The organism is Curvibacter microcysteis (assembly GCF_028649455.1).
GTDB lineage: Bacteria > Pseudomonadota > Gammaproteobacteria > Burkholderiales > Burkholderiaceae_C > Curvibacter > Curvibacter microcysteis.
This window is the reverse complement of sequence record NZ_JAQSIO010000002.1, coordinates 558385-614851: the sequence shown is the minus strand read 5'-3', so window position 1 is coordinate 614851 and position 56467 is coordinate 558385. Positions and strand designations below refer to the sequence as shown.

General features: G+C 68.3%; 45 protein-coding genes (2 of these 45 running past the window's edge). 22 read left to right on the top strand and 23 right to left on the bottom strand.

What is annotated here, in order from left to right; all coding sequences use genetic code 11:
- From PSQ39_RS08030 to PSQ39_RS08005, 6 genes are all read left to right on the top strand, one after another.
- A protein-coding gene (locus tag PSQ39_RS08030; RefSeq protein ID WP_273926207.1) for a hypothetical protein crosses the window boundary here: on the top strand, positions 1–510 show its 3' portion. 153 nt of this gene lie to the left of the window's left edge; 510 of the gene's 663 nt are visible here — the last part of the coding sequence; its start codon lies beyond the left edge, outside the window; the stop codon is at positions 508–510.
- Positions 507–890 carry a hypothetical protein gene (locus PSQ39_RS08025; protein ID WP_273926205.1) on the top strand — a complete coding sequence of 128 codons (384 nt, stop codon included), beginning with the start codon at positions 507–509 and terminating at the stop codon, positions 888–890. The genes PSQ39_RS08030 and PSQ39_RS08025 overlap by 4 nt, the downstream gene beginning before the upstream one ends.
- Positions 887–2530 (top strand): SulP family inorganic anion transporter, encoded by a 1644-nt coding sequence (locus PSQ39_RS08020; RefSeq protein ID WP_273926203.1) that lies wholly within the window; start codon positions 887–889, stop codon positions 2528–2530. Before PSQ39_RS08025 ends, PSQ39_RS08020 begins: the two co-directional genes overlap by 4 nt.
- 143 nt (positions 2531–2673) lie before the next feature.
- Entirely contained in the window at positions 2674–3144 is a 471-nt protein-coding gene (locus tag PSQ39_RS08015; protein WP_273926202.1) for a hypothetical protein, read from the top strand.
- Between the two features lie 148 nt (positions 3145–3292).
- The gene (locus PSQ39_RS08010) at positions 3293–7204 is read left to right on the top strand and encodes a caspase family protein (protein ID WP_273926201.1); all 3912 of its coding nucleotides are present in this window, start codon (positions 3293–3295) and stop codon (positions 7202–7204) included.
- A 68-nt stretch (positions 7205–7272) separates the two neighbouring features.
- Positions 7273–8289: a response regulator transcription factor gene (locus tag PSQ39_RS08005; RefSeq protein ID WP_273926199.1), complete on the top strand. Its 1017-nt coding sequence runs from the start codon at positions 7273–7275 to the stop codon at positions 8287–8289.
- A gap of 4 nt (positions 8290–8293) precedes the next feature.
- Here the strand turns inward: PSQ39_RS08005 and PSQ39_RS08000 are convergent, their stop codons facing one another.
- Positions 8294–9229 carry a LysR substrate-binding domain-containing protein gene (locus PSQ39_RS08000; RefSeq protein ID WP_273926198.1) on the bottom strand — a complete coding sequence of 312 codons (936 nt, stop codon included), beginning with the start codon at positions 9227–9229 and terminating at the stop codon, positions 8294–8296.
- Positions 9230–9390: 161 nt separating this feature from the next.
- On the opposite strand from PSQ39_RS08000, the gene PSQ39_RS07995 reads away from it, so the two are divergent.
- A complete protein-coding gene (locus PSQ39_RS07995; protein ID WP_273926197.1) occupies positions 9391–10854 on the top strand; it encodes an FAD-binding oxidoreductase in 1464 nt (487 codons plus the stop codon).
- 73 nt (positions 10855–10927) lie between these two features.
- On the opposite strand, the gene PSQ39_RS07990 is transcribed toward PSQ39_RS07995, so the two are convergent.
- Positions 10928–11311: a DUF3597 domain-containing protein gene (locus PSQ39_RS07990; RefSeq protein WP_273926196.1), complete on the bottom strand. Its 384-nt coding sequence runs from the start codon at positions 11309–11311 to the stop codon at positions 10928–10930.
- A gap of 690 nt (positions 11312–12001) precedes the next feature.
- On the opposite strand from PSQ39_RS07990, the gene PSQ39_RS07985 reads away from it, so the two are divergent.
- Both PSQ39_RS07985 and PSQ39_RS07980 read left to right on the top strand, forming a co-directional pair.
- Positions 12002–12436: an IPTL-CTERM sorting domain-containing protein gene (locus PSQ39_RS07985; RefSeq protein ID WP_273926195.1), complete on the top strand. Its 435-nt coding sequence runs from the start codon at positions 12002–12004 to the stop codon at positions 12434–12436.
- 160 nt (positions 12437–12596) lie between these two features.
- Positions 12597–13295, top strand: a complete 699-nt coding sequence (locus PSQ39_RS07980) for a formylglycine-generating enzyme family protein (protein ID WP_273926194.1) — start codon at positions 12597–12599, stop codon at positions 13293–13295.
- Here the strand turns inward: PSQ39_RS07980 and PSQ39_RS07975 are convergent.
- Entirely contained in the window at positions 13283–16450 is a 3168-nt protein-coding gene (locus tag PSQ39_RS07975) for an IPTL-CTERM sorting domain-containing protein (RefSeq protein ID WP_273926193.1), read from the bottom strand. The genes PSQ39_RS07980 and PSQ39_RS07975 overlap by 13 nt on opposite strands.
- Before the next feature lie 190 nt (positions 16451–16640).
- Positions 16641–17597: a LysR family transcriptional regulator gene (locus tag PSQ39_RS07970; protein WP_273926192.1), complete on the bottom strand. Its 957-nt coding sequence runs from the start codon at positions 17595–17597 to the stop codon at positions 16641–16643.
- 141 nt (positions 17598–17738) lie between these two features.
- On the opposite strand from PSQ39_RS07970, the gene PSQ39_RS07965 reads away from it, so the two are divergent.
- From PSQ39_RS07965 to PSQ39_RS07950, 4 genes are all read left to right on the top strand, one after another.
- The gene (locus tag PSQ39_RS07965) at positions 17739–18743 is read left to right on the top strand and encodes a Bug family tripartite tricarboxylate transporter substrate binding protein (protein ID WP_273926191.1); all 1005 of its coding nucleotides are present in this window, start codon (positions 17739–17741) and stop codon (positions 18741–18743) included.
- Positions 18744–18789: 46 nt separating this feature from the next.
- Positions 18790–20325: a UxaA family hydrolase gene (locus PSQ39_RS07960; protein ID WP_273926190.1), complete on the top strand. Its 1536-nt coding sequence runs from the start codon at positions 18790–18792 to the stop codon at positions 20323–20325.
- Between the two features lie 126 nt (positions 20326–20451).
- Entirely contained in the window at positions 20452–21951 is a 1500-nt protein-coding gene (locus tag PSQ39_RS07955; RefSeq protein ID WP_273926189.1) for an NAD-dependent succinate-semialdehyde dehydrogenase, read from the top strand.
- Positions 21952–22009: 58 nt separating this feature from the next.
- A complete protein-coding gene (locus tag PSQ39_RS07950) occupies positions 22010–22825 on the top strand; it encodes an HpcH/HpaI aldolase/citrate lyase family protein (RefSeq protein WP_273926188.1) in 816 nt (271 codons plus the stop codon).
- Between the two features lie 77 nt (positions 22826–22902).
- On the opposite strand, the gene PSQ39_RS07945 is transcribed toward PSQ39_RS07950, so the two are convergent.
- Positions 22903–23283: a hypothetical protein gene (locus tag PSQ39_RS07945; protein WP_273926187.1), complete on the bottom strand. Its 381-nt coding sequence runs from the start codon at positions 23281–23283 to the stop codon at positions 22903–22905.
- A 163-nt stretch (positions 23284–23446) separates the two neighbouring features.
- On the opposite strand from PSQ39_RS07945, the gene PSQ39_RS07940 reads away from it, so the two are divergent.
- From PSQ39_RS07940 to PSQ39_RS07930, 3 genes are all read left to right on the top strand, one after another.
- Positions 23447–24019 carry a TetR/AcrR family transcriptional regulator gene (locus tag PSQ39_RS07940; protein WP_273926186.1) on the top strand — a complete coding sequence of 191 codons (573 nt, stop codon included), beginning with the start codon at positions 23447–23449 and terminating at the stop codon, positions 24017–24019.
- Between the two features lie 72 nt (positions 24020–24091).
- A complete protein-coding gene (locus PSQ39_RS07935) occupies positions 24092–24565 on the top strand; it encodes a (2Fe-2S)-binding protein (RefSeq protein WP_273926185.1) in 474 nt (157 codons plus the stop codon).
- A gap of 11 nt (positions 24566–24576) precedes the next feature.
- Entirely contained in the window at positions 24577–26817 is a 2241-nt protein-coding gene (locus PSQ39_RS07930; protein WP_273926184.1) for a xanthine dehydrogenase family protein molybdopterin-binding subunit, read from the top strand.
- Positions 26818–26878: 61 nt separating this feature from the next.
- Here PSQ39_RS07930 and PSQ39_RS07925 read toward each other — a convergent pair whose 3' ends face one another.
- The 5 genes from PSQ39_RS07925 to PSQ39_RS07905 all read right to left on the bottom strand — a co-directional run bounded on the left by PSQ39_RS07925 (position 26879) and on the right by PSQ39_RS07905 (position 33212).
- Positions 26879–29269, bottom strand: a complete 2391-nt coding sequence (locus PSQ39_RS07925) for a putative bifunctional diguanylate cyclase/phosphodiesterase (protein WP_273926183.1) — start codon at positions 29267–29269, stop codon at positions 26879–26881.
- Between the two features lie 332 nt (positions 29270–29601).
- On the bottom strand, positions 29602–30141 hold the full coding sequence (locus PSQ39_RS07920; RefSeq protein ID WP_273926182.1) for a hypothetical protein: 540 nt from the start codon (positions 30139–30141) through the stop codon (positions 29602–29604).
- Between the two features lie 64 nt (positions 30142–30205).
- Positions 30206–31306, bottom strand: coding sequence for an NAD(P)/FAD-dependent oxidoreductase (locus PSQ39_RS07915; protein ID WP_273926181.1), 1101 nt, complete (start codon positions 31304–31306; stop codon positions 30206–30208).
- Positions 31306–32154: an N-formylglutamate amidohydrolase gene (locus PSQ39_RS07910; protein ID WP_273926180.1), complete on the bottom strand. Its 849-nt coding sequence runs from the start codon at positions 32152–32154 to the stop codon at positions 31306–31308. Before PSQ39_RS07910 ends, PSQ39_RS07915 begins: the two co-directional genes overlap by 1 nt.
- A 98-nt stretch (positions 32155–32252) precedes the next feature.
- Positions 32253–33212 carry a tripartite tricarboxylate transporter substrate binding protein BugE gene (locus tag PSQ39_RS07905; protein ID WP_273926179.1) on the bottom strand — a complete coding sequence of 320 codons (960 nt, stop codon included), beginning with the start codon at positions 33210–33212 and terminating at the stop codon, positions 32253–32255.
- Between the two features lie 157 nt (positions 33213–33369).
- On the opposite strand from PSQ39_RS07905, the gene PSQ39_RS07900 reads away from it, so the two are divergent.
- Complete coding sequence (locus PSQ39_RS07900; RefSeq protein WP_273926178.1) at positions 33370–34278, top strand: LysR substrate-binding domain-containing protein; 909 nt, start codon at positions 33370–33372, stop codon at positions 34276–34278.
- Positions 34279–34303: 25 nt separating this feature from the next.
- Here PSQ39_RS07900 and PSQ39_RS07895 read toward each other — a convergent pair whose 3' ends face one another.
- The 4 genes from PSQ39_RS07895 to PSQ39_RS07880 all read right to left on the bottom strand — a co-directional run bounded on the left by PSQ39_RS07895 (position 34304) and on the right by PSQ39_RS07880 (position 36675).
- Positions 34304–34684: a hypothetical protein gene (locus PSQ39_RS07895; protein ID WP_273926177.1), complete on the bottom strand. Its 381-nt coding sequence runs from the start codon at positions 34682–34684 to the stop codon at positions 34304–34306.
- 90 nt (positions 34685–34774) lie between these two features.
- Positions 34775–35893, bottom strand: coding sequence for a transaldolase family protein (locus PSQ39_RS07890; RefSeq protein ID WP_273926176.1), 1119 nt, complete (start codon positions 35891–35893; stop codon positions 34775–34777).
- An 18-nt stretch (positions 35894–35911) separates the two neighbouring features.
- A complete protein-coding gene (locus PSQ39_RS07885) occupies positions 35912–36310 on the bottom strand; it encodes a hypothetical protein (RefSeq protein ID WP_273926174.1) in 399 nt (132 codons plus the stop codon).
- Positions 36307–36675, bottom strand: a complete 369-nt coding sequence (locus tag PSQ39_RS07880) for a Spy/CpxP family protein refolding chaperone (RefSeq protein ID WP_273926173.1) — start codon at positions 36673–36675, stop codon at positions 36307–36309. Before PSQ39_RS07880 ends, PSQ39_RS07885 begins: the two co-directional genes overlap by 4 nt.
- A gap of 445 nt (positions 36676–37120) precedes the next feature.
- On the opposite strand from PSQ39_RS07880, the gene PSQ39_RS07875 reads away from it, so the two are divergent.
- The 3 genes from PSQ39_RS07875 (at position 37121) to PSQ39_RS07865 (ending at position 38541) form a co-directional block, all read left to right on the top strand.
- Entirely contained in the window at positions 37121–37897 is a 777-nt protein-coding gene (locus PSQ39_RS07875; RefSeq protein ID WP_273926172.1) for a Crp/Fnr family transcriptional regulator, read from the top strand.
- A gap of 97 nt (positions 37898–37994) precedes the next feature.
- Positions 37995–38216, top strand: coding sequence for a hypothetical protein (locus PSQ39_RS07870; RefSeq protein ID WP_273926171.1), 222 nt, complete (start codon positions 37995–37997; stop codon positions 38214–38216).
- Between the two features lie 82 nt (positions 38217–38298).
- The gene (locus tag PSQ39_RS07865) at positions 38299–38541 is read left to right on the top strand and encodes a DUF2789 domain-containing protein (RefSeq protein ID WP_273926169.1); all 243 of its coding nucleotides are present in this window, start codon (positions 38299–38301) and stop codon (positions 38539–38541) included.
- Positions 38542–38577: 36 nt separating this feature from the next.
- Here the strand turns inward: PSQ39_RS07865 and recD are convergent, their stop codons facing one another.
- The 3 genes from recD to recC are packed head-to-tail and all read right to left on the bottom strand — an operon-like array spanning position 38578 to position 47802.
- Positions 38578–40533, bottom strand: coding sequence for an exodeoxyribonuclease V subunit alpha (gene recD, locus PSQ39_RS07860; RefSeq protein ID WP_273926168.1), 1956 nt, complete (start codon positions 40531–40533; stop codon positions 38578–38580).
- Positions 40530–44156 carry an exodeoxyribonuclease V subunit beta gene (recB, locus tag PSQ39_RS07855; RefSeq protein ID WP_273926167.1) on the bottom strand — a complete coding sequence of 1209 codons (3627 nt, stop codon included), beginning with the start codon at positions 44154–44156 and terminating at the stop codon, positions 40530–40532. The genes recD and recB overlap by 4 nt, the downstream gene beginning before the upstream one ends.
- Before the next feature lie 58 nt (positions 44157–44214).
- Positions 44215–47802, bottom strand: coding sequence for an exodeoxyribonuclease V subunit gamma (gene recC / locus PSQ39_RS07850; RefSeq protein WP_273926165.1), 3588 nt, complete (start codon positions 47800–47802; stop codon positions 44215–44217).
- A 302-nt stretch (positions 47803–48104) separates the two neighbouring features.
- Here recC and PSQ39_RS07845 point away from each other — a divergent pair, with 302 nt between their 5' ends.
- Together PSQ39_RS07845 and PSQ39_RS07840 are read left to right on the top strand one after the other, a co-directional pair.
- Positions 48105–48527, top strand: a complete 423-nt coding sequence (locus tag PSQ39_RS07845) for a hypothetical protein (RefSeq protein WP_273926149.1) — start codon at positions 48105–48107, stop codon at positions 48525–48527.
- A gap of 223 nt (positions 48528–48750) precedes the next feature.
- Positions 48751–51138, top strand: a complete 2388-nt coding sequence (locus PSQ39_RS07840) for a J domain-containing protein (RefSeq protein ID WP_273926148.1) — start codon at positions 48751–48753, stop codon at positions 51136–51138.
- A gap of 52 nt (positions 51139–51190) precedes the next feature.
- Here PSQ39_RS07840 and PSQ39_RS07835 read toward each other — a convergent pair whose 3' ends face one another.
- From PSQ39_RS07835 to ssuD, 6 genes are all read right to left on the bottom strand, one after another.
- Positions 51191–51988 carry a MetQ/NlpA family ABC transporter substrate-binding protein gene (locus tag PSQ39_RS07835; RefSeq protein ID WP_273926147.1) on the bottom strand — a complete coding sequence of 266 codons (798 nt, stop codon included), beginning with the start codon at positions 51986–51988 and terminating at the stop codon, positions 51191–51193.
- A 78-nt stretch (positions 51989–52066) separates the two neighbouring features.
- On the bottom strand, positions 52067–52735 hold the full coding sequence (locus tag PSQ39_RS07830) for a methionine ABC transporter permease (protein ID WP_273926146.1): 669 nt from the start codon (positions 52733–52735) through the stop codon (positions 52067–52069).
- The gene (locus PSQ39_RS07825; protein WP_273926145.1) at positions 52728–53768 is read right to left on the bottom strand and encodes a methionine ABC transporter ATP-binding protein; all 1041 of its coding nucleotides are present in this window, start codon (positions 53766–53768) and stop codon (positions 52728–52730) included. The genes PSQ39_RS07830 and PSQ39_RS07825 overlap by 8 nt, the downstream gene beginning before the upstream one ends.
- A 143-nt stretch (positions 53769–53911) precedes the next feature.
- The gene (locus PSQ39_RS07820) at positions 53912–54745 is read right to left on the bottom strand and encodes an ATP-binding cassette domain-containing protein (RefSeq protein WP_273926143.1); all 834 of its coding nucleotides are present in this window, start codon (positions 54743–54745) and stop codon (positions 53912–53914) included.
- Between the two features lie 43 nt (positions 54746–54788).
- Positions 54789–55667, bottom strand: coding sequence for an aliphatic sulfonate ABC transporter permease SsuC (gene ssuC / locus PSQ39_RS07815; RefSeq protein ID WP_273926142.1), 879 nt, complete (start codon positions 55665–55667; stop codon positions 54789–54791).
- Positions 55668–55743: 76 nt separating this feature from the next.
- On the bottom strand, positions 55744–56467 hold the 3' portion of the coding sequence (gene ssuD, locus PSQ39_RS07810; protein WP_273926140.1) for an FMNH2-dependent alkanesulfonate monooxygenase. The gene runs 440 nt beyond the window's last position; 724 of the gene's 1164 nt are visible here — the last part of the coding sequence; the start codon falls outside the window, past its right edge — the gene reads right to left on this strand; its stop codon occupies positions 55744–55746.

The window sequence follows — 56467 nt, the reverse complement described above, 5'->3', positions numbered from 1 at the left end:
TTGGCGCAACTCAAGGCCGAGCAGCAATTTGAAGCCGGCCAAGACGCCGCGCGTCAAGCCTTTGCGCAGCGCCTGGGCGCCCCCGGCGCCGTGAGCCTGCCAAGGCGGCGCCGCTGGCGCGAAGCCCTGGCCCAATTCATGCACCGGCACAGCCTGGCCACGGGCTCCGTGCTGGCGCTGCAGTCCTTGGCCTTGCTGGTGCTGTTGTGGCCCGCCAGCCCGCTCCCGCCGACCGGGGCTGAACAAGGTCTGGAACGCGGCTCGGCCGCCCACTGCGCCCCCTGGTTGGTGCGCTGGCGCGGTGACCTCACGCAGGCAGAGCTGAATCGGGCGCTGCTGCAAAACGGCTGGCAAGTCCTCAGCGGACCGGACAGCCTTGGCCGCTATGGCTTGCAAGCCGGTGGCGATCTGCCGACCCTGCAACACAGCCTGGGGGACCTGGCCCAACAGCTGGAAGCCAACCCCTCATGCCCCGGTGCCCCGGCGCACCCCGACAAGGAAAAACAATGAAGCAATGGTTGGAGAAAGCCGCCGCTTGGTGCGGCCAGCGGGTCAGTGTGGTCTTGATGCTGCTGATGGTGCAGATGGGGGTGGCCTTGGGGCTGATGGCCGCCTGGCAGAGCCCGCCCGCGCGCAGTGCGGACGGTGGCACCCGAGGCGGCGGCGACAGCGCCTGTGGCGCGTTGGAGGTGGCCTTTGCACCGGGGGCCACGGTGCGCGACCTGCGCCGCTGGATGCTGAACTTCAACGCCAACATCGTGCAAGGCCCCAATGAGCGCGGCGCCTTTGAGTTGAACGTCCCCGGTCAGGGGCCGGATGCGGTGCGCGCCAGCCTGGGCGAGCTGGCGGACGCCGTGCAGAGCAACCCGCTGTGCACGGTTCAGCCATGAAGGGGCTGGCAAGCACCCGGCCACGCCTGCCCACGGCCACTTTGGGGCCGGACGTGCTGATGGGCGCCATCAGCGCCGTGGTGTTTTTCAATGAATACCTGTCGATGGCCAGTTCGGCCACCCCCGCCAAGCTGGCAGCCGGGGTGCCCAACTGGGTCAGCCTGACCAGCTTGCGCTGCGTCGCGGCGGTGATGGTGGCGGTGTTCATCGCGCAGCTGCTGTCCCAGGTGCCCAAGCATTTGGCGGGCCCACGGGCCACCCCCATGCTGGTGTATGGCTGGCTGCTCAGCGTGGGCTGGAACTACACCAGTGTCCACACCCTGGGCTTGCAAGGTGTGGTGCTGCTGGGGGCCTGCCTGGTGCTGATGGCCGGCCTGGTCCAGCTGCTGGTGGCCGCCTTGCGCTGGGGCAGCCGGGTCAGCAGCCTGCTGGCCCAATTGGTGGTGGGCGGGACCTTGTTCGCCGGCGGCGTGAGCATGATCAGCAGCGAGATCCAGAAGCTGGCCAGCTGCGCCACCGAGGGCAACTGGCGTGGCCTCGGGGTGGCGGCTTTGGTGGTGGGCTGCAGCCTGGGCTTCAAATACTGGACGGAGAAGGGCCCTCCACAGCGCAAGCGCTGGTCACCCGCCAGCATGCTGGTGGGCCTGGCGGTCGGTTGGTTGGCCTACGCGCTGTGCCTGCGTTTCATGCCCCATCCGGGGCTGTGCCGAACCCTGGGCAGCGTGACGCTGGAGCAAGCCGGGCTGGTCCAGTGGCCCCCGGCAGGCCATCTGCTGGGGCTGCTGCAAGAGCCGGCCTGGCTGCTGACCGTGGTGCTGGGCGGTGCGGGCCTGGGCATCGTGTGCATGGCCGACACCCTGGGCGCCCTGAACAGTTTCAAAGCCCAGGAAACCCCCATCAACATGGACCGAGAGCTGGGCGTGAGCGGTCTGGCCACCCTGCTGTGTGGTGCGCTGTGCCTGCCGCCGGTGGCCATCTCGTTCAGCCGCAGCCAAATGCTGCAGGTCCAGAACAAGCTGGGCCGCCGAGCCCCCTTGTTCCATGGCCTGACCTTGGCCGTCATCCTGGCTTTTGCCCTGCCCGGGGTGGCCGAGCTGCCGCGGGCCGTGCTGGCCGGCTGCGTGGTGCTGGTGGCGCTGGACATGCTGACCGGGGTGCTCACCGATTTGCTGCGCTGGACCCTGCAGACCCAGCGTCCCCAGCCCGTGCTGGGTCGCGCCCTGTTGTTGTTGCTGCTGGTGGTCTGCGTGGGCTTGCTGCTGCACAACTCGGTCTATGGCCTGCTGGCGGGCGCGGTCCTGAGCTGGATCGGGCTGGGCCTGCACCGTCAGCCCCGCCACTGGCGGCTGAGCTGGCGCGAGGGCGAACTGCACCTGCGCTTGACAGGGGCCTGGGGGTTTCAAGCCACGCCCGCGCTGTTGGCGGGCATCTCTCAGGCCGTTCAGTCGGTGCGCGCCGACCTGCCCGTGCGAGGCTGGCGAGTGCACCTGGATCAGGTCAGCCACCTGGACTTTCAGGCCGCCCACCAACTGCACGCAGCCCTGAAGCGCTGGAACCCCCAGCAGCACCCGGTGACCGTGAGCAGCACGGCCACGCCCGAGTCCGTCACGGCGCTGCTGGGCGAGCGCCTGCAGGCTTGATGGCGGCCGGGCGCCGGCCTGACCTGCAAAAAAAGTTCTGCCCAGCAACCAACCTTTTGCGCCGGATGGCGAATAGGGAGTCAGCAGCCCGCCACATCGGTGCGCGCTGCTGACCCCACCCATCCGCATACAAGGAGGTTCCCATGCGCCCCAATACCCTGGCAGAACGCTACCAAACGCTGATCCAAGAAGAACTGGGCCTGATGGCCCACATCGACGAGGACCAAGACGTCATTTTTCGCCACCCCGACCTCGGCAGCCTGTATGTCCGCCTGGACGCGGACAAAGACCCCGAGTACCTGATGCTGGTCTACCCCAGCTTTGCCAACCAGCAAAGCACGGGCCTGGACCTGGTCAGCGCGCTGAATGTGGTCAACGAAGCCAACCGCACTTGCAAGGCCGCCAAGGCTTACCTGATCCCCCGCAGCGAGGACGAAGAAGGCTACCGCCTGAGTGCCACCATCGAGTGCTTTCTGGCGGGCAGCGACCAAGCGCCAGACCCGGCCCTGCTGAAGGCGGTCATGGCGCGCAACTTGAAGGCCCTCCAGCACCTCGTGCAGTGCATTGCCCGAGCCTGCAAAGAACAGCAACAACCACGCGCGTCCTGCCACTGAACACGGCCCCGTCAGCGCTTTGCAGCCAGAACGCCACACCGGGCCTGTTGGCCGGGTGTCGGAGTACTTCTTTGCACATGCAGGTGCTTGATCAATCCGTGCGCTGGCTAAACTCGCATTTATTTACTATTTGTTTCTATTTTTTCATATGAAGCAGTGGCATCGACGGTTTGGGTGGGGGGCGTGGGCTGGCTTGGCCCTGGTGCTGGTGCTCCACCTCTGGGCCCTGTCCGGGGTGCACGCGGCAGAGACCACCGGGCGAAAAGTGGCACTGGTCATCGGCAATGCGGCCTACGCGCCGGTGGTGGCCCTGAAAAACCCGGTGCGTGACGCCGAGCTGATCGCCACCAGCCTGGATCGGCTGGGCTTTGCGGTCACGCTGGTGAAGGACCGCAACCTGCAACAAATGAACCAGGACGTGGAGGACTTCGCGCGCCGCGCCCAAAAAGCCGATCTGGCCCTGGTCTATTACGCCGGGCATGGCCTGGAAGTGGACGGCAACAACTACCTGATCCCGGTGGACCAGTTCCCCAAAGAGGTGAGCGCGGTTCAGTTGAAGACCCGGGGCTTGTCCATCAACTACCTGCAGTCGGTTTTGCAAGGGGCCAACGCCCGGGTGTCCGTGATGGTCATGGACGCCTGCCGAAGCCTGCCCTCGCGCGGCCAAGGAAGCCAAGGGTTTGCCGAGCCGCCCTACGTGCGCGGCAGCTTGCAGCTGTATTCCACCAGCCCAGGCCAAACCGCCCGCGATGGCGAGGGTGAGCACAGTCCCTTCGCCCTGGCCTTCAACCGCAACCTGCTGAACACCCGGCTCTCGCTCAAGGAGTTGGCAGAACAAACCCAGGGCGAGGTCGACGCCAACACCCAGGGCAAACAGCGGCCCTGGCTGGTCAGCGGCTTGGTCGGCGACCTGCGGCTGGATGCGGGCTCGGCCCAGCCCGGCGCCCGCCCGAACCCCAGCGCCAACCCGGTGCTGGCCTCGGCCCGCCCGACGGCGGGCGCGGCGCCTTCGGCCACCAGCCTGCGACGGGGTGAAGGCCCGCCGGACCAACCTTTTCTGCGCCTGGACAGCGGCGGGCACCAAGGGGCGATTTGGGCCCTGGACACCGAGCCCAGCGGACGCTGGGCCGTGACGGCGGGCGACGACAAGACCGTGCGCGTGTGGCAATTGCCCGAAGGCCGGCTGCTCCGGGTGATTCGCCCCCCGCTGGATGAGGGGCTGGAGGGCCGCTTGTTGGCCGTGGCCCTGTCCTCGGACGGCGAGCTGATTGCCACGGGCGGCGCCACCGGCCTCAGTTGGGACGGCGGCGCGTCGGTGTATCTGTTTGACCGGCGCAGCGGCGTGATGCGCCAGCGCCTGGCGGGCCTGCCCGGCGTGGTGTCGGATCTGGCCTTCAGCCCGGATGGCCGCTGGTTGGCGGTGGGCACCACCAGCGACCGGGCTCAGGTGCTGGTGTACAGCCTGGTCACGGAGACCCCGCCGCTGCAATTGACGGCGCCGCTGGACCCGCAAACGCCGACGGTCACCACCAAAGTCACCTGGGCCCAGGATGGCCGACTGGCACTGGCCAGCTCGATCGGGCAGCTGAACACTTACCTGCTGGAGCTGCGCGGTCGCCAGATCGTGGGCGTGCCCCTGCGGGTGCAGGCCGTGTCCAAGATGCCCAGCTACCCCAACACACTGGCGTTTTCGCCCGATGGGCGCTCCTTGGCGGTGGGCTACACCCGGCACCCCGCCAGCGCGGGGGGACCTGCGCCCACACCGGGCAGCGCCGTCGTGGAAGTGCGTGACAGCTACACCCTGCAGCACCAGCTGGTGCTGGACACCGTCGGGCTGGTCAACCAGTTCCCGGCCAAGCTGGCCCAGCTGAACCTGGGGGCCCTGGCCCCCTGGGCCTCGCTGGACCGGGTGGCCTGGAGTGCCGACGGTCGCCAGCTGCTGGGCGTGGGGCAATGGAGTGTGGACGGCCGCACGCTGGCCCGGGTGTGGTCGCGCGACACCGGCCAGGTGCTGAGCAACCGCCCCACTGGCGCCAGCACCGCCTTGGCCGTTCGCCCCCTGGCTGGGGGCCGCTGGCTGCTGGGCTTTGGCGATGGCCAATGGGGTCGGCTCCAGGAAACCGGCAGTTGGACGGCCCTGAGCCCAGCGCCCGGGGCCGACTTGCGGGGCAGTTGCTGCCTGGACAGCTTGCGACTGGACCCCAGCGCCCAGGCCGTGCAGTTCGGCTACGAACTGGCAGGCGGCCAGCCGCTGGTGTTTGACCTCGCTCGACGGCAACTACGGGCAGGCACCTTGCCCCAAGGCCTGGCCCCCTCACAAAACCAGTTGGGCGTGACCCGCTGGCTCAACGACACCCAGCCCACCTTGAACGGACAGCTGCTGAACCTGCGCCCCGAATTGCCGGGCGGGCCCCGCAATGAGCCCAGCAACGCCCTGGCCGAATTGCCCGACCGCAGCGGCTTTGTGCTGGGAACGCAGCTGGGGCTGTACCGGCTGGACACAAACGGCCGAAGGCTGTGGATGCGCGCGCTGCACACCCCGGCCTGGGGCGTGAACATCGACCGCAGCGGCCGCCTCTTGGTGGCCGCCCTGGGGGACGGCACCGTGCGCTGGTACCGCCTGTCAGACGGACAAGAACTGCTGGCCTTGTACGTGCCCCCCGACCGGCAGCGTTGGCTGCTGTGGACGCCCTCCGGTTATTTTGACGCCGCAGCAGGCGCCGACACGCTGGCCGGCTGGCACCTGAACCGCGCGAAAGACCAGGAGAGCGACTTCTTTCCGCTGCAGCAATTCCGCGAGCGCTACCACCGCCCCGACGTGATCAACCAGGTGCTGCGCACCCTGGATGAAGACCAAGCGCTGGAAGTGGCCAACCAGTCCGCGCAGCGGCAAGAGCCCCGTGCGCCGGTGACGCAAGCCCTGCCCCCGGTGCTGGAGCTGGTGACGGGCCCACAGCGCCTGGGCGGCCGCGAGGTGCAGGTGACGCTGCGGGTGCGCAGCCATGCCGACGCCCCCATGCGCCGCCTGCGCGTCTGGGTCAACGGCCAGGCCCTGGCCGCCACGCGCTGGAGCAGCAGCGACGACAGCCAGGGCCAGCGTCAACTGCGCCTGGACCTGGGCCCCAACGACACCAGCTTGCGCCTGCAGGCGGACAACCGCCATGGCAGCAGCTTGCCGTTGAGCCTGACCTTGCCAGGCGCTGCGGAGGGCCAGGAAGCCCGCAGCCGGTCCGCGGCAGAGGCCACACCGGCTGGAGAAGCGGCGCAGCGGCCCAAGCTGTGGCTGCTGGCCGTGGGGGTGTCCACTTTCCAGGACGCTGAGGTGCCGGCCTTGAGCTACGCGCACGCCGATGCACGCTCCTTTGCCGACACCCTGCTGCGCCAGCGCGGCCTGGGCTACCGCGACGTGGAAGCCCGGGTGCTGACCAACGAGGGGGCGGGACGCGACGCCATCCTCAATGGCCTGCAGTGGTTGCAGTCCCAAGTGGCCGAGGGCGATGTGGGGATGCTGTTTTTGGCCGGCCACGGCTTCACCCTGGGCGAGGACCACCGCTACTACTTTGGCTCGCACGATGTGCGGCTCAAGCAACTGCCCGACACCGGCGTGCCCTACAAGGCCATTCAGGACACCTTGCTGTCGCTCAACCTGCGCGGCGGCGGCAGCCGGGCGGTGTTCTTCATTGACACCTGCCATGCGGGGCAGCCGGCCTTGTCGGGCGGGCTGGGCGGCGTGCGGCTGAGCAATGGGGACGCCCTCAACAGCGAACTGGCCCGACCGGACAGCCAGGTGCTGGTCTTCGCCAGCAGCCGCAGCGACCAGTTGAGCTGGGAATACGCCCCCGGTCGCCATGGGGCCTTCACGCATGCCTTGCTGGAAGGGCTGGGCGATGCCTGGAAAGCCGACCCCTACAGCGTGGGCCAGGTCACCTACAAAGGGCTGGATGCCTGGGTCTCGACCCGGGTACCGGCGCTGACCCAAGGTCGCCAAACGCCCAGGCTGATCGCGCCCCCTGGCGGCTTGGACGACTTTGCGCTCGCGCGGCGGCCCAAAGCACGCTGAGCCCTTGCCCAGTGAGCGGTTCTTAGAACGCCTGCGCCCATCGGATGCCATCCAGAACCTGGAACTGCATGAAACTCACGCCTTTTCTACTCGACCTGTACCACGATGCCAGCGTGGCCCGCGCCGATGCCCTGGGCCAACAGGCCTTGCGCCAGCTGCGCACGCACATGCACTTTGACTCGGCCGCCATCTACTCGATGAGCCTCTTTGAATCCCAGGACATGCGGTTCAATGCCTGCCTCTCCTACGGCAACGGGATCGAGAAAATCCGCTACCGGCTCGCCCAGGTGACCAGTGAGCGACTGACCCCTGAAGGCCGGGTGAGCAGCCAGGACCGCCTGATCCAACGGGCCATGGACCGCCCCGGGCAGACCTTCGCGCAGGATGTGACGGGCATCGCCAACCAACGCCTGCGCGACTACGCGGCCTTGTTTGAGACCCGCCACGCCATGCTGCACACGCAGCGCACCGGGCACCACTTTGCCCTGGTGTCGCTGTGGCGCGCGCAGGCCAAGCGCGCCTACCTGCAAAGCGAGGTGGCTTTGGCCGACCAGACCTTGCCTCACATCCTGAACGCCATGACCCTGGCCGACAAATGGGCCACCCACCAGGACACGGGAGCCAGCAGCCCGTCTTGCGAGTTGATCACCGACCTCAGCGGCCACATCATCGTGGCCACGCCGCAGGCGCGCGACTGGTTGGCACTGGAGTGGCCTGAATTCCCTGGGGTCAGCCTGCCGCCCCCCTTGTTGAACCCCTTGCTGAACAGCCCGCAGGACCGTTACAAGGGACGCCGGATCACGGCCCGCCTGGAGCGCTGTGGCGACGTGCTTCGCTTTCGGTTGGAACGCCTGCAAGGCCATGCCGAATTGACCGCCAGCGAGCAACGGGTGGCGGCCCTGGCGGCGCAGGGTCTGAGCTACAAAGAAATCGCGAGGGAGCAAGGCAACTCACCCGCCACGGTGCGCAACCAACTGCACAGCGTCTATGGCAAGCTGAACATCCAGGGCAAGGCGGCGCTGGCCTACTGGGGCCAAAACCACCTGAAAGCCCCGGCCCGAGGTGGGCACCACCCCATGCCCTGATGGGTCAGGCGCCGGGCGCGGCGCTGGCCCGGGCCAGACCCGGGTCCAGCGGCGCCAACTGCGCCTGCAAAAATTCCACACACACCCGCACCTTGGCCGAGTTGCTCAGGCGCGAGGGGTAGACGGCCCAGATGTTGGCCTCCTGGCGCCATTCGGGCAGCACCTGCACCAGTTCGCCGCTTTGCAGCCAGGGCGCCACGTCCCAAATGGAGCGCAGCAGCACGCCACGCCCGTCCAGCGCCCAGCGCACCACGATCTCGCCGTGGTTGGACGACAGTGGACCCGTGACCTTGACCGTGTCCTCCTGCGCACCCGCGTGCAGGCGCCAGACCCCAAAAGGGTGGTCGCGCTCTTTGATGACCAGGCAGTCGTGCTGGCTCAGGTCCTGCAGGTGGCGCGGCGTGCCCCGGCGCTGCAGGTAAGCGGGTGCGGCGCACAGGATGCGGTGGTTGTCGGCCAGTCGGCGGGCGATGAGGTGCGGGGCGATGTCGTCGCCCACGCGCACGTCCAGGTCAAAGCCTTCGCTGGCCACATCGACCAGGCGGTCAAACACCTCAAAGCGCACCTGCAGGCCGGGGTAGCGCTCCACCAACTGCGACACCAGGGGCGCCACCACCTGGCGGCCAAAACCAAAGCTGCTGCTGATGCGCAGCGAGCCGCGCGGCGTTTGGCGGGTGACCGCCACCTCTTGCATCAGGTGGTCCACATCGTCCAGCACGCGCTGGGCCCAGTGGAACACGCGCTCGCCGTCCTCGGTCACCGCCACGCGGCGCGTGGTGCGGTGCAGCAGGCGCACACCCAGCACCTGCTCGAGCAGGCGGATGCGCTTGCTGACATAGGCGGGCGAGCTGCCCAGCTCCTCCGCCGCAGCGGCAAAGCTGGACTTGCGAACCACCACGGTGAAGACACGCAGGTCTTCGTTGTCCGGGAGACTGTTCACGTTTCGTTTTCAATGAATTCACAGAGCGGCAATTGTAACTTTTTCATGTTTAAACCAGAATCGGCACCCGCTTGATTCACCCGCTGGGCGGCTGGCTTGCGGGCCCCTGCCCAAAGGCCATGCTGCCCTGCCCTTCACCCTGATTTCGCCCCCGATCTGCCATGACCGCAAACACCGCCTCCCCCCTGTCCAACGAGGCCATCGTCGCCGCCCTGAGCGCCATCGTCGGCCCCCAGGCCTGCCTGAGCCAGGCGCCCGACCTGCAGCCTTTTGTGACCGACTACCGAGGCCTGTACGTGGGCCAGGCCGCCGCCGTGGTGCTGCCCAACAGCACCGAACAGGTCAGCCAGGTGATGGCCTGGTGCCACGCCCACGGCGTGGTGGTGGTGCCGCAAGGGGGCAACACCTCGCTGATGGGCGGGGCCGTGCCCGAGCCCCAGGGCCAGGCCGTGGTGCTGAACCTGCGCCGCATGAACCAGGTGCTGGCGGTGGACACCGTCAACGACACCCTGACCTTGCAAGCCGGCGTCACCCTGAATGCGGCACGTAAGGCGGCTGAGGACGCGGGGCGGCTGTTTCCGCTGCGCATCGGCTCGGAAGGCTCGTGCCAGATCGGCGGCAACATCTCCACCAACGCGGGCGGCACCGCTGTGCTGCGCTACGGCAACATGCGCGACCTGGTGCTGGGCGTGGAGGCCGTCCTGCCCGACGGGCGCATCTACTCGGGCCTGCGCGGCCTGCGCAAGGACAACACGGGTTACGACCTCAAGCAGCTCTTCATTGGCTCGGAGGGCACGCTGGGCATCGTCACCGCGGCCGTGCTGAAGCTGATGCCGCAACCCACCGCCTCGTCGGTGGCCTTGGCTGCGGTGGCCAGCCCGGCCGCGGCCGTGGCCCTGTTGGGCGAGGCCAAAAAGACGGCGGGCCAGGCCGTGACGGCGTTCGAGCTGATCTCAGGCCCGGCGCTGGACCTGGTGCTGGGCTACCTGGGCAAGGTCAAGTCGCCTTTTGAAGCGCGCCACGACTGGATGGTGCTGATCGAGCTGACTTCCGGCGCCTCGGCCGAGGGCCTGGACCAGACCCTGATGCAGGTGCTGGAGTCCGGCCTTGAAAGCGGCTTGGTGCTGGACGCCACGCTGGCCCAAAGCGGCGCCGACGCCCAAACCTTTTGGCGCATCCGCGAGGAGATCTCCGACGCGCAAACCCGCACTGGCGGCAGCATCAAGTGCGATGTGTCGGTGCCGCTGTCGCGCATCGCGGCCTTCATTGAGGAGGCCACCGCCGCCGTGCTGGCCCTGGAGCCGCAGACCCGCATGATCGTCTACGGCCACATGGGCGACGGCAATGTGCACTTCAACCCGCTGCGCCCCGCCGACCGCCCGGCCAAGGACTACTTGGGCGCGTTTTACGAGCCGATCTCGCGCCAGGTGGATTCGCTGGCCCATGCGGCCGGGGGCTCGATCTCGGCCGAGCACGGCGTGGGCGTGGCCAAGCGCGACGACCTGAGCCATTACAAGTCCGAGGTCGAACTGGCCCTGATGTGGCAGATCAAGAAAGCGCTGGACCCGCAAGGCCTGTTGAACCCGGGCAAGGTGCTGCCCGCGCCGGTGGCCGCGCAGGCCTGAGCGGTGTACCGGTGGGTGCGGCGACCGCCCCACCGCGGGGGGGGGGGCCAGCCGCCGCGCGAGGGGCCCGGTGTCAGTGCAGCAAATCGGCGGGCACATTGCCGCCATTGGCAGCCAGCTTTTGCAGCACCGTCTTGTGCAGCCAGATGTTCATGGCCGCGGAGTCGCCCATGCGGTCGGCGGGGCAGCCCAGCTCGGTGGCCAGGGCCTTGCGGGCGCTCAGGCTGCTGTCCAGCCCCAACAGCTTCATCAGGTCCACGATGGAGACCTTCCAGTTGAGCTTTTCGGGGTGGCTGGCCGCCAGGGCTTCGAGCTGACCCAGCACATCCACCGGACTGATGGCGGTGGGGGCAGAGGCCGGTGCAGGCGCCGTGGTGGCACTGGGCGCTTGCTCGGCGGCGGCCACAGCGTGTTCACCGAAGCCCAGTTTGGAAAGAATGCTGCTGAAAAAACCCATGATGATCTCCCGGTGTTGAAGGAAGCTTTGTTTTAACCGCTTCGTGTGACCCCACGCACCGTGTCAGTCGCCCAAAGCGTGACAAATGCCTGCCACGGGCAGCGGACACCCATTCATTGAAGCCACTGCGGCCAGGCGCTCGCGAGGCCCACCGCTGCGAAAACGGCCCAACGCCCCGGTCGACCTGGCGGCCCCACAGGGGCTGGTGTCGGGCGAGCACTTCAGCGTCGGCGGCACACCGATCGCGGCTTGGGCCAGCCACCAGAGTGGGCGACGCCAATGAGGCCGGCCAGCGGTCAAAATGAATACCGAGAATATCCCTTCGGATACACCATCAACCTGCCCGAACATTACACTGTATTACAACCCTTGAAAATGGATGGGCATTTTTCACCCAATTCCGCTTTGGAATTAGAATCCCACCCGGAAACCATACTCAAGAGCATACAGCCATCAGCGAGCGCCAACAGCGTGCCCTGACAAAGAGCAGCGGGTTATTAAAACAAAGCACTGATTGATCATGAGGTGCCTTGAAACTCTTGGGTCAAAATCACAAAGGCAGCCCCAATGCCTGCCATCAGGGTTTGTTTAAAAACAATCAGCAATTAATCGCAAGTGCACTGCACAGTGAGCGCAGCGCTCACTGATTCAGCACCACATTAAAACAAGCAGTAACTTCAATTGATTATCATGAAAAGCTTTTTCCAAAAACTGATCCTCGCCATTTCTTTGACCGTCTCGTCGGCTGCCTTTGCTGCTGATTTGGGTAATATCGCGGTCGATTGCAACACGGCTGCTTCGACCAACCGCACGCTGACAGGTCAGGTCGGTGACACGTTTTCAATCACCGTCCTACCCGCTGGGGCCATTTGCTTCATTACCTCCAGCAACCCCGCCGTGGTGGCCGCCACCCCGGGCGTCCTGGGTCAGGGCGTGACGCAGAGCTACACGATCATCGGCAACGGCAGCACCACGTTCTCTGTCAAGCAAAACGGCAATGGGGTGGCGGTGGCCATCACCTCCGCTGTGCCGTCGATCCCCACGCTGTCTGAAGTGGGCATGATGCTGCTGGCCCTGCTGCTGGCAGGCATCACCTTCTACCGCATGCGCCGATCGGGCTTTTGACGGGGACGCGCCTGCCCTGCGGCAGGCAGCGCACAGCCCAGCGAGGGGAATGGCCCTCCTCGATGTGCGCCAGCGTTCCTTGGCTGACAATCGCCCGGTGGCTGACAGCCGCTGACGAAATGGGCGGTGCAGCCCCCGATCAAGGAACGAGAACACAACCATGAAAACTGCTGTGCGCCGGTCTTGGGTCACCGGCCTGACGTTGACGCTGGCGGCGCTTTCTGCGCTGGCCAACGACCGAGTGCGCCTCGACCGCTTTGCCATCGACCGGCACGAGGTCAGCATCGCCCGCTTCGCAGCGTTCACCCAAGCCACCGGGCGCACCACGGCCGCAGAGGCGAACGGCGGCGGCCACGAATGGGACGGCGGCTGGCAGCGCCGCAAAGGCTGGCATTTTCGCCAACCCCTGGGGGCCTCAGATGCCCGGCAAGACCTCCCGGCGGTGCACGTCAGTTGGTACGAGGCCCGTGACTTTTGCCAGTGGGCTGGGGGGCGTCTGCCCACCCGGGCCGAATGGACCCGCGCCGCCTACACGGAATGGGTGGGGCAAGCGGGTTTTGTGGTCGGCCAAACCTACCCCTACCCCACCGGCGACTCGCCCCGAGGCGCCAACACCAACGGCGACGACCCCTGGCCCAACCTGGCACCCGTGGGCGCCACACGCCCCGGCGTGAACGGCCTGTACGACATGGGCGCCAACGCCTGGGAATGGCTGGCCGACCGGGAGGGCGACAAGGCCCTGACCGCCGGCGGATCCTGGTGGTACGGCCCCGCCCAAATGCAGGCCAGCGCGGTGCAATGGAAGCCGGCGGACTTTGAAGTGGTCTACATCGGCTTTCGGTGTGCCTACGGTCTTTGAGCGCTCGGGCGACGGCCTGCGCGGCGCCCGGCACCGGCACCGGCACCAGCACGTTGGCGCCAGGTCAGCAGCAGCAACAGCGAGCCCAGGGCCGCCAAAGCCCAGGGTGACAAGGTGGGCACCGCCGTGGTGGCGCTGCTCGGTGCGCCGGGGCCACCTGGGTCGGTGATCACGCCGTTGACCGTGCCGTCGTCGTCGCCCAGCGCCCCGTCGCTGAGGGTCAGGGTGATGGACAGGCGGTCTTGGCTGATGACCGCGCCAGGGAAGATGTACCAACGCGCCGCACCGGTGGGGCTGGTCTTGCCGTACTTCCAGTACACCGTGTCGGCGGGCAGCGGCGTGGGGTAGTTGATGACCACGGTGGCCGGGCCGGTGCCCCCGGTCAAGGTGAAGTCATACAGGCCGTGCGGGAACACATAGCCGGCAGGCGCTGCGTCCGGCGGGGATTTGGCGTCCCCCGTCACGCGGATGGCCCCGGCGGTGTTGGGCTGGCCATTGGTGGTGCCCACCTGGTCCACCACCCAACTGCTGCCCCCGACGCTGACCCGCGACGCACCCGTGCCAGAGACCGTTTGCCCCACCGGCGCCGAGCACATGGCGGTGCTGCCGCCGTTGCTGCCGACGCAGTTCCAGCGCCAGGGCGAGCTGTTGCTCACGGCGCTGGCACTGCCGGCCGAGCACAGGTTGGTGCTGGGCATGAACAGGCTGCTGACATTGCTCGCTGCGCTGCACACGCCGTTGACCAGCGAGATGGGCACCACGCTGTTCGACGGTGACGAAGCTGGCCCAGGCCCGGCCAGGTTGCTGGCCACCACCGTGAAGGTGTAGCTCACCCCGCTGGTGAGGCCGGTGACCACGTGGCTCAGGGCCGTGGAGCCGGCGTTGCTGTCGGTGCCACCCGCCGGGCTGGACACCACGGTGTAGCCGGTGATGGCCGAGCTGCCGTTGGCCGCAGGCGCGGCAAACGACACCGTGGCGCTGGCGTTGCCCGCCGTGGCGGTGACCGCGGTCGGTGCGCCGGGTGGGTCGGCAAAGGCCAGCAGGCGCACTCGCCGGTTGCCGCTGTCCGCGATCAACAGGCCCATCGAACCGAAGAGGCTCAGCCCCCACGGCGAACTGAACTGGGCGCTGGTGGGTACGTCACCGTCGCCACTGAATCCGGAGGTGCCGGCCCCCGCCACGGTGGTGATCACGCCGCTGCTGTCAACTTGGCGAACCCGGTGGTTGCCGGTATCTGCAATGTAGAGCTTGTTCGCAGCATCCACGACCACGGCGCGCGGTGCGTTCAACGTGGCGCTGGTGGCGGCTGCACCGTCGCCGGTAAATCCACCTGCGCCCGTGCCCACCACGGTGCTGACCATGCCGCCGGCAATTTTGCGAATCGCGTTGTTACCGAAGTCGACCACGTACAGGCTGTCCGCACTGTCGATGGCCAATCCCAGAGGTGCATTGAACTTGGCACTGGCCGCAGCACCATTGGTGAAGCCCGTCCCGCCGGTGCCCGCCCAGGTCGTGATGATGCCGGCGGTGTCCACTTTGCGAATCCGATCGTTGCCCGTGTCGGCGATGAAGAGGTTGCCCTGGCTGTCCACCACAAGACCATAGGGCGCAAAGACCCGGGCGCTGGTTGCAGCCCCCCCATCACCAGCAAACCCGCCCACGCCGCTGCCAGCCACAGTGGTGATGTTGCCCGATGTGTCAATTTTGCGGATGCGGTTGTTGTTAAGGTCCGAGAAGTACACATTGCCGGATGAATCCAGGGCGATGGACATCGGGTTGTACAACTGGGCACTGCTGGCCGGACCGTTGTCACCGCTGTAACCCTGCGCGCCAGTGCCCGCCAAGGTGGTCACGGTCCCGGCGGGACTGATCTTGCGGATCCGGTGAGCGATGCCGTCCGCAACATAGACATTGCCCACGCTGTCGCGGACCACGCCACGAGGGTCGGTGAACTGCGCATTCAGGGCATCGCCACCGTCACCGCCAAAGGTGCTGCTTCCGGTGCCAGCCAGTGTGGAGATCAGACCCCCGCTGATTTTTCGCACCCGGACATTGTTGCTGTCCGCCACGTACACCGTCCCCATGCTGTCCACGGCCAACCCCTGCGGAGAATTGATCTGGGCACTGGCGGGCGCCCCGCCATCGCCACTGAAGCCCGAGGTCCCCGTGCCTGCCAGGGTTGTGATCACACCGGCGCTGACCTTGCGGATGCGGTTGCTGGTGTCGGAAATATAGAGATTGCCACTGCCATCCAGGGCCAAACCCGTTGGCGCGCGAACACCGGCGCTGGTAGCCACACCGCCGTCGCCGGAAGCGGTGGCAGACCCCGTGCCCGCCACCGTGGTGATGATCCCGTCGGCGCTGACTTTGCGAATGCGGTGGTTGCCGGTGTCGAGGATGTAGAAGGCACCCGTCCCATCGGGCACCACGCCACGGGGACTGTTGATGCGGGTGCTGGTAGCCGCCACGTTGTCGCTCTGGTAGCCGGCGAAGCCAGTGCCGGCCACCGTGGTGACCGTGCCGCCCACACTGACTTGGCGAATGCGGGCATTGCCGGTGTCGGCGATGAACACGTTGCCTGCACCGTCGACCGCCACACTCTGGGGGTTGTTGAAGTTGGCCGCCGTGGCGGCATTGCCATCGCCCGCGAAAGTGGACGTGCCCGTGCCTGCGAAGGTAGAGATCACCCCACTGGTGTTGATCTTGCGGATGCGGTGGTTGCTGGTGTCCGCAATGTAGACATTGCCGGCGCTGTCGACCGCCACCCCTCTGGGCGCATTGAGCATGGCACTGGTGGCCGCCCCGCCATCCCCCGAGAAACCACTGCGCCCGATACCGGCGATCACGGTGCTTTGCCCCGTTGCTGGGTCGATCCTTCGAACGGTGTGGTTGCTGATATCGGTCACGTAGAGCAAGCCCGCCGAGTCCACGACCACGCCGTTGGCGCTGGCCCCGATGTTGGTGGCCAGGCCATTGGGAACTGGGTTGCCGGCATAGGTGCTGATGGTGTCGGCCCGGGCGGCCGAGGCCATGAGCGACATCAAGGACAAGCACCAACACACCAGCAGCCAGGCTCCCCATTGGGGCCCGCGCCGCTGTTTGTAACCGGTACTGGGAGCGACAGCGCTGGTGCGCCGGGTGGACTGGATGTGCATGAGCAAGGCAAAAAGAAGTCATGGAGGCCGGTGACTGTCCCCGGGCCAGCGCCTGAAAGCCACCGGCCCCCCCTCCAACGAAATGAACTTCAAATAATACTTGGCTGGCGCCAGCCATTCCGAGTTCGGCACGCAGAACCCGCTGCCGCCCACGTCTTTTTGGCCGGCGCGGGCGCGCGCCCCATGGGCTTCAAGGTTCTGTCTTCAGCACCGCATTCACCTGCCTCAGGCAAGCCATGAACTGCTCGGCCGCCGGGGTGCGCAAACGCCCGCGCACGGTGATCAGGCCCACCGGCGGCAGGTCGATGGGCACCTCGATGGGCAGCACGCGCACCAGCCCCTGATCGCGGTAGTGCTCGGCCACCGACTGGGCCCAGAAGCCCATCGCGCCATGCTCGCGCAAACAAGTCAGCGTGACCAGAAAAGAAGCGCTCTCGATCACATCCACCGGTGGGTTGAGCCGGTGTTTGTAGAACATCTGGTTGAGCTTGATGCGGGACGACGCCCAGGGCGGCGGCATGACCCAGGGCTGTGCGGCCAGTTCGGCCCAGTCCACGCGCCGCCGCCGCGCCAGCGGGTGACGCGGGCCGCACACGATGCACATGGGCTCGGTGTAAAGCGCCTCAGTCTCCAGGTCGGGCGCGGCATAGCCGGGCTCGAGCCGGCCCACAAACACATCCAGCTCCCCCTGGCGCAAGGGCGGCAACAAGCGCGTCAGGTCGCCCTCTTCCACCAGCACCGAGGTCTGCGGCGACTGCTGCTTGAGCTGCGCGATGGCGCGCGACACCAGCACCGGCGTGGCCACCACCATGGCGCCCACGCGCACCCGGCCCGCCGCACCACTGGCCACAGCGGCGATCTCGTCGCGCGTGCGGTCAAAGTCGGCCAGCACCGAACGCGCAAACCGCACCACGGTCTGGCCATAAGCGGTGGGCTCGGTGCCCCGGGTCGAACGGACGAACAGCGCCACGCCAAACAGGCGCTCCACCTCGGCCAGGGTCTTGGACACCGCAGGCTGGGTCAGCGACAAGAACTCCGACGCCCGTCCCAGGTGACGAAACTGGTCCAGCGCCACCAGCAGCTGCAGGTGCTTGAGCTTGAGGTTGGAGCGCAAGACACGGTCAATGGACGGTGTGGCAAAGGTCATGGCGGCATCTTCATGTCATCTAGGCTATGGAGTCAGTCTATAACTTCATTAGACGGCTATGTTGAGCCTGCGCAGAATCGGCCGCTGACAGAGAGCACGCGCCCTGCCCCCCACGACAAATCGCCCCGAGCGGAGACAAACATGAGCCACCTGAAGCCGTCGCATGCCGACAACCGTCGCCAATTCATCGCCAAAAGCCTGGGCACCCTCGCCCTGGGACTGCCCCTGGCCAGCCAGGCGCAGTCCAGCTACCCGGACCGCCCCATCACCTTCATCTGCCCCTGGCCCGCGGGCGGCACGGCCGACGTGACCATGCGCGCCCTGTGCTCGGCCGCGGCCAAGCAACTGGGCCAGAGTGTGGTGGTGGAAAACAAGGCCGGTGCCGCTGGCATGCTGGGCGCCAAGGCCCTGGCCAGCGCCAAGCCGGACGGCTACACCGTTGGGCAGATCCCGATCTCGGTGACGCGCTTCTCACAACTGGGTACCGTGGCGCTCGACCCGCTGAAAGACCTCAGCTACCTGGCCCGCACCTCGGGCCAGACCTTTGGCATCGTGGTGCACAGCGACGCGCCCTGGAAATCGCTCAAAGAGTTGGTCGCCGCCGCCAAGGCCAAGCCCGGCGAGCTGACCTATGGCAGCGCGGGCGTGGCTGGCGCCACCCATGTGGGCATGGAGGAATTGGCCCTGGCCGCCGGCGTGCAGCTCAACCACATCCCTTACAAGGGCGGCGCGCCGGCCTTGCAAGACCTGCTGGGGGGCCAACTCAATGCGCTGGCTGACTCGACCTCATGGGCGCCCTATGTGAAGGCCGGCAAGCTGCGCCTGCTGGCCACCTGGGGCGAGAAGCGAACCCAAGACTTCCCCGACGCGCCCACGCTCAAAGAGCTGGGCTACAACGTGGTGGTGGACGCGCCCAATGGCGTGGGCGCCCCCAAGGGCCTGGAGCCCGCCATTGAAAAGCGCCTGCGCGAGGCCTTCCGCCAGGCCGCCGCCAGCGCTGAGTTTGCCACCGCCTGCGACCGCATCGACGCCCCCCTGATGTACCTGGACGGCCCCGACTACGCGCGCTACGTGAGCGAGGTCTACCGCCGTGAAACCCAGCTGATCGAACGCCTGAAGCTCAAGGAATTGCTGGCCAAGGGCTGAGCCCCGGCACACCCGGCCCCGCCCGCCCCATTCACCCGACCCCACGATGACCACAAGCCCAACGCTCTCGCCGCTGATCCGGCTGCACCCCAACGACAACGTGCTGGTGGCGCGCGCGCCCATCGCGCTGGGCCAGACCCTGGCCGAATTCGGGCTGCGCACCCGCGCCCAAGTGCCCGCCGGGCACAAGATCGCAGCGCGCGCCATCGCCGCGGGCGAGCGCGTGCGCAAGTACGACACCGTGATCGGCGCGGCCAGCCGCGACATTGAAGCGGGCGAGCATGTGCACGGCCACAACCTGACCCTGGTCGACGAGTACCGCGACCCGGCCTTCTGCCAAGATGTGCGCCCGGTAGACCTGCTGCCACCCGAGCAGCGCGCCACCTTCATGGGCATCGTGCGGCCCGACGGGCGCGTGGCCACGCGCAACTTCATCGGGCTGATCAGCTCGGTCAACTGCTCGGCCACCACCATCAACCGCATCGCGGCGCACTTCACCGAAGAGCGCTTGCGCGACTTCCCCAACGTGGACGGCGTGGTGGCTTTTGCCCAGACCAGTGGCTGCGGCATGTCCTCGCCCAGTGAGCACTTTGACCTGCTGCGCCGCACCATCGCCGGCTACGCGCGCCACCCCAATCTGGGTGGCGTGCTGATCGTCGGCCTGGGCTGCGAACGCAACCAGGTGGCCGACCTGTTCAGCTCGCAAGGGCTGCAAAACAGCGCCCTGGTGCAGTCGCTGGTCATGCAGGACAGCGGCGGCACGCGCGCCACCATCGCGGCCGGCATTGCCGCGGTCGAGGTCATGCTGCCCCAGGTCAATCAGGTGACGCGCCAGCCGGTGAGTGCGGAGCACATCAAGATCGGCCTGGAGTGCGGCGGCTCCGATGGGTTTTCGGGCATCACCGCCAACCCGGCGCTGGGCGCGGCCATGGACATCCTGGTGCGCCATGGCGGCACGGCCATCCTGTCCGAGACGCCCGAGATCCACGGCGTCGAGTACATGCTGACGCGCCGCGCGGTCAGCCCCGAAGTGGGCCAAAAGCTGCTGGACCGGCTGGACTGGTGGGCCGAGTACACGCGCGGCCACAACGCGCAGTTCAATGGCGTGGTGGGCCACGGCAACCAGGCCGGCGGCCTGGCCAACATCTTCGAGAAAAGCCTGGGCTCGGCCATGAAGGGCGGCACCACCCCCCTGGTCGAGGTCTACCGCTACGCCGAACCGATCGACAAAGCGGGCTTTGTGTTCATGGATTCGCCCGGCTACGACCCGGTGGCCGTGACCGGGCAGATTGCCAGCGGCGCCAACCTGATCTGCTTCACCACCGGGCGGGGTTCGATGTTCGGCTCCAAACCCGCGCCCACCATCAAGCTGGCCAGCAACACGCCGATGTTCGAGCGCCTTGAAGAGGACATGGACATCAACTGCGGCGCGGTGCTCGACGGCGACTGCGATGTGCAGCAAATGGGGCAGCGCATCTTTGAGCACATCCTGCACGCCGCCTCGGGCCACAAAACCAAGAGCGAGTTGCTGGGCCTGGGCGACCACGAGTTCGTGCCCTGGCACCTGGGCATCGTGAGCTGAGGCGGGTTCGCCCCGCCCTTCCGCCCCCGCCACCCCTGAGAGTCTTGTCACTGCCGCGCGGGCGCGCGGTGCGGGCTTCATGTCGCCTGCCGCCCCGGTGCGGCCCCCATTTCACCCCCTGACACCATGCATTCCCTGACCCTCTCCGACCCCAGCCTGCTGCGCGCCCACCACTTCATCAACGGCCAATGGGTGGCCGGCCAGGCCGGTCAGGCCCTGCCCGTGCACAACCCGGCACTGGACCCGGCCCGGCCCGAAGCCTTGATCGCCCAGGTGCCCGATGGCGACGCCGCCGATGCCCAAGCCGCACTGGACGCGGCCTGTGCCGCCTTCAAGCTGTGGCGCGTGCGTCCGGCCAAGGAGCGCGCCCAGGCCCTGAAGCGCTGGCACGCGCTGCTGCTGCAGCACCAGGACGACCTGGCCCGGCTGATCTCGCTGGAGCAGGGCAAGCCCTTGGCCGAAGCGCGGGGCGAGGTGCTGTATGGCGCCTCCTACATCGAATGGTTTGCCGAAGAAGCCACCCGCGTCTACGGCGACATGGTGCCCGCCGCCGTCAATGGCCGGCGCATGATGGTGCTCAAAGAGCCCGTCGGCGTGGTGGCCGCCATCACACCGTGGAACTTCCCGCTGGCCATGATCGCGCGCAAGATCGCGCCGGCCCTGGCCGCCGGCTGCTGCGTGGTGGCCAAGCCCGCCGAAGACACCCCGCTGACTGCCCTGGCCCTGGCCCGACTGGGCGAGTTGGCGGGCTTTCCGCCCGGCGTGTTGAACGTGGTCACGGCCTCGCGCCAGCAGACCCCGGCCGTGGTCGATGTCTGGCTCGCCAGCCCTGAGGTGCGCAAGATCACCTTCACCGGCTCCACCCCGGTGGGCCAGCACCTGGCACGCGCCTCGGCCGACACCTTGAAGAAGCTGTCGCTCGAGCTGGGTGGCAACGCGCCCTTCATCGTGTTTGAAGATGCCGACCTGGACGCGGCGGTGGACGGCGTGATGGCCGCCAAGTTCCGCAACGGGGGCCAGACCTGCGTCTGCCCCAACCGCATCTATGTGCAGCGCAGCGTGCAGGCGGCCTTCAGCCAGAAGCTGGCCGCCCGCGTTGCCGCCCTGCCCGTGGGCCCGGCCCAGCAGCCCGCCAGCCTGATCGGCCCGATGATCAATGCCCGCGCGGTGGAGAAGATCGAGCGCCATGTGCAAGACGCCCTGGCCAAGGGCGCGCGCCTGGAAACTGGTGGCCAGCGCCTGCAAGGGTCCGGGCTGGACGGCCCGCATTACTACGCGCCCACGGTGCTCAGCGGCGTGACGCCCGACATGGTACTCACGCAAGAAGAGACCTTTGGCCCGGTCGCGCCGCTGTTCACCTTTGACACCGAAGACGAGGTCATCGCCCTGGCCAACGACACGCCGTTCGGCCTGGCGGCCTACTTCTACTCGCAGAACGTGCGCCGCATCTGGCGGGTGGCCAGCGCGCTGGAGAGCGGCATCGTGGGCATCAACGAAGGGGCCGTGGCCTCCGAGGCCGCCCCCTTTGGCGGCGTCAAGGCGTCGGGCTATGGCCGAGAGGGCTCGCGCTATGGCCTGGACGACTACCTGCACACCAAGTACCTGTGCCAGGGCCAGCTCGACTGAGTTGGGCCAGCCGCATGGAGCCTGCCACCCCCATTGACCCCCTCATCAGGAGACCCGCATGAGCCACCCCAACCCCTTCAAGCTCGCCCTGCAACACCAACAGGCCCAGATCGGCCTGTGGCTGTCCATGGCCTCGCCCTACCTCAGCGAGGTCAGCGCCACCGCTGGTTTCGACTGGCTGCTGATCGACGGCGAGCACGCCCCCAACCACCTTCAGAGCACCTTGCAGCAACTGCAGGCCGTGGCGCCCTACCGCGCCCAGCCCGTGGTGCGCGCCGTGGAAGGCCATGTGGCGCTGATCAAGCAACTGCTGGACATCGGCGTGCGCAACCTGTTGATCCCGATGGTGGACACGCCCGAGCAGGCGCGCCTGATGGTCTCGGCCGTGCAGTACCCGCCGCGCGGCATCCGGGGCGTGGGCAGCGCAGTGGGTCGGGCTTCACAGTGGAGCCTGCAAAGCGACTACCTGGACGCCGCCGACGACGGCATCTGCCTGCTGGTGCAGGCCGAAAGCGTGACCGCGCTGGAACACCTGAGCGAGATCTGTGCCGTCGACGGCGTGGACGGGGTCTTCATCGGCCCAGCCGACCTGGCCGCCTCAATGGGCCACCGGGGCCGACCCGGCCACCCCGACGTGCAGACCGCGATTGAAAACGCCATCCGCACCATCGTCGCCTCAGGCAAGGCCGCCGGCACGTTGACCTCGGACGCCGCGCTGGCCCAGCGCTACCTGGACATCGGGGCCACCTTTGTGGCCGTCGGCGTGGACGTGCTGATGTTCGCCAACGCCGCCCGTGGCCTGGCCCGCCAATGGCTGGGCGCGCGGGCCACACCGGTGCCGGCACAGCGTGCGGGGAGTCAGGGGGCGTATTGAGCCTCATCCCTGCTGGCGGGGCGGCCTCCGCAACGACCCGTCGGGGTTGTCACCGAAGGAAACAACCCCTCGGGCCGTCACCGAGGCGCGGGCATGTTGCTCGGTCGGCAGGCCAAAGTGCTGCTCGACGATGAGGACGAAGACGATGAAGACGAGCTGCTGCTGCCCGGTGGGCCCGAGGGCGCCGTCGCGCATTGGCCGCTCAGGGTGTCGTTTTGCCGGCCTGTGAAGCTGCAGGCCGCGCCCACGGTCTTGCCGGTGCAGGCGGCCACAGCCTCCGGCGGGGGGCCCGGCGGCTGACCCGAAGGCGGGCCGTTTTGCGCCTGGGCAGCCAGGCTGCACAAGCCCAGAGCCGCCCACAGCAGGCCAGCGCCCGTGCGCCGGGCCCAGCGCGGTGCGGGCGATGGGTTGGAAACAGAAGAGAGGCCAGCGGGTGCGGCCTGGGCGGTGTGCTTCACAGCAGTTCCTTGGGTGGTGGTCAATCAAGGCGCTCATGCTGACCCCGCCCGATGCGCTGCCGATGAAGCGCCGGTCGCGGCCTGGTAAAGGCCCCAGCCAGTCCATACACCTGCGCCCAGCAGGGCTTTGATGCATGAATAAATATTCGACTATCATGCGCCCATGAAACCCAAGGACGAGGTCAAGCTGCGCGCCATCGCGCAAGCCACTTTCAGGCTGGTCGAGCAGACCGGCCTGAGCGGCCTGACCATGGCCGCAATTGCCCGCGAGGCGGGCTTGGCCACGGGCACGCTGTACGTCTACTTCAAGTCCAAAGAAGAGCTGCTGACCGCGCTCTACGAGCAGGCCAAGACCGAAACCGCGGCCACGCTGATGCAGGGTGACACCCCGCAAGACCCTTTCAAGCGCCGCTTTCAGCGCATGTGGACCAACTGGCTCAACCACCGCCTGACGCAGTACGCGCAGATGGTGTTTCTGGAGCAGTACTACAACTCGCCCTGGTTCAGCGAAGAAAGCCGCAACCTGTCGACCCGGCTGATCCAAGCCTGGCTGGACCTGATCAACAACGCCAAGCAGCAGCAAATCCTGAAGGACGTGCCCACGCTGCTGCTGCTCAACAGCTTTGCCGGCTCGGTGCGCGAAACCGCCAACCTGTTGCGCGCCGGCACCCTGCCCCACGACGAGGCCCACCTGGCGATGGCTTTTGGCCTGTGCTGGGACGGCATCAAGGCCTGATCCGACCTGGTGACACCCAGCCTCAAACCCTCTCATAACCGAATAAATATTCACCCACAGGAGTCCCACCCCATGAGCACGCTGAACATCAACGGCCAGGACCGCCAGGTCGATGCCGACCCCTCCACCCCCATCCTCTGGGCCTTGCGCGACACGCTGGGCATGACTGGCACCAAATTCGGCTGCGGTGCGGCCCTGTGCGGCGCCTGCACCGTGCACCTGAACGGCCAGGCCATACGCTCCTGCGTCACGCCGATCTCGGCCGCCGCCGGGCAAAAAATCACCACCATCGAAGCCGTCACCGGTGGCCAGGACAAGGTGGGCCAAGCCGTGCACGCGGCCTGGGTGAAGCATGACGTGGCTCAGTGCGGCTACTGCCAAAGCGGCCAGATCATGTCGGCCACCGCGTTTTTGAAGACCTTGCCGCGCGGCAAGAAGCCCACCGAAGCCCAGATTGACGCCGCGATGGCCGGCAACGTCTGCCGCTGCGGCACCTATGCCCGCATCCGCGCCGCCGTGGCCGATGCCGCCCAAACCCTGGCTTGAAGGAGAGCACCATGCATTTCGACGCCACCACTTTTGAGCTGCCCCGGGGCCTGCAAGGCCTGATCGAAAAAACCCAGCCCCGTACTGAACCCGCTGGCCTGCCGCGCCGCAGCTTCCTGAAGCTGGGCGCCTTGAGCGGCTTCGCGCTGGGCGCCTTCCCCCTGGGCACGCTGGCGCAGGACGCAGCCGCGCCCGCCGCACTCAAGCCCACGCAACAGCCCTCGGCCTTTGTGCACATCGCGGCTGACGGCACGACCACCGTCACCATCAACCGCCTGGACTTTGGCCAAGGCGTGCAAACCGCCCTGCCCATGATCCTGGCCGAAGAGCTGGACGCCGAATGGTCGCGCGTGAAGAGCGTGCACGGCAGCAACGACCCTGCCTACATCGACCCGATGTTTGGCATGCACATCACCGGCGGTTCGGGCTCGATCGCCCACTCCTTCACCCAGTACCGTGAACTGGGTGCGCGCACCCGCGCCATGCTGGTGCAGGCTGCGGCCGCCCGCTGGCAGCTGGACGCCGCCTCGCTGCAAACCCGCGACGGCTTTGTCGTGGCGCCCAACGGCCAACGCCTGGGCTATGGCGAACTGGCCGAAGCCGCCATGGCCTTGCCCGTGCCCGCGACCGTGACGCTGAAAGACCCGAAAAACTTCCGCCTGATCGGCCAAGCCACCGGGCGCCTGGACGCCAAGCCCAAGTCCAGCGGCCAGCAGGACTACGGCATCGACGTGCGCCGCCCCGGCATGCTGACCGCCGTGGTGGCCCGCCCGCCGGTGTTTGGCGCGCGCCTGAAGTCGCTGGACGACAGCGCGGCCAAGGGCATGGCCGGCGTCAAGGCCGTGCTGCGGGTGCCGCTGGACCGCGGCGCTGAAGGCGTGGCCGTGATCGCCGACGGCTACTGGAACGCCCGCCAGGCCCGCGCGGCGCTCAAGCTGGAATGGGACAGCAGCCAGGTCGAGAAGGTGGACAGCGTCCGCCAACTGGCCCAGTACCGTGCCCTGGCCCAGAAGGAAGGCCCACGCAAGTTCAACGACGATGTGTCGGCCATCAAGGGCGCCAAGCACCAGATCAAGGCCGAGTACGTCTTCCCCTACCTGGCGCACGCGCCCATGGAGCCACTGAACTGCACCATCGAGGTCAGCGGCGACAAGGCCCAAATGTGGGTGGGCACCCAAATGCCAGGCTTGGACGGCATGGCCGCCGCCACCGTGCTGGGCCTGCCGCCGCAGAACCTGCAGGTGCATGTGCAGATGGCCGGGGGCGGCTTTGGCCGCCGTGCCATCCCCAGCAGCGACTACGTGGTCGAGGCCGCCCAGGTGACCAAGGCGGCGCGCACGGCCGGGCTGAATGCGCCCATCCGCACGCTGTGGAGCCGTGAAGACGACATCCACGGCGGCTACTACCGCCCCATGCATGTGCACACCGCGCAGATCGGCTTTGACGCACAAGGCCGCATCCTCGGTTGGGACCATGTGATCGTGGGCCAGTCCATCGTCAAGGACACTCCTTTTGAAGCCTTCCTGTTCAAGGACGGCATCGACGGCACGGCCACCGAAGGCATGAAGGAGCCCTACGAGCTGCCCATGCGCCTGACCGTGCACCACCCCAAGGTCAATGTGCCGGTGCTGTGGTGGCGCAGCGTGGGCTCGACCCACACCGCCTTTGTGATGGAAACCCTGATCGACGAGATCGCCCGCACCACGCGCCAAGACCCGGTGGCCTACCGCCTGGCCTTGATGGGTGATAAGCATCCGCGCCACAAGGCCGCGCTGCAGTTGGCGGTCGACCAGTCGGGCTACGGCAAGAAGAAGCTGGCTGCCGGCCGCGCCTGGGGCGTGGCCGTGCACGAGTCCTTCAACTCGGTCGTGGCCTATGTGGTGGAAGCCTCGGTGAAGAACGGCACCCCCGTGCTGCACCAGGTGACCGCTGGGGTGCACTGCAACCTGGTGATCAACCCACGCACCCTGGAAGCCCAAGTGCAGGGCGGCGCGCTGATGGGCCTGGGCATGTGCCTGCCCGGTGCGGCCATCACCCTGAAGGACGGCGTGGTGGAGCAGAGCAACTTTGGCGACTACCCGGTGCCCCGCATCACCGACATGCCCAAGATCGCCGTGCACACTGTGCCCAGCGCCGAGGCACCCACCGGCATGGGCGAACCGGGCCTGCCGCCCCTGGCACCGGCCTTTGCCAACGCCGTGGCGCGCCTGACCGGCAAACCACTGCGCGCCCTGCCCTTCAAGCTGGCTTGATGGGGCTCAGGCTGGCCTGCTGGGGTCCGCGCCACACCGTGGCCGGCCCCGGCGGGCCGCCTCAAGACACCGAGGTCAAGGCCTGCGCTGACTGCGCGCGGGCCTCGGCCTCGGCCAGCGCTTCGTAAAAGCCCTCCAGTTCGCGGTCGAAAGCCTCCACGGCCATGGGCCGCCCCAGCCAATAGCCCTGGTAGGCATAGCAGCCCGATTGACGCAGAAAGTCGAATTGGGCTTGCGTTTCCACGCCTTCGGCGATCACCTCCAGCCCCAGGTTCTGGCCCATGGCCACGATCGTCTTGATCAAGATCGCATCGTCGGCATTGCCCGGCAGGTCAGACACAAAGCCCCGGTCGATCTTCAGCTCATCCAGCGGGAAGTGCTTGAGCACCGCCAACGACGAGTACCCGGTGCCAAAGTCATCGATGGACAAGGACAGGCCCATGGCCTTGAGCCGGACCAGCTTCTCGATCACCTCAGGGCTTTTCTTGAGCATCAGGCCTTCGGTGAGCTCCAGGCGCAGCAAGCGCGGTTGGCAGGCGTGCAGGGACAGCAAGCGGGCCACTTGGTCGACAAAATCATCGTGCTCAAACTGGCGCGCGCTGATGTTGACCGACAGCCGCAGCGCCCTCGCCCCCGCACTGTCTTGCCAGGCTCGGATCTGGGCGCAAGCCGCATTCAGCACCCAGTCGCCGAGTTCACAAATCAGGTTGGACTCTTCCGCGATGGGAATGAATTCTCCCGGCGACACCCAGCCCCGCACCGGGTGCAGCCAGCGCAACAGCAACTCCGCGCCCAGCGGGCGGCGTTGCGCATCGACCTGGATCTGGTAGTACGGCTGCAACTGGTCGGCGCTCAGGGCATGGCGCAGGTCCGCCTCCAGACTGGCCCGGGCTTCCAACATGGGCTGCAGGGTTTCATTGAAGTAGAACAAGGTGTTGCGCCCGGCCTGCTTGGCCTGGTACATGGCCATGTCCGCCCGCTTGAGCACCTCGGTCACACTCAGCTCATCGGCATAGAACAGACAGATCCCCAGGCTCGGGGAGGTCTGGTACAGATAGCCGTCCACATCAAAGGGCTGGTTGATCTCCTTGATGATCTTTTGCGCCACCACGCGGCTGGCACTCAGCGCGTCCTCCAGCGTGGCGCCCAGCTCTTCGAGCACCACGACGAACTCATCGCCGCCAAAACGGGACACGGTGTCATGCCCACGCACCGTGTCCTTCAGGCGTTGAGCGACCTGCTTGAGCAACAGGTCACCGGCCGCGTGGCCCTTCATGTCGTTGAGGTTCTTGAAGCGGTCCAAGTCGAGGAACACGATGGCCCCATGCGAGCGCTTGCGTGCACTCAAGGTGAAGGACTGGCCAATGCGGTCCAGCAGCAGCCGGCGATTGGGCAGCTGGGTCAACACGTCGTAGTAGGCCAGTTGGTGCACCGCCTCCAGGCTCTTTTGCGACTCGGTGATGTCCACCACCAGGGTGGCGGCCGCGGTGACCTTGCCGTTGATGTCCTTCAAGGGCGTGGCAAACCAGTGGCAGACGATGGTGCTGCCGTCTTTGTGCAGGTTGTCGGTGCGGTTGTTCTCTGGCGTCCCCCCGCTGAACAGGCGGCGGATCGAGGCGCCCGCGCGCTCGGCCTCCCAAGGCGCGACCAGGCACTGCAGCGAGCGCCCCATGATTTCATCGGCCCGGTAGCCGAAGATCTTCTCGGCGGCGGCATTCCAGGCGATCACCTCGAACTGATCGTTGCACTCAATCACGCCCATGGGGGTTTGCTCGATGTGCAGCGCGTGGCGTTGGGCCAGGTCATGGGCCACGCGGGCGCGCTCGTTGGCCACAATGCGCAGCACGATGTTTTCGCGCAGATTGCGGGTGAACGTGGCCCCGGCCATGTTGATGTAGACCAGAAAAAACGCCAGCAGCAAGGCCAGAGAGATGGAAAACGAACTGCCGTGGTTGAAAAAACCCGGCAGCGCCAGCGCGTACAGGCCTGCACAAAAAAACCGCCCGCTCCAGTTGTCCACCAGGTAGACCATGGTGGCCCCGCTCGATACACCGACCAGGGCCACCACCAGGAAGGCCTGCCCGGCCGCGTCGGCGGCGGGGTAGAAGTAAAACCCCACCAAGCCCCAGACCAGGCCGCTGCAGCCGCTGGTGATGCGAAACAAGTTCAGCCAACGGGCGCCGTCAGCCTGATCAGCAGGCTGGTGGCGAAACCCCCAAGCCAGCCATTCGCGAGCGCCGTAAACCAGAAAAAACACCAATCCCCAAGCCAGCAAGACCGAGGGGGTCACAAACCGGTATTGGGTCGCGACCAGGGGCGCCGCCACCAACAGGGCCACCAGGGTGGTGCGCCGGGTGGAAGCGTAGAGCAGACTCAGAACTTCAGCACGCAACAAGCGCTTTTCGTCAGGCCTGAGCGGGGTCAGATCCTGAGGCAGTTCGGCAGAGGACATGGGTCGGCCTTAGGGGAACAGGGGCAGGCAGCAGCCCCGAACACGTGTTTGTTGACGTAATGTACCTAAACAAGATGACGGTTCGACCCCGATTTTGCCCTGTGAAAACCCTGCTTTGGCACGCCCTGGGCCCGTGCAAAGGCCCGGCGAGGCCCTGCCTGCGCGGCCTGGCATTCAGAACCGCTGACACAACCCTGGAGACGTCCTTGCTTCGCCTTGTCGTACCGGTGGCACTGCCTGCGTCTTCGCGCCTCGCCTCAACCGCCAATCTTCGATTGGCGGGGTCGTGCTGGCGGGTCTCCATGGATGCGGGCTTGCCAGCCCCTGGGGCCTCAGCGCACCGGGCCGAAGTCGGACTCGATCCAGGCGGCGGCGCTGCGCGGGTTGAGCTTGAAGTCGGGCCGTACGCGGCGCTCGGCCACCGGGCCATCAGTGCTGGCGTGGCCGCCTTGCTGGGGGTGGGCCGCCAGCAGGGCATAGGGCTCGAATTCGTCGGGCACGATGTCCAGGGTGACCTCCCAGCGGTCCTCCCCCAGGGTCAGCATGACGCTTTTGTGCAACTGGGCGCGCAGCTGTTGCTCGTGGCGGCGCAGCACTTCGCTGGCGGTCTTGACCAGGGTGTTGAAGGCCCCCACATCGAGCGGCTTGGGGTTCTTCTTGTCGCGCCCCATGGTCCAGGGGCCGACCAAAGCGGGCTCCGGCTCGCGGCCCTTGAACATGGCCACGGCCCAGCCGTCGTCGTCTTCGTTCTTGATCACGCGCGCGGTCCAGCCGTTGTCGCTCCACAGCCGGGGCTCTTTGATCGCCACCGCCTCCTCGTCGGCCGAGGCCGGGTCGTCTTGGGAGAAATCAGAAGCGCTGGAGTGTGACAAAGCAAAGGCCCGGGTGAAAACGCGAAAGGGCGCGATCTTACGCGAAGCCGCCCAGGGGCGGTGCTCAGGCGGCCAGCAGCGCCGCCACATGGGCGCCCAAGGCCAACGAACTGGTCAGGCCGGGCGACTCGATGCCAAACAAGTTGACCAAGCCGGGCACACCGTGGTCGGCCGGGCCCTGCACCATGAAGTCCAGCGCGGCCTGGTCAGGGGCCTGGATCTTGGGCCGGATGCCGGCGTAGCCCGGCAACAGCGCGCCATCGGGCAATTCGGGCCAGTACTGGCGCACCTCGGCGTAAAAAGCGTCGCCGCGCGCCGGGTCCACCACCAGGTCGTCGGGTGAATCGACCCACTGCACGTCCGGGCCAAACTTGGCTTGGCCGCCGAGGTCCAGCGTCAGGTGCACGCCCAGGCCTGCGGCTTGGGGCACGGGGTAGATCAGTCGGCTGAACGGGGAACGGCCGACCAGGGTGAAGTAATTGCCCTTGGCATAGTAGGCCGGGGGCACCCGGGCCGGGTCCAGCCCGTCAAAACGGCGCGCCAGGTCTTGCGCGTGCAGGCCAGCCGCGTTGACCACGGTGCGCGCGCGCAGCTGGGTGCCGTCCACCGCCTTGAGCACGATGCCGCCCGCCTCCACCCGGGCACTGGCCAGGGGCGAGTTGAGTGCCAGCAGGCCACCGGCGTTCTCCAGGTCGCCCAGCAGGGCCAGCATCAGGCCGTGGCTGTCCACGATGCCGGTGCTGGGTGAATGCAGGGCGCCGACGCAGGCCAGGGCCGGCTCCAGGGCCTGGGCCTGCTCGCGCGACAACCAGACCAGGTCGTCCACGCCATTGGCAGCGGCCCTGTCGATGATGCCTTGCAGCTGGCCCAGCTGGGCCTCCTGGGTGGCGACCAGCAGCTTGCCGCAGCGCTGGTGGGCAATGCCCCGCTCGGCGCAATAGGCATAGAGCATCTGCCGGCCTTGCACGCAGAGCCGGGCCTTGAGCGAGCCCTGGGGGTAGTAGATGCCGGCGTGGATGACTTCGCTGTTGCGCGAGCTGGTGCCGGTGCCAATGGCGTCGGCCGCCTCCAGCACCAGGACCTCACGCCCGGCCAGGGCCAGGGCGCGCGCCACGGCCAGGCCCACCACGCCAGCCCCGATGACGACGCAATCGACGGCGTCCATCACAGCCCCCGGGGGTCCACGGTGAGCAGACGCTGCACCAGGGTTTGCAAGTGGGCGCGCAGGCCATCAAAACCGGCATTCGGCTCCAGCGTGCTTTCGTCCATGTAGAGCTTGCGGTTGATCTCCAGCTGGATGCTGTGGCGGTGGCTGGCCGGGTGGCTGTAGCGGCGCACCAGCTCCACGCCCTTGTAGGGGTGGTTCAGGGCCACGCTGTAGCCCAGGCCGCGCAGGTGCTCGCAGATCAGTTCGGCCAGGGCCGGGCTGCTGGTGCTGTGGTCGCGGTTGCCCACCACGAAGTCGGCATGGGCCTCACCAGGGAAGTCGGTGGCATGGCTGGAGGCCACGGCGGGCATGGAGTGGCAGTTGATGTGCAGGCTGTAGCCGTGGCGCGCATGGGCCGCGTCAATGGCCTGGGCCACCGCGGCGTGGTAGGGCACCCAGCAGCGTTCGATGCGCTCTTGCACCTCGGCCACGCCCAGCCGGCGTTGGTAGATCGGCAGGCCGCCATCGGTGCTGCGCCAGATCAGGCCTTTGCCCAGGCGCACTTTGCTCAGCACCGCGGGGTCGGTGGCCACGGGGCCCGGCCAGGCGCCATCGAGCAAGCTGGTGTCGATTTCGGTGGTGTTGCGGTTGGCGTCGAGGTAGCTGCGCGGAAACAGCGCTTCGACCCAGGCCACGCCCAGGGCGGGCGCGAAGTCATAGAGCTTGTCGACGTGGGTGTCTTCGGCCTGGCGCAGCACGGCCAGGTCACACGCGTGTTGAAAGTCGTCGGGGTAGAAAGTGCCGCTGTGCGGCGAGTCAAGCACCAGGGGCGTGGTGCCCGCCCAAGTTCGGATCAAATCGGTCATGCAGTCATTCTCCCGCACCGAAGCGGTGCGTTTTCTTGTCTCTTGTCATTTTGCCGGCCCTGCCCATGAAAGCCTGGGCCGGCCCGCAGGCTTCGGCCTCAATCCAGCGTGATTTTGGCGTAGGCGCTGACGCGTTGCATCTTCTCGATTTCGGCCTTCACCTCGGCGCCAAACTCTTCGGGCGTGGTGCCGGTGGCAAACAGGCCCTGGGCCGCCAGGCGTTCGCGCACGGCGGGCTCTTTGAGGGCTTTGACCAGGGCTTCATGCACGCGGGCGATGGCAGGTTTGGGCGTGCCCACCGGGGCCACCAGGCCAAACCAGGACGGCTCGTTGCAGGCGGCCAGGCCCAGCTCGGCGTAGGTGGGCACCTGGGGCAGGACCTCCAGCCGCTTGGGCCAGGACACAGCCAGAGCCCGCAGCTTGCCGGATTGGATGTGGGGCAGCGAGGCCGCCACCTGGTCGAAGTACACCATCACCTGCCCGCCCACCACGTCGTTGAGGGCCGGGCCCGCGCCCCGGTAAGGGATGTGCAGCATGAAGGTGCCGGTCGCGCTCTTGAACAACTCGCCCCACATGTGGCCAATGGTGCCGGTGCCCGGCGTGGCATAGGACAGCTTGCCCGGGTTGGCTTTCAGGTAGCGCAGGAACTCGGCATAGTCCTTGACTGGCAGCGCCGCATTCACCACCAGCACACCGGGCGCCTTGACCAGCTCGGCCACGGGAGCGAAGTCCCGGATCGGGTCGTAAGGCAGTTTTTTGTACACGGCCGGGTTCACGCCGTGGGTGGACACGGTGGCCACGCCAAAGGTCAGGCCATCCGGGGCCGCGCGGGCCACTTCGGTCATGCCGATGGAGCCCCCCGCGCCGCCCCGGTTGTCCACCACCACGGGCTGGCCCAGCAGGCGGGCCAGGGGCTCGGTCAGGGCTCGGCCGGTGATGTCGGTCGCCCCACCAGGGGGAAAAGGCACCACGAGGCGGATCGGTTTGCCCTCGGCAAATGCCGAGGAATGAGCGGCCGCCGCAGCAGCGGCCAGGGTCAGGAGGTGTCGTCTTTGCATGGAGCCAAGCTAAGCAAGAGAAGTGCCCATTCTGGGCCTGGCACCCACGCCGGCGCAAACGAAATCCAAGCCATAAACCATTCCAGATTGGAATATATTCACGCGACGCGTTGGGCCGCCCCACCGCCCCCCCCAATCCCACGCCAAGGCACCTGACATGCGCCGCCTCACCCCACCCACCCATTTGTTGCGCGCCTTCTCCAGCACGGCGCGCTACGGCAGCATCTCGCGCGCCGCCGAGGCGTTGATGCTGACCCAGAGCGCGGTCAGCAAGCAGATTCAAGAGCTGGAACGCTGGGTGGACGTGCCTTTGTTCCAACGCGAGCGGCGCCGGCTGAGCCTGACCCCAGCCGGTCAGCGCTACGAGGCCCAGGTGCGGCCGCTGCTCGCACAGCTGGAAGCCGCCACGCTGGAGCTGATCACCCACCGCGACGGCGGCGGCGCGCTCAAGCTGTCCACCTTGCCCACTTTTGGCGCCAAATGGTTGATACCGAGGCTGCCGCGTTTTCAGCAAGCACACCCCCAGATCACGCTCAATTTCGTGCCCTATGTCGAGGGTTACGACTTCCATCGGGCCGACCTGGACGCCTCCATCCTGTTCGGTGACGGCCACTGGCCGGGCGCCGTGGCCCAGTACCTGACCGGGCGTGAGCTGGTGCTGATTGCCCCGCCCGCGCCCCGCGACCAAGCCCTGCTGCGCACGCCGCAAGACATCCGCTCATTCACCCTGCTGCAACACAGCAGCGTGCCCCAGGCCTGGCTGCACTGGTGCCAGGCGCATGGGGTGACCGGCGTGAACCCGCTGCACGGGCCGCAACTGGACCAGTTCCACAGCCTGATCCGCGCGGTCATGGCGGGCATGGGCCTGGCCCTGGTGCCCGATTGCCTGGTGGCGGATGACCTGGCGGCGGGCCTGGTGTCGGCCCCCCTGCGCGACGGCTACACCGACACCCAGGGCTATTGGCTGGTCTACCCGGAAGACCGGGCCCAACTGGGCGCACTGACCCAGCTGCGCCAGTGGCTGCACGACGAATTGAGCGCCGCGCCCGGCCTCCAGCCAGCCTGAGCCCATGGCCGGGGGGCCTGGGCACTCAAGTCCCCAGCGCCGCCGCGTCCAGGCGCGCCAAGCCATGCAAGCCCGGGCTGGCGTGGGTTTCGGTGCCCATGGGCGAGGCCAGGGCCACGGTTTCGTGGCCGTCGGGGTGCTCCACCGTTTCCAGGGTCAGGCCCACGGGCAGGCCCAGCGCCTCGGGGTAGACCACGCGCACCTGGGCGCCGTCGTGCAAGGCATCGACCAGTTCACTCAGCGGGACCACGGTGGCGGGGCCGGCGTCGAGGTTGGAGGCCGCAACGACCTCGACCCAGCGCACATGGGTCAGTTGGTCCTGCGCGTCCCAGTGGGCGGCCGTGACGGCAAACACCCGGCGCTGTTCGGTGACGGAGGGACGGGCGCGGGCGCCTTGGTAAGTCATGCAGGGGCCTTGGCAAAGTTGAAAAAGCAGTATCGGCGGGGCGGCGCAGGCGCTCTGTGCCCTGGCGCACACCCAGCGCGCCCCCCCTCCTCAATCGAGGGGCGCGCCCAGGCTTTGCGCCATTTTCTCGGCCACGGCGGCCAGGATCAGGTCCCAGTCCCGCAGCGCGCGGGCCTGGACCTCGTGCTGAAAGCGCTCGGCCGCGGCACCGTCGTCCAAGCCCTCGCGCCGAAACGCCTCCAGCACCGCATCGGCGTAGCCCCCCTCGGGGGACAGCACCTGCCGCACTTCACCCAGCGGCTCGCCCAATGCACCGCCCTGCAGCATCTGGCCCTGCGCCAGCCAGGTGTCCAAGACCTCCCCGCTGAGCGCATGCAAGCTGCCTTGGGCGACCAGGGCGGGCAGGTAGTCCACCGACTCGCGCCAGCCCTCGCCCCCGGACTGCCACAGCAGCGGCGCCGCGCGCGCGCCGTCGTGCGCCAGCGATTGCCAGCGCGCCGAGGCATGCGCGACACACCAGGCGTGGTAGACCTGCTGGGCCACGGCCAGCCCCAAACGGCGCGGGCTGCCCGGTGGCTCGCACAGCGCCTCCCAGTCGCGCACCGGCACGGCCACCACCACCGCCACGGCCAGGGGCAGACCGGCGTGCTGGCGCTGCTCCAAGCCCCGCCAATGGGCCGCGCAGGCCTGCTGCCACTGCGCCGCGCTGAACTGGTGGTTCATCTGCACCGCCAGGGCGGCCTGGGCGGCGGCCTCCAGCGCCACCAGTCCAGCGGGGGTGCCCGGCAGCTGGATCAGCACATTCGGGCGCCCGGCCGCTTGATGCCACCAAGCCATCTCCTGCACCAGGGCGCGGGCATCGTCGGCCAGGGTGGGCGGCAAGGGAAAAGAGACCCAACCGGTGGCGCCCGAGCTGCGGTCAAACTCGGCGCGCAGCAGGTCAGCGGCCTCACCCACATCGGCCAAGACCAGGGCCATGAACAGCGCTTGGGCGGAGCCATGGCGGCGCGACAGGTCGGCAATCGCCTCGTCGTAGAAGCTGCCTTCGGTCAAGGCAAGCCGCCACGCGGCCCACTGGCTGCCAACCCCGCCCAAGGCCTGGGCGCCGACCCAGGACGCCAAGCGCCCCAGGCGCAGGGTGTCGCGCGACAGGCCGTCCAGCCACAAGGTCTGGCCCAGGGCCCGCAATTCACAGAGGTGGGGGTTCATGGTTCAGGGTGCCTCCACTCAACGGCGGTTCGGGCCGCCGGGGCCGGGGTGATGGGGGGCTGGACCGGGGCCACCGGGACCGTGTCCCCGGGCCCGCGCAGGTCCCACGCGGCGCGGCGGTGGTGGTGGCCAACGGCCCTGCTCCAGCCGGTCGCCATCCCGCCCCCATTCGCCGTCGCCCAGGTAGATCACCGGGGGCGGGTAATAGGCAGTGCCCGGCCCCGGCGGGTAGACGGCGACCGGCCCGGGGTAAGGCACGTAGCCATAAGGCGTCAGGCCCAAGCTGATGCTGATGTCCGCCTGGGCACTCCAGGCCGCGCACAGCAAACCCGCCCCCAGCAGGCAAATGCGCCAGGTGCCCCTGCGAGGCTCGGCTCGGGCAGGCTCGGCGCCGGCGCGGCTTGGGGAGGCGTTCATCGACGGGCTCCCGCCATGGGGTGGGCGAACACCCGATCCGCGCGCTGCTGCTGCTCGGGCGACATCAGGGCGTACAGCGGGCCAAAGCGGTTGGCCAGGTGCTGGGCCGTGTCGGCATGCACCTGGGCTAGGCTGGCGTAGCCCTCCAGCGCGGTGGGGGCCGAGACCGGGCCCGCCTGCTGCAACGCCCCTCGGCGTGCCATGGCGGTGTCCATCTCAGAGGCTGCCTCGCGCATGGCCTGGGCCACGTCGCTCCAGGCGGGTTCTTGGGCGGGGGTGATGCTCAGCCGCTCATGCAGGCGCAGGATGTGCTGCTCCACGGGCACCCGCTGGCGCGGGCCCTCGCCAGGGGCCGCGGGGTGCATCGCCCCGTGGGACAGGCCGTGGGGCCGGTCCTGGGCGCGCAGGGGCGCCGGGTTGGCCGATGAGGGCGCAGCGGGCAGGCTGCTCTGGGCCTGTGCGGCGCCGAGGGCGCACCCACAAACCAAAGCCAGAAGGGCTGGACGCCAGGCAGCCCGGGGGCTTGCAGTGGGCTCAAAGGGCATGGCTGTTCTTTCGGCCGCCAAAGCGGCATAGAGGCTGAGAAGCAATGGGACCCGATCCAAGCGGGCCCCCAACCGATTGAGCCCAGCGCCACAGCGCAGGTCTGTGCGCTGAAGGACGCAAGCGCCCTGCGCCGCCCCCGAACCCGCCACTGGGTGAGGCAGCGCACAGACCGGGCCGCAAGCGCCTCGCAGCATCGGATCGCGGTGGCGGGCCTGAGGTGGGCTTTGCCGTCCCGTCCCAGCGCCCTCGCCTGAAAGCCCCGACATGACCCCAAGTCCCCTGCTGCGCCACCCTGCCCCGAGCCGACCCTGCCCGGGACTGAGCCCCGCGATCGAGACCCTGCTCCCGCCCGGCTCAGCCCGGCCCGTGGCCTTGCGCTCGGTCCGCCGGGGGGAGGTTTTATACCGCTGGGGCGACCCCTTCAGCCACCTGTTTCGGGTCCAGGTCGGCAGCTTCAAAAGTGTCTGGCTCGGGCCCGAGGGGCGCCAGCAAGTGATGGGCTTTCACCTGCCTGGCGAGCTGCTGGGCTTGGACGGCCTGGGCCGCCCCAGCCATGCCTGCGAAGCCCTGGCCCTGGAGGACAGCGTGGTCTGGTTGCTGCCCAACGCCCCCTGGCGTGACCCCAGCCAGCAAGCGCAGTGGCAACAGACCTTGTGCGATGCCCTGGCCCAGACGCAGCAGCTGGTCTTCATGCTGGGCAGCACCCCAGCCTCGGGGCGGCTGGCGAGCTTTTTGCTGGACCTGGGGCTGCGCCTGCGCCGACAGGGCTTTTCGGCCTCGCGAATCAGCCTGCGCATGTCGCGGGAGGACATTGGCAGCTACCTGGGCCTGACCGTGGAGACCATCAGCCGCCTGTTTTCGCGCCTGGACCAAAGCGGCGTGCTGCGCGTGCAGCGGCGCGACATCCAGGTGCTGAACCTGGCTGTGCTGCAGCAGCTCAGCCAGGGCCCGCGCCGCCAGCCGACAGAGGCGACCACGCCCAGTCCAGCCCATGCGGCCGAGCCAGGCCCCAGCTCGGCGAGCCAAGCCTCGGCTTGGTGAGGCAACAGACAGACCCCGGCGCCGGCCACCGGCACGCTGAGGGCTGCGGTTGATCCGACCGCGCCCTCTGCCCCCTGTCCCTCCTTAGGAGCCCAAGATGATCCTCAAACTCCCGCGCCTGAGCGAAGAAGCTGGCGAAATCGCCCTGGAACGCATGCAACGCAAAGCCGCCGATTTGCATGACAAAGCCACCAAACACCACCGCGCAGCGGCCCTGTTGTACGAGTCGGGCGACCGCTACCAGGCCGACGCCCACGCCAGCATCGCGCGGCGCCATTCGATGGCGGCGCTGGAGGCCGCAGCCGTGCCCAAGACCTGAAGGCGCTGTCGTGCAGTCCGATGTGGTTTGGGTTAGCCTCGGGTGCTTCGTCACGTTACCAGCGCCCTGGCGCCCTCCCACCATGGACAACACCCACCCGCGCTTCCACGACCTGTTTGAGCAACTGGGCCTGCCAGCCTCGGCCGAGCAGATCCAGCACTTCATCCACCAGCACAACCCGCTGGCAGCCGAGCTGAGCCTGCCTGAGGCGCCCTTCTGGACCCCGGCCCAGGCCGGCTTTTTGCGCCAGCAGTGGCAGCAGGACGCCGACTGGTCCGAGCTGGTCGACCAGCTCGACAACGCCTTGCGCGCGCCCAAGCCCTGAGGCGGGATCAAAGGGCTCAGCCCGGCCCGGCCCAGCTCAGCTGGCGGCCGGTCGGGCGGCGGCCCCCAGGCCCCCGCTGCGCACCACTTTTTTCTCGACCGCGCGCCACAGCGCGGGCGTGGCCGGCACCACCAGGGTGAGCCGGCTTTTGGCGCGCGTGATGCCGGTGTAGAGCAGCTCGCGCGTGAGCACCGCCACCGGCAGCTCGGGCAGCACCAGGGCCACATGCTCGAACTCCGAGCCCTGCGATTTGTGCACCGTCATGGCGAACACGCTCTCCACCGCGTCCAGCCGCGAGGGCTGCACCCAGCGCACCCCGCCATGGCCGTCGGCAAAAGCCACGCGCAAGCCCTTGGCATGCCGCAGGCACAGGCCCACGTCACCGTTCATGAGCTGCAGCGAGTAGTCGTTGCGCGTGACCATCACCGGGCGGCCCGCGTACCAGCCCTCGGTGGGCAGGCCCAGGGCCTGGGCGATGCGGCGGTTCAGGCCGTCCACGCCCCAAGCCCCCTCGCGCACCGCGCACAGCACCTGAAACCGGTTGAAGGCCACCAGGGCCTGCAAGGCCTGGGCGTCGTCCACGGCCGCAGTCGACGCAGTGACCGCGCTCAGCCAGGCGCGCCAGGTCGACCAGCCGCGCTGCCAGATCGAGGCCAGGGCCGGGTCGTGGGCCTGGGTGGGCTCCAGGCGGTCCACCGAAGCACTGGCCGCCGCCGTGGCGCGCGGGCTGCGCCGCCACAAGGCCTGCACCTGGGCCATCTGGCCCTGGTTGACGGCGCTGGCCCATTGGCCGATCTCGCTGTCACCGGCAAAGCGCCGGCTGAAGCGCAGCATCACGGTTTGCTGGGCCAGCGCGCCGCCCGCACCCTGGTAGGGTGACACGTCGACCGCGGCCACCGACTGCAGCCAGGCCACGGTGTCGGCGCTGTAGCCGCCCGCGTCCGCCCCTTCGCAGAGCTGGCCCATGACCGCCCCGGCCTCGACCGAGGCCAGTTGGTCCTTGTCGCCCAGCAGGATGACGCTGGCATTGGGCGGCACCGCGGCCAGGAGGCGGGCCATCATGTCGAGGTCGATCATCGAGGCCTCGTCCACCACGATCAAGTCCAGCGCCAGCTCGGGCGGCGGCTGGTGCCCGGCCCCCGGGCGCACCTGCAGCAGCTTGTGCAGGGTCTGGGCCTGCTCGGGGATGTCGGCCTGCAAAGGCGCCGGCAGGCGCTGCACCGCCGAGGCAATGGACTCGGCCAGCCGCGCCGCCGCCTTGCCCGTGGGGGCGGCCAGCGCAATGCGCAAGGGCTGGCCACGCCGCTGAGGGCTGTGCCGCGCGTTGTCCTGCAGCAGCGCCAACAGGCGCACCACGGTGGTGGTCTTGCCAGTGCCGGGGCCACCGGTGATCAGGGTGAAGCGCTGGCGCGCCGCCAGCGCGCAAGCCACTTTTTGCCAGTCCGGCCCGGGCACCAGCGGGTCCGGGGCGAACAGCTGGTTGAGGGCCGAGGCCAGGCCCGCCGGCGCCAGCGGCGGCAAGGCCAGGCGGGCGGCGATGGAGTCCCGGATCTGCTGCTCGGCCTGCCAGTTGCGGCGCAGGTACAGGCGCTGGCCTTCGCGCACCAGGGGGCTGCCCAGGGTGCCACACCAAGGCAGGTCGTCGGCGGCCCGGCCCAGCGCGGAGGGCAGGCCTTGCAGGGCGGCGGGCTCCCAGCCCAGGGTGGCGGCCGGTTGGCTGGCCAGCGCGTCCAGGTCCAGGCAGGCGTGGCCACGGCCAAACTGGTGGCTGACCAGGGCGGCCAGCCAGGCGTGGCGCGGCTCGGTGCTGGGTTGGGCGTCCTGCAGAAAGCGCGCCAGGGCGCGGTCCAGGGTGCTCAAGGGGGAGTCGGCCTCGGGGATTTGCCAGGGCCAGGGCACGGCGGCGGGCGCCGTGGCCTCGGGGGCCCCGGCGTCGTCGGGCGGCAGGCTGAGCCAGTCGAGCTGGGTCGGTGGTGTGGGACTGCGGCTCATGCCAAGGCCTCCTGCGTGCGGTGGCCGCTGAAGGCCTGGTCCAGGGCTTCGATCAAGGCCACGGGCGGGCGCTCGTAGAACACGCCTTGCCCCAGCTGGTCGGTGCCGCGCGCGAACAGGTAGATGGCGCCGCCCAGGTGCTGCTCGGGTTGGTAGTCGGGCAGCCGCGACTTGAGCAGGCGGTGCAAGGCCAGCAGGTACAGGCTGTACTGCACGTCGTAGCGGTGCGCCAGCACGGCCTGGGCCAGGGTCTCGGCGCGGTAGTCGGGCAGGCGGTTGGATTTGTAGTCCAGCACGTGGTAGCGGCCCTCGTGCAGCAGCACCAAGTCCATGAAGCCCGTCAGCATGCCTTCGAGCTGGCGGGGCAGCAAGCTCGGGCGCGGCAGGCCGGGCAGGACCCGGGCGCTGATCAGCGCGTCCAGCGCCGCTGTGGGCAGGCCGCGCACGGGCAGGCTGAAGTTCATTTCAGCCCAGAAATCGGTCGGGGCCAGTTGGCCCAGCACCAGGGGCTGTTCGGCCCCGGGCCAGTGCAGCGGGCTGCGCAGGATCTGCCCCGCCCAGTCACCCAACTGGGCGGTCTGGGCCTCGTCGAGTTGCAGCGCGGCGGCCTGGCGTTGCAGCAGGGCCAACCAGTCGGCCTGGCGCGGGTCCAGCAGCCCGGCAGCGCCGGGCTCGGCGGGCGCGGGCAGCGGCTGCGCGGCGGGCCAGCCCTGGCCGGCCTGCCACTCCAGCAGGTCGTGCAGCAGGGTGCCGTAGCGGCTGCCGGCCGGGAAGCTGTTCCAGCCCGGGGCCACGGCCTCGTCCTCGGGCGTGGCTTCGGGCGTGTCGCGGTTGTCGGTCAGGGCGTCGTCCAGGCGCTCGTCGCGCTCGGACAAGGGGCTTTGCCCGCTGCCAGGCGCCTCGGGCCGCTCGCCCAATTCGCGGGTCAGCGCACTGAAGCTGGCCGTCCACCAGGGGCGGCTGGCGCGGCGCTGGGGCTGCAGGGCGGCCTGCGGCTGGCTGGCCTGGGCGGGTGGCTGGTAGCGCTGGTCATCGGGCGGCGGCGCGGGCAAGACCGCGATGTCGGGACAGGCGGCCCAGGCCTGCAAGCAGGGGTCCAGGTCGTCCGGGCCCTGGCGGCCCAGCAGGCGCGAGAAGGCGCTCATCACCTGGGGCGTCTTGCCGTCCAGGTCGCCCGCCAGCGGGGCCACGCCCAGCCACAGGGCTTGTTCGGCGCGCGTCAGGGCCACGTAGAGCAGGCGCACGTCTTCGGCCAGGCGCTGGGCGTCATCGCGGCCATTCGCCGTGTCTTCGGCGCGGTAGCCACAGACAAAGGGCAGGAACACCAGCGGGTACTGCAAGCCCTTGGACTTGTGCATGGTGATGACCTGCACCAGCGCGGCGTCGCTCTCCAGCCGGGTCTGGGCCGCCTCGCCGCTGGCGCTGGGCTTTTGCAGTTGCTGCTCCAGGTAGCGCAGCAAGGCGCCCTCCCCTTGCAGGCCCTGGCTGGCGGCTTGCAACAGGTCGCCCAGGTGCAGCAGGTTGCTCAGGCGGCGCTCGCCTTGCTCGGCCCCGGGCGCCAGCAGGCGGCGCGGCACGCCCAGCGCGTGCAGCCAGTGGTGCAGCATGGGCAGCAGGCCTTGCTGCTGCCAGATTTTTTGCCAGCCATGGAACTGGTCGACCAGGGCGTCCCAGGCGTCTTCGTCGTGCAGCAGGCGCTCCAATTCGGGCCAGCTCAGGCCCCACAAGCGGGTCAGCAACGCGGCCTTGAGCGCGCTGGCCGAGCGCGGCTGGGCCACGGCACAGAGCAGGCGCCACAGGTCTTGCGCTTCGGCCGTGGCGTACACGCTGTCGCGGTCGGACAGGTACACGCTGCGCACGCCGCGCGCGGCCAGTTCGCTGCGGATGGCCTGGGCCTCCAAGCCATTGCGCACCAGCACCGCCATCTGGCCGGGCTGGGCCGCGCCCTGGTTGAGCAAGGCCACCATTTGCGAGGCAAACAGCGCGGCCATGTCGCGGAGGTAGGCCGATTTGGAGGCCGGTTTGTCACGCCCCTGCCGCCACACGGTGAGCGCGGGCTGGGGCTGGCCGCCCACCTGCAGCGCCTGCACATCGGGGTTGCAGGCCTGCACCGGCTCGAAGGGCAAGGGGCCAAAGGGCTGCACGGCCTGGGCGAACACGTGGTTGACGGCGGCCACCGCGCCCGCGCTGGAGCGGAAATTGCCCGACAAGGTGTGCACGGCCTGGGCCTGGCTGCGCGCGCTGAGGTAGGTGGCCAGGTCGGCGCCGCGGAAGCTGTAAATGGCCTGCTTGGGGTCGCCAATCATGATCAGGCCCGTGCCCAGCCCGTCGGGCCCACCGTAGATGCGCCAGAGCGCGCCGTACTGCCAGGGGTCGGTGTCCTGGAACTCGTCCACCAGCGCCACCGGGAACTGGGCCCGGATGGCGGCGGCGAGGCGCCCGTCGGGCGCTTGCAGGGCCTGGTACAGGCGCTGCAGCAGGTCGGAGAAATCAAACTGTGCCAAGCGCGCCTTGGCGGCCTGGTAGGCCGCGCCAATGTGCTGGGCGGCATGGGCCAGCCAGGCCGGGCCGATGTCGGGCGCCACGCGCAGGTGGTCGCACAAGTCGTCCAGCAGCGCGCTGACCGGGTGCGCGTCGGCGTCGCGCCAGCCGCGCTCGCGCAGGCGGCTGAGGCTGAAGCGCTCCAGCAGCTCCAGCTTGGCGGCTTCGCCCTCGGCCCAGCGGCCCATGGCCGTGAGCCAGCCAGCCAGCCAGTCGGGGCGGTAGTTCTTGAGGGTTTTGCGCGCGGCGGCGTCGCCCAGGGCCTGCAGCCAGTCGGGCGTCCAGGCGGCGCGCGCCTGGGCCAGCAAGGCCTCGTGGCGCTGCTGCCATTGGCGCCATTGGGCCACCAACTGGTCGGGGTTCTCCAAGGGCTCCTGGGCGGCCAAAGCGGCTTGCGGGCTGCGCTCGGCCTGGGCCCACAGGGGCACCAGGCGCTGCAAGAGCTCGGCCGGGTCGCGGCCCAGTGGGCTCAGCGCGTCCAGGTCGCCCACCGCCAGCGGGTAGCACCAGCGGCGCCAGTAGTCTTGCGCGGCCGCCAGCTGCAGCTGGGCCCCGTCTTCGACCCGGGCCTGCTCAAACAGGCTGGCGCTGTCGAAGGCGTGCTGGCTCAGCATGCGGTGGCTCCAGCCGTGGATGGTGAAGATGGCGGCGTCGTCCATCCACTGCGCGGCCAGGTCCAGGCGGCGCGCGCACTCGGGCCAGCGCGCGGGCTCGATCTGGGCGCGCAGCTTGTGCAAAAAGGGGTCGGCCTCGGCCTCGCCTTCGGGCCGCTCGGCGAAGTAGCGCGCGGCCTGGGCCAGGCGGGCGCGCACGCGGCCGCGCAGCTCGGCGGTGGCCGCGTCGGTGAAGGTCATGACCAGGATTTGCGGCGGGAACAAGCCGCGCTCGGTGTGCAGGCCCTCGGCCTGGTGGCCCAGCACCAGGCGCACATAGAGCGCCGCCAGGGTCCAGGTCTTGCCCGTGCCGGCCGAAGCCTCGATGACCTGCAGGCCCTGCCAGGGCAGGGTCAGCGGGTCCAGCGCCTGCAGCGGGGGCTGGGCCTCGGCGGCGGGGGTGGGCAAGTCAAGGTCGGTGGGGCTCATGCAGGGGTCCGTCAGATCGGTCGGCTCGGGGGCTGGGGGCTTTGGCGAGGGCACAGGTTCAAGGCCGGTGCTGCGCTGCACGGGTGCCCAGCGGCTCAGCGCGGGGGTGGCTCGCCGCGCCCTCGTCACCCTCTTCTTGCGGCAGCGGCCCGATGCGCAGGTGCCGCGCCAGGTCGCCGTAGAGCTGCTCGGCCCAGTCGGGCAGCTCGGCCTGCAGATCTTCATAGGCCTGGGTGCAGCGTTGCAGGTAGGGCGACTGCAGCCGCTCCCCGGCCAGCTGGAAGCTGCCCTCAAAGGCGGCGCGTGCGGCCTCATGGGGGTCGCGTGGCTCGCGCTTGGCGGGGCCGAGCAGCTCGGCCGCCTCGGCGCGGCGCGCCGCCTGCCAATAGGCCCAGCCGGTTTGGCAGGCCACGGGCAAGGGGCGCTGCCAGGCCGCGCGGTAAGCCACGACCAGGCGCTGCAAACAGGCCAGGGCCTGGGGGCGGGACAGGGGCCGCAAGCCAATCTGCCCGTCCAGCCCCAGCACCGTGCTGTTCAGGCGCAGGCCCGCCGCGCAGCCCGCCAGGTGCGACACCCACAGGCCGGTGAGCACCTGCACCCGGGCCATGGCCTCGGACTCCTTGCCTTGCAGCACCGCGCCCAGGCGCTGGCTGCGCTGCAGGCCAGGCGCGCAGTCGGCCGGGGCGGTGTCGGCACGCTCTTCGCGCTCGCAGAACAGCCCACTCAGGGTGCCCAGCAGTTGCACGGCTTCAGGCGGCTGCCCCGGCTCGGCCGGCAACTCGATGGACAAGTCCACCGACTGGGCCGGCAAGGGGAAGGGAAACCGCGCCTCCAAGGGGGCCAGGCGCTGCTGCACCACGCTCAGCCGGGTCTGCAGGCCCTGCACCTCGCGCTGGCCAAAGGCGGCCATGGGCAGGCGGCCCGAGTGCAGCAGCTCGGTCAGCACCTGGGGGGCGGTGTCGGCGGCCAGCACCTCTTGGCCCAGCTGGTACTTCTCCAGCCCGTCCAGGCCAAAGGGCTCGCTGTCCAGTGTGTGCTCCTCGAGCTCGTCGAGGTAGACGCCCAGACGCCCTTTGAAGAACACCTCCACCGGCTGGCGCAGCAGTTGGCGCAAGTCGTTCAAGGTGAGCACGCTGGGGACCGTGGCCTCCAGCGCGGCCGGCGCGGCCACCCCGGCGCCGGCGGCGGGCTCGGCCGGCTGGGCCCGGGCCCAGTCCTCGTCGTAGGTGGCAAAGCCGCTGCCCTGGCTGAAATAGGCCACCGAAAACGGCTGCAGCGGCTGCACCTGGCGCGCGCGCGCGGGCGTCCAATGCCGGTGCAGGAATTCAATCAATTGGGCCACCAGCACCGAGGGCGGGCGCTCGGCGTTGTCGGTGGCGCGGTGGCCTTGCCAGCTGATGTAGAGGCGCTCGCGCGCCGACAGCAGGGCCTCCAAAAACAGGTAGCGGTCGTCCTCGCGGCGGGAGCGGTCGCCCGCGCGCCAGCTGCTGGCCATCAGGTCAAAGTCACGCGGGGCGCTTTGGCGCGGGTAGTCGCCGTCGTTCAAGCCCAGCAAGCAGACCACCCGGAAAGGGATGGAGCGCATGGGCATCAGCGTGCCGAACTGCACGCCGCCGCCCAGGAAGCGCTGCTGCAAGCCGCCGTCCTGCAACTGGCCCAGCCAGTGGTCGCTGACCACCTCCAGCGGCAGCGGGCTGTCCAGGTTCGCGGCCTGGCAGTGCTGCAACCAGGTTTGCAGGGGCTCGAGCAGGGCCTGCACCTGGCGGGCCTCGGCCTCGTCAGCACCTTCAAAAAAACGCGCCACCAGCTCGCTCAGCACCCGCACCCATTCACTGGGCGTGTGGGGCTGGGCCAGGGCGTCCAGGCTCTCACGCGTGGCCTCGACCCAGCCCCACAGGGCCTGGGCCAGGGGCGCGTCCAGACCGCTGAGGGCGGGCTGCGGCAAGGTGCCGGCCCAGACCGGGCCGCTGCCCACGGCATAGCCCAGCAGCAGGCGGCGCAGGCCGAAGTCCCAGGTGTTTTGCGCCAGGCCGGGCACGCCGGGCGGCAGGCCCCAGCGCAGGCGGTGGTCGGTGTCCAGCCCCCAGCGCACGCCCGCGGCCTGCAGCCAGGTCTGCACCTCGTCGACCTCGACCTCGCTCAGGCCAAAGCGGTGGCGCACCGCGCTGACCTCGAACAGGCTGAGCCAGTCGGCCAGCGAAATGCGCGCCTGCGGCAGCGACAGCAGCTGTTGCAAAGCCATCACCAGCGGCGACTGGCGCGGCGAGGTGTCGGCCACCGAGTAGGGGATGTGGCGCGGCTCGCCGCGCGCGAAGCGGCCGAACACGGCCTGGATGTGGGGCGCAAACGTGGCGATGTCGGGCACCATGACCATGACCTCGCGCGGCTGCAGGCTGGGGTCGGCGTCCAGCCAGGCCAGCAGGCGGTCGTGCAGCACCTCGACCTCGCGCTGGGCCGAGTGGCAGCTGACCAGGCGGATCGAATCATCGTCCTCGGCCAGGGGCAGCGGCGCGCTGGGCAGCTCCAGGTTCAGCAAGCCGGACTGCAATTGCGCCAACTGGGTCGGCGTGCTGCCGATGCCCAAGGGGTCGACAAAAGCGTCGACCCGCACAAAGCGGTTGCGGTAGTCCTCGACCCGGTCGAACTCGTCGAGCATGTGCAGGTAGTCCCGCCCCTGCTTGCCCCAGGAGGCCAGCAGCGGGTGGTGGGCCGCACCCGGCGTGGCCTGGGCCAGCGCTGCGGCTTTGACGGGCTGGCGCCGGCGCAGCAACTGGCGCAGCTGCTCATGGCCTTCGACCAGATCGCCCCAAAAGAACTGGCAGGGGTTGTGCACCAGCAGCATGACCTGGGTCAGTTGGCCCAGCGCGGCCAAGGCCTCGACCGCCTGGTGCGGCAAGGACGAAATGCCAAACACCACGATGCGCGCCGGCAGGCCTGGCGGGCGTTCACCGGTGGCCACGAAGGTGTCGGTCAGCTCGGCCAGGCGGGCCATGAAACGCGCGTGGACGGCGGCACGCGAGGCGTCTGCCAGGGCCTCGCCCACGTCGGCACGCAGGTCGCGCCAGAGCTGGGCCTGCCAGGCCTGGGACGCGTCCAGCGCCGGGGCCTGGGCGGGCAAGGTGTTGGGGCGGCCCAGCACGTCCCGGCCCTGGGCCCAGTCGCTGAGCCAATCCGCACGGTAGCTTTGGTAGCCGTCCAGCACGTCCGCCAGTTGCAGCGCCAGTTGGTAGAGCTTGCGCGCGTCCGGTGCCTGGTCCAGGTAACGCTGCAGCGGCTGGTACAAGGGGCGCGAGGCGACCAGGTCGGGCAACAAGCGCACCAGGCGCCACAGCAGGCTGGCCTTGTCAAACGGCATTTGGGCCGGCACGGCCGCCGGACCCAGCACCTGGCGGTAGACCTGCCACAGGTAGGCGCTGGGCAGCTCCATGCGGGTGGCCGCGCAAATGCCCAAGGCGGATTCGTCGGCCAGGGACAGCTCCAGCCAGTGCTTCATGCCGGCGCTTTGCACCAGGAAGATCTCGGGCCACAGCGGCGGCAGCGGATGCTGGCGCAGAAAGTCCGTCAACAAATCGCGCAAGTCCTCCAGGCGGTTGCCATGCAGGACCATGAAACCCGGGGTCAGTGAAGGCGTGGCGGAAGTCGGCATGGGATGGGCAATCAGCAGCAGGATCAGACACGGCCTCGGAGGGCATACCGGGGACGGGTGCCACCTCGGTTCGGTCATCGAGCCTTTGAGTCTACACAGGCACGGGGGGGCTGGCACCGGCGCCAACCAGGGGCAGAGCCCCTGAGCGGAGGTGCCGGAGCCACGTTGTGTCGAGACGGCAATGGGTCTCTTCTGTCAACGGTCCGCTGAACATGACCGATAGTCAATAATCTCCACACCAAATAAAAGCGCGTGCTTCAGCGCGCCGGGCCGAATTGGCCCAGTCACATCAGGGGGATCCGGTGCTCATTCCATTGCTGTCCTGCCCTTGGCACGCCGCACTGAACTACAAGTCCGCCATCAAACCACCGAGGCTCAGACTCAAGGCCTGGGCTTGGCTGGCCTTCGGATTGCTCAGCACCCACAGTTGGGCCTGGCACCCGGGGACCCCCGCCGCCTCATTCGAGGCCGTCGCCAAGCGCATGCAATCGATGCAGCGTTGCCGCCAAGTGGACCGCATCCTGGCGGTGCGCTTGGTGGACGAGGACGCACAGCCCCTGTCACCTACCCTGGCGGCTGCAGTTCTGAGCCAACAGGGCGTGATTTTGATCGCCGTCGACACCGAGCGGGTCTCGGACGAAACCTTTCTGCACGGCCCGCTGAAACAAGTCCCCTCTGAATCCCAGATGGACAGCCTGCCAGGTCGCAAAACCTGCGTGGGCTAGCGAGTACGCCAGACCTGCCCCGCCCCGCGCTGCGCCCCGTCCCTCGGAACAGCCCTGGGATTGATGGGAATGGTGTCCGCGCGCCAAGGCGTGGGCCACGTCATGACAAGCCAAAGGCACGCACGCAGGCTGTCACGCAGTGTGCCCTGGGCAGGGAGTCCGCCAGCAGAGCAACAGACGACCTGAGCCCCTTTTTATCCACAACCAAAGAGACCAGCCTTCGATGACCGAGCCCCTTAACACCCCGCGCTGGACCCGATGGGTCGCTTTGCTGACAGACAAGACCCGCTTCACCCGGCAAGACTTGCGACTGATTCGGGACCAGCGCCAGGATTGCTCGGTGGTGATTCACCAAACGCAAGAAATCCAGGCGCAACGAGGCCGCCGCACCGGCACCGGGCGATCGGGGGCCGTGCTGGTATCGGACGAGGCCGAATTGGCACAGCGTGCGGAACAAGAACGCTTGCGCCTGCAACAAGCGCTCCCCGAGCGGGCCGAGCAATGGCTGCGCCGAGCACCGGGCGACGTCCAGACCATGCCGGCAGCGGGCGCGCTGGATGCCGATGCACAGCGTTTTGGCCTGGATGCTGCCTGCCCCCATTGCCAGACCTCAGGCCAAACCCCTTGCAAGGACTGCAGTGCCAGCGGTCAGACCACGTGCGGGACGTGCCATGGCGACTGCCAGACCCAATGCTCGGTGTGCCGAGGCCAAAAAAAAACCCTGTGCCCCAGTTGCAAAGGCCAGCAAATGCAGACCTGTTCGGCCTGTGGCGGCGCTGGAACCCAAACCTGCTACGCGGGTTGCAGCGACGGCAAAATCCCTTGTGATGCCTGTTTTGGCCGGGGCCGACACCAGGTCACGGTGGTGGTCGACCACGGCAAAGGGCCTGCCACCGTCAACCGCGATGTGGATTGCAACCGCTGTGGCGGCTCGGGTCAGCAAGCCTGCCGGAGTTGCCACGGCCGCAAGCCCACGTGCCCCATCTGTGACGGGCGCACCAGGGTGGGCTGCCAGACCTGCGCCGCCAGCGGCAAGGTCTACTGTTCGAATTGCAACGCTCAGGGCCTGGAGGACTGCCCCAGCTGCCGCGCCCAAGGCAGGATTGAGTGCACAAGTTGCCGCGGGCGCAAGCAACTGGACTGCCGCACTTGCGGAGCCCAGGGATGGACCCATGTCCAGGAACGTATCTTTACCCAATTGCTGAGCCAGCAAAGGGTGGAGCACGCTGCCGGTACGCCGGCGGCTTGGCGACCGGTGATCGAAGCTGCCATCGGCAGCTCACAAGCCGCTGCTGTCGGCAGCTTTCAGCTGGCCACCCAGTCCATCCAGGCCGAACCTCGGCTGCGCCTGACGCGCAGCTGGCACGGTACGGTGCCAGGCTGGGACATGGCGCTGAGCGTCAACGACACCGAGGCCACCCTCTGGGCCCTGGGACGCCAGGAGCAATTGGTGGGTGGCGAAGCCGCTGTGGATGCACTGCTCGCGGCCGACCGCGAGGCGGTCATCCAAGCGGTTCAAACCGGAGGCCACGGAGCCCGCAACGCCCTGCGCAATTACCTGAGTGCCGATCACCATGCCCAAGCCGTGCTTCGGCAACAGGCCGCGCCCGGGACAGAAGCCAGTCTCGAGGTGCGCAGCGCCTGCCAGCTGATGCAGCAGCGCAGCCAAAGCCTCTCGCGCTTCCACCAAGCCTGGGCCTGGGGGCTCTACGCCTTGACAGTTCTGCCCTTGGCGGTTTTTTGGGGCAGCGGGGTGCGTTTTCGCGGCGACTGGTTGCTCACGCTCGGCTGGCCGCTGGCCGTGGCCCTGGCGCACGGGCTCACGCGGCGGGCGCTGATCCCCGCCCAGCTGGCGCAGTTCACCCAGAACAAGGCCTTTGCCCAAGCTTGGTGGGGCCAGGTGCAGACCGAGGCAGCGGCCCGGTCGCGGCGCGGCGGGGTCAAGTACCTGGCTTTGGCCTGCGCAGGCGCGCTTCTGGCGCTCAGCCCGGGGCAACCGAAATGGCTGGTCGGCCCCCTCAGCGAGCTGCGCCTGCAGCGGGCGCAGTGGGACAGCGCAGACGCCCGCCGAGAAACCTATCAACAAGAACTGAACGCCTGGCTGCGCTGCGACGCTCGGCACGAGGACCGCTTGCTGGCCACCCTCAAAGGCCTGACCCAGGAAGGCTGGGCCACGACGCCCGGGGCACCGACGGGGCCTTTTGGCTTCATGGAGCAGGTGTGGATTCCCCAACAGTTGACCTTGCTGGACATGCCGGTTCGCAAAATCAGCTACAGCGGCAAAGGAAGTGCGCTGGGGCGAACTCAGGTGCATGTGGAGATGCACCTGGCCGCACAAGCCGGTGATTTGCGTGCGCTCAGCGCGCGCCTGCAGCCGCAAGCCGAGCCGATGAAAACGACCTATGGCGTGAACAAAGACCTGTGGGTTTTGAATGGAGAGGGCTACCGCTGGTCCGCCCACTTCAAGATGGAATCGATGCTGCGCCAGAGCGGCACGCCTGGTGCGGCCACGCGCAAGCGGCCGCCCCAGGCATCAGATTTGGTCACCTTGCCTAGCGTGGTGGTGGGCTGCACCGTGGACTACGCGGATTGGCTTCGTTTGAAGTCGTGAGCACCGCGCCAAGGGAGGCGCCGCGCCAGCGCCCCCTGCCCCGCCGCTGGCGTCAGAAGCCGGCCAACACCGAGCCCTTGAACTCGGTCTGGATGAACTTGCGCACTTCTTCCGATTGGTAGGCCTTGACCAGCTTGGCGACCCAGGGCTTGTCCTTGTCCTGTTCACGCACGGCGATCAGGTTGACGTAGGGGCTCTTGGCGTTTTCTTGCGCGATCGAGTCCTTGCCCGGCGTCAGGCCGGCCGACAGGGCGAAGTTGGTGTTGATGGCGGCGGCGTCCAGGTCGTCCAGGGCGCGGGCCAACTGGGCGGCTTCGAGTTCGACGAACTTGAGCTTCTTGAGGTTGTCGATCACGTCCAGCGGCGTGGCCTTGAGGCCGGCTTCAGGGCGCAGCTTGATCAAGCCCTGGTCTTGCAGCACCAGCAAGCTGCGGCCCCCGTTGGTGGGGTCGTTGGGCAAGCCAAAACGGGCGCCCGGCTTCAGGTCGGCCAGGGACTTGACCTTCTTCGAGTAGATGCCCATCGGGTAGTTGACAGTGTAGCCCACCGACACGATCTTGTAGCCCCGGTCTTTGACCTGTTGGTCTAGGAAGGGCTTGTGCTGGTAGCTGTTGGCGTCCAGGTCACCGGCGGCCAAGGCGGCGTTGGGCTGGATGTAGTCGCTGAACTCGATGATCTGGACCTTGAGGCCGTCTTTTTCAGCGACCTTCTTGACCTGCTCAAAAATCTGCGCGTGCGGGCCGGCGGTGACGCCGATCTTCAGTGGCTTGTCCTGGGCCAGGCTCAGGCCAGAGGCCAGCACCGCGGTGGCCAACACCAGGGACTTGAGGGCGAAACGTTTGGAGTTCATGGGGGTTTCCTTCTTCAGGGTTCAAACAAGGCGCGGCGGGCTTGTGGCCCGGGCCGCGCGAACGGTCAAATCAAAACTTCAGCCTCGGTGGGCCAGGCGGCGCACCAGCCAGTCGCCAGCGCTTTGCAGCGCCTGCACAAACAGGATCAGCACCACGACCACGACGGCCATCACCTCGGGCAAGAAGCGCTGGTAGCCGTAGCGGATGCCCAGGTCGCCCAGGCCGCCACCGCCAATGGCGCCGGCCATGGCCGAGTAGCCGGTCAGGCTGACCAGGGTGATGGTGACGCCGGCCACGATGCCCGGCAGGGCTTCAGGCAGCAGCACCTTGAGCACGATCTGCCAGGTCGTCGCGCCCATGGACTGGGCGGCTTCGACCAAGCCTTCGTCGACCTCGCGCAGCGAGGCCTCGATCAGGCGCGCGGCAAAGGGGCCGGCCGCCAGGGTCAGCGGCACCACGGCGGCGGCCGTGCCGATGGAGGAGCCGGTCAGCAAACGGGTCAACGGGATCACAGCCACCAGCAAGATGATGAAGGGCGTGGAGCGCACGGCGTTGACCAGGGTGCCCACCAGGCGGTTGGCCCAGCGGTTTTCCAGCACGCCGCCCCGATCGGTCAGGCGCAGGTAGACGCCCAGGGGCAGGCCGATGACCGTGCCCAGCAGGCCGGCGATGCCCACCATCAGCACGGTTTCCCAGAAGGAATCCAGCATCAGGGCCAGCAATTCGGCGGTGAATCGTTCAAACATGGCTCAGCTCCTCCACACCCACGCCGGCCTGGCGCCACTGCGCCACGGCCTGGGCCACCGCGCCCGCATCACCGCGGGCCAAGACCGACAGGGAGCCAAAAGGCTGGCCCTGCACCTCGTCGACCTGGCCATGCAGGATGTTCAGGTCGAGGTTGAAACGCCGGATCACGTCCGACAGCAAGGCCTGCTCGCCCTGCGCGCCGGCAAACACCAGGCGCAGCAAACGGGCCGAGGCGTCGGGCGACTGCTGCAACTGGGCCTGCACCCGGGCCAGCACGGCTTCGGGCAAGGACTGCGGCACCACGTCTTCGATCAGGCTGCGTGTGGTGGCGTGCTGCGGGCGGCTGAAGACCTCGAGCACCGGGCCGCACTCGACGATGCGGCCGCCGTCGATGACGGCCACGCGGTCGGCCACCTGCTTGATGACCTGCATCTGGTGGGTGATGAGCACGATGGTCAGGCCCAGTTCGCGGTTGATGTCGCGCAGCAGGGCCAGGATGGAGCGGGTGGTTTCCGGGTCCAGGGCCGAGGTGGCCTCGTCCGACAGCAGCACCTTGGGCTGGCTGGCCAGGGCGCGGGCAATGCCCACGCGCTGCTTTTGCCCGCCACTGAGCTGGGCCGGGTAGCGGTCACGGAAGGCGCTCAGGCCGACCAGCTCCAAAAGCGGCTCTACGCGGGCGCGGATGCGGTCGGCCGACCAGTGCGCCAGCTCGAGCGGCAGCGCGACGTTGTCGTAGACGGTGCGCGAGGCCAGCAGGTTGAAGTGCTGGAAGATCATGCCGATGTCGCGCCGGGCTTCGCGCAGCTGGGCGTCACTCAAATCGCCCAGCGAGCGCCCGGCCACCGTGACCGTGCCCTGCGAGGGGCGGTTGAGCCAGTTGATGGTGCGCACCAGCGAGCTTTTGCCCGCGCCGCTGCGCCCGATGATGCCGAACACCTCGCCGGCCGCGATGCGCAGGTCGATGCCGCGCAAGGCCTCCACAGGGCCTTGTGGGCCTGGGTAGGTCTGGTAGATGCCTTCTAAATCAATCATGAAACCCTGTACGGATGGAATGCCGTGTTCGGTCGGTGAACGGGCGGTCCACCCCGAGCGAGCGACGAATGTAAGGGTTTACCCAAAGATTTTTAAATACTGATTAATTAGGTCTACAGAACGCTTGGTTATAAAAAAGCGATTCAGACGGCCCAGCGCAGCCCATGCGCGGGCACGCCCGCCCAGCGCGGGTCGGCCTCGGGCAGCTCGGGGTCTTCGTGTTGCAGCACACGGTCGAGGATGCGTTTTTCGAGCGCGGCAAAGGCCGCGTCACCGCGCGAGCGTGGGCGGGCCAGCGGGATCTTTTCGTCCAGCGCGATGACGCCGTCTTCGATCAGGATCACCCGGTCGGCCAGGGCCACCGCCTCCTGCACGTCGTGGGTCACCAACAAGGCCGTGAAGCCATGGCGGCGCCACAGGCCTTCGATCAAGGCATGCATCTCGATGCGGGTCAGCGCGTCCAGCGCACCCAAGGGCTCGTCCAGCAAGAGCAGGCGCGGGTGGTGCACCAGGGCGCGGGCCAGGGCCACGCGCTGGCGTTGGCCGCCGGACAGGCGGGCCGGCCATTCACCTTCGCGCTCGCCCAGGCCGACCTGCGACAGCACCGCCTGGGCCGAGGGGCGCTGGGCCGGGGTCAGGCCCAGCGCCACGTTGTCCAGCACGCGCTTCCAGGGCAGCAGGCGCGAGTCCTGAAACATGATGCGGGTGTCCGGGTTCAGGCCTTTGACCGGTGCGCCGTCGATGCTCAGGCTGCCCCGGGTGGGGGCTTCGAGGCCGGCCACCATGCGCAGCAAGGTGCTCTTGCCGCAGCCGCTGCGGCCGACGATGGCGACAAATTCGCCGGCTTCGATGGTCAGCTCAGTGCTGCGCAGCACGTCGCGCTGGCCGTAGCGCTTGCTCAGGCCTTGAATGTGCAAGCGCACGCCACCGGACGGGTTGGCGGTTGAGGCCGCCGTGGAAGAGGTGTGGGTGCTCATGGCAAAGGGATCCGAAAAGGGTTGGTGGGGAACGACAGGGCCTTCAGGCGGCCGACTGGTAGCCGGGGTGCCAACGCAGCCAGTAGCGCTCCAGCGTCTTGGCAAAAACGTCGGCCAACTTGCCCAGCAAGGCGTACAGCAGGATGCCCACCAGCACGATGTCGGTCTGCAGGAACTCACGCGCATTCATGGTCAGGTAGCCAATGCCGGCCTGGGCCGAGATGGTCTCGGCCACGATCAGGATCACCCACATCAGGCCCAGCGAAAACCGCAGGCCCACCAGGATGGAGGACATGGCCCCCGGCAGCACCACCTGTTGGTACAGCTGCCAGCGCGACAGGCCATAGGTGCGGCCCATCTCGATCAGGCCCGGGTCCACGTTGCGGATGCCGTGGAAGGTGTTGAGGTAGATCGGGAAGAACACCGACACCGAGATCAGGAACAGCTTGGCCGACTCGTCGATGCCGAACCACAGGATGACCAGCGGGATCAGCGCCAGCGCCGGGATGTTGCGCACCATCTGGATGCTGGAGTCGAGCAGGGTCTCGAAAAAGCGCACCGAGCCGGTCAACAAGCCCAGCAGCAGGCCCAGGCCGCCGCCAATGCCCAGGCCCAGCAAGGCGCGGCCGGCGCTGACCTTGACGTGGGTCCACAGCTCGCCCGAAGCGCTCAAGGTCCAGGCGGCCTTGACCACGTCCAAGGGCGCGGGCAGCACGCGGGTGGAGATCCAGCCCTGGGCGGAAGCGATTTGCCAGCCGACGATCAGGCCCACCGGCACCAGCCAGGGGATGATGCGTTGCCACAGCGGCTTCAGCCAACGCAGGGCCCAGGTCCAGGCGGGGGCATCGGCCTCACCGGCAGCTAACAGGCCCAGGCCGGGCGCCTCGAGGGGGTTGGGTAAATCACGCGCAGGTTGGGTCATGGGGATCTCGTTGGGTGGTGCGACCCGGCACGGGCGCCGGGTGGGGTCAGGTCAAGGGCGAATGCCGGGAGCGGGCTCAGCTGGCCGAAGCGCGGGGCACGTATTGGTTGCCCACCACCTCGCCCAAGGGGCCGTTCAGGCCGGGCTTGGTGAAGCCCTCCTGCAGACGTTCAGGCAGCAGCGGGAAGACCAACTCGGCAAAGCGGTAAGCCTCTTCCAGGTGCGGGTAGCCGGAGAGCACGAAGTTCTCCAAGCCCAGCTCGGCGTACTCCTGGATGCGGGCCGCCACCTGCTGGGGATTGCCCACCAGAGCGGTGCCGGCACCGCCACGCACCAGGCCCACGCCCGCCCACAGGTTGGGGCTGATTTCCAGGTCGCCCCGGCTGCGCTTGCCGCCGGTGGCGTGCAGCGCGGCCATGCGGCGCTGGCCTTCGGAGTCCATGCGGGCGAACACCGCCTGGGCACGGGCCACGGTCTCGTCATCGACGCGGCTGATCAGCGCGTCGGCGGCGGCCCAGGCCTGCTCTTCGGTCTCACGCAGGATGACGTGCAGGCGAATGCCGAACTTCACTTCACGGCCATGGGCGGCGGCGCGCTGGCGCACGTCGGCCACTTTCTTGGCCACTTCGGCCGGCGGCTCGCCCCAGGTGAGGTAGGTGTCCACCTGCTCGGCGGCCAGCGCATGGCCCGCCTCGGAGGAGCCACCGAAATACACCGCCGGATAAGGTTTTTGCTGGGGCGGGTACAGCAGGCGGGCCCCGGTCACGCTGAGGTGCTTGCCCTGGTAGTCGAAGGGCTCA

What these genes read in the sequence shown, in the direction of transcription:
- PSQ39_RS07890 (WP_273926176.1), bottom strand. Translation starts at nt 35,893, where the DNA reads ATGAACCCCCACCTCTGTGAATTGCGGGCCCTGGGCCAGACCTTGTGG.
- PSQ39_RS08025 (WP_273926205.1), top strand. Translation starts at nt 507, where the DNA reads ATGAAGCAATGGTTGGAGAAAGCCGCCGCTTGGTGCGGCCAGCGGGTC.
- ssuC (WP_273926142.1), bottom strand. Translation starts at nt 55,667, where the DNA reads ATGACCCAACCTGCGCGTGATTTACCCAACCCCCTCGAGGCGCCCGGC.
- PSQ39_RS07940 (WP_273926186.1), top strand. Translation starts at nt 23,447, where the DNA reads ATGAAACCCAAGGACGAGGTCAAGCTGCGCGCCATCGCGCAAGCCACT.
- PSQ39_RS07885 (WP_273926174.1), bottom strand. Translation starts at nt 36,310, where the DNA reads ATGAACGCCTCCCCAAGCCGCGCCGGCGCCGAGCCTGCCCGAGCCGAG.
- PSQ39_RS07935 (WP_273926185.1), top strand. Translation starts at nt 24,092, where the DNA reads ATGAGCACGCTGAACATCAACGGCCAGGACCGCCAGGTCGATGCCGAC.
- PSQ39_RS07830 (WP_273926146.1), bottom strand. Translation starts at nt 52,735, where the DNA reads ATGTTTGAACGATTCACCGCCGAATTGCTGGCCCTGATGCTGGATTCC.
- PSQ39_RS08010 (WP_273926201.1), top strand. Translation starts at nt 3,293, where the DNA reads ATGAAGCAGTGGCATCGACGGTTTGGGTGGGGGGCGTGGGCTGGCTTG.
- PSQ39_RS07840 (WP_273926148.1), top strand. Translation starts at nt 48,751, where the DNA reads ATGACCGAGCCCCTTAACACCCCGCGCTGGACCCGATGGGTCGCTTTG.
- recD (WP_273926168.1), bottom strand. Translation starts at nt 40,533, where the DNA reads ATGAGCCGCAGTCCCACACCACCGACCCAGCTCGACTGGCTCAGCCTG.
- PSQ39_RS07865 (WP_273926169.1), top strand. Translation starts at nt 38,299, where the DNA reads ATGGACAACACCCACCCGCGCTTCCACGACCTGTTTGAGCAACTGGGC.
- PSQ39_RS07925 (WP_273926183.1), bottom strand. Translation starts at nt 29,269, where the DNA reads ATGTCCTCTGCCGAACTGCCTCAGGATCTGACCCCGCTCAGGCCTGAC.
- PSQ39_RS07970 (WP_273926192.1), bottom strand. Translation starts at nt 17,597, where the DNA reads ATGACCTTTGCCACACCGTCCATTGACCGTGTCTTGCGCTCCAACCTC.
- PSQ39_RS07880 (WP_273926173.1), bottom strand. Translation starts at nt 36,675, where the DNA reads ATGCACCCCGCGGCCCCTGGCGAGGGCCCGCGCCAGCGGGTGCCCGTG.
- PSQ39_RS08020 (WP_273926203.1), top strand. Translation starts at nt 887, where the DNA reads ATGAAGGGGCTGGCAAGCACCCGGCCACGCCTGCCCACGGCCACTTTG.
- PSQ39_RS07870 (WP_273926171.1), top strand. Translation starts at nt 37,995, where the DNA reads ATGATCCTCAAACTCCCGCGCCTGAGCGAAGAAGCTGGCGAAATCGCC.
- PSQ39_RS08015 (WP_273926202.1), top strand. Translation starts at nt 2,674, where the DNA reads ATGCGCCCCAATACCCTGGCAGAACGCTACCAAACGCTGATCCAAGAA.
- PSQ39_RS08005 (WP_273926199.1), top strand. Translation starts at nt 7,273, where the DNA reads ATGAAACTCACGCCTTTTCTACTCGACCTGTACCACGATGCCAGCGTG.
- PSQ39_RS07820 (WP_273926143.1), bottom strand. Translation starts at nt 54,745, where the DNA reads ATGAGCACCCACACCTCTTCCACGGCGGCCTCAACCGCCAACCCGTCC.
- PSQ39_RS07825 (WP_273926145.1), bottom strand. Translation starts at nt 53,768, where the DNA reads ATGATTGATTTAGAAGGCATCTACCAGACCTACCCAGGCCCACAAGGC.
- PSQ39_RS07930 (WP_273926184.1), top strand. Translation starts at nt 24,577, where the DNA reads ATGCATTTCGACGCCACCACTTTTGAGCTGCCCCGGGGCCTGCAAGGC.
- PSQ39_RS07990 (WP_273926196.1), bottom strand. Translation starts at nt 11,311, where the DNA reads ATGGGTTTTTTCAGCAGCATTCTTTCCAAACTGGGCTTCGGTGAACAC.
- PSQ39_RS07900 (WP_273926178.1), top strand. Translation starts at nt 33,370, where the DNA reads ATGCGCCGCCTCACCCCACCCACCCATTTGTTGCGCGCCTTCTCCAGC.
- PSQ39_RS07980 (WP_273926194.1), top strand. Translation starts at nt 12,597, where the DNA reads ATGAAAACTGCTGTGCGCCGGTCTTGGGTCACCGGCCTGACGTTGACG.
- PSQ39_RS07910 (WP_273926180.1), bottom strand. Translation starts at nt 32,154, where the DNA reads ATGACCGATTTGATCCGAACTTGGGCGGGCACCACGCCCCTGGTGCTT.
- PSQ39_RS07835 (WP_273926147.1), bottom strand. Translation starts at nt 51,988, where the DNA reads ATGAACTCCAAACGTTTCGCCCTCAAGTCCCTGGTGTTGGCCACCGCG.
- PSQ39_RS07960 (WP_273926190.1), top strand. Translation starts at nt 18,790, where the DNA reads ATGACCACAAGCCCAACGCTCTCGCCGCTGATCCGGCTGCACCCCAAC.
- recB (WP_273926167.1), bottom strand. Translation starts at nt 44,156, where the DNA reads ATGAGCCCCACCGACCTTGACTTGCCCACCCCCGCCGCCGAGGCCCAG.
- PSQ39_RS07950 (WP_273926188.1), top strand. Translation starts at nt 22,010, where the DNA reads ATGAGCCACCCCAACCCCTTCAAGCTCGCCCTGCAACACCAACAGGCC.
- PSQ39_RS07915 (WP_273926181.1), bottom strand. Translation starts at nt 31,306, where the DNA reads ATGGACGCCGTCGATTGCGTCGTCATCGGGGCTGGCGTGGTGGGCCTG.
- PSQ39_RS07965 (WP_273926191.1), top strand. Translation starts at nt 17,739, where the DNA reads ATGAGCCACCTGAAGCCGTCGCATGCCGACAACCGTCGCCAATTCATC.
- PSQ39_RS07875 (WP_273926172.1), top strand. Translation starts at nt 37,121, where the DNA reads ATGACCCCAAGTCCCCTGCTGCGCCACCCTGCCCCGAGCCGACCCTGC.
- PSQ39_RS07895 (WP_273926177.1), bottom strand. Translation starts at nt 34,684, where the DNA reads ATGACTTACCAAGGCGCCCGCGCCCGTCCCTCCGTCACCGAACAGCGC.
- PSQ39_RS07985 (WP_273926195.1), top strand. Translation starts at nt 12,002, where the DNA reads ATGAAAAGCTTTTTCCAAAAACTGATCCTCGCCATTTCTTTGACCGTC.
- PSQ39_RS07995 (WP_273926197.1), top strand. Translation starts at nt 9,391, where the DNA reads ATGACCGCAAACACCGCCTCCCCCCTGTCCAACGAGGCCATCGTCGCC.
- PSQ39_RS07975 (WP_273926193.1), bottom strand. Translation starts at nt 16,450, where the DNA reads ATGCACATCCAGTCCACCCGGCGCACCAGCGCTGTCGCTCCCAGTACC.
- PSQ39_RS07905 (WP_273926179.1), bottom strand. Translation starts at nt 33,212, where the DNA reads ATGCAAAGACGACACCTCCTGACCCTGGCCGCTGCTGCGGCGGCCGCT.
- PSQ39_RS07955 (WP_273926189.1), top strand. Translation starts at nt 20,452, where the DNA reads ATGCATTCCCTGACCCTCTCCGACCCCAGCCTGCTGCGCGCCCACCAC.
- recC (WP_273926165.1), bottom strand. Translation starts at nt 47,802, where the DNA reads ATGCCGACTTCCGCCACGCCTTCACTGACCCCGGGTTTCATGGTCCTG.